The 57,671-nt window shown below is 26.5% G+C and carries 46 protein-coding genes and 2 other annotated features (1 of these 48 running past the window's edge); of the genes, 9 read left to right on the top strand and 37 right to left on the bottom strand.

Features of this window, described 5'->3' with window-relative positions:
• Window positions 1–387: 387 nt before the first annotated feature.
• Window positions 388–1,389: a CotS family spore coat protein gene (locus tag ACYUE0_RS07205; protein WP_061994070.1), complete on the bottom strand. Its 1,002-nt coding sequence runs from the start codon at window positions 1,387–1,389 to the stop codon at window positions 388–390.
• A gap of 223 nt (window positions 1,390–1,612) precedes the next feature.
• Here ACYUE0_RS07205 and ACYUE0_RS07210 point away from each other — a divergent pair, with 223 nt between their 5' ends.
• Window positions 1,613–2,737, top strand: a complete 1,125-nt coding sequence (locus ACYUE0_RS07210; RefSeq protein WP_460270026.1) for a glycosyltransferase family 4 protein — start codon at window positions 1,613–1,615, stop codon at window positions 2,735–2,737.
• Window positions 2,738–2,811: 74 nt separating this feature from the next.
• Here the strand turns inward: ACYUE0_RS07210 and ACYUE0_RS07215 are convergent, their stop codons facing one another.
• From ACYUE0_RS07215 to ACYUE0_RS07225, 3 genes are all read right to left on the bottom strand, one after another.
• Window positions 2,812–3,825, bottom strand: coding sequence for a CotS family spore coat protein (locus ACYUE0_RS07215; RefSeq protein ID WP_460270027.1), 1,014 nt, complete (start codon window positions 3,823–3,825; stop codon window positions 2,812–2,814).
• Window positions 3,826–3,917: 92 nt separating this feature from the next.
• Window positions 3,918–4,682, bottom strand: a complete 765-nt coding sequence (locus ACYUE0_RS07220; RefSeq protein WP_460270028.1) for a hypothetical protein — start codon at window positions 4,680–4,682, stop codon at window positions 3,918–3,920.
• A gap of 32 nt (window positions 4,683–4,714) precedes the next feature.
• A complete protein-coding gene (locus ACYUE0_RS07225) occupies window positions 4,715–5,716 on the bottom strand; it encodes a CotS family spore coat protein (RefSeq protein ID WP_061994066.1) in 1,002 nt (333 codons plus the stop codon).
• Between the two features lie 331 nt (window positions 5,717–6,047).
• Here ACYUE0_RS07225 and ACYUE0_RS07230 point away from each other — a divergent pair, with 331 nt between their 5' ends.
• Window positions 6,048–7,172, top strand: a complete 1,125-nt coding sequence (locus ACYUE0_RS07230; protein ID WP_199869289.1) for a glycosyltransferase family 4 protein — start codon at window positions 6,048–6,050, stop codon at window positions 7,170–7,172.
• Window positions 7,173–7,391: 219 nt separating this feature from the next.
• Here ACYUE0_RS07230 and ACYUE0_RS07235 read toward each other — a convergent pair whose 3' ends face one another.
• From ACYUE0_RS07235 to ACYUE0_RS07255, 5 genes are all read right to left on the bottom strand, one after another.
• Window positions 7,392–8,306, bottom strand: a complete 915-nt coding sequence (locus ACYUE0_RS07235) for a GNAT family N-acetyltransferase (protein ID WP_460270029.1) — start codon at window positions 8,304–8,306, stop codon at window positions 7,392–7,394.
• Window positions 8,307–8,398: 92 nt separating this feature from the next.
• Window positions 8,399–9,151 carry a YdcF family protein gene (locus ACYUE0_RS07240; protein ID WP_460270030.1) on the bottom strand — a complete coding sequence of 251 codons (753 nt, stop codon included), beginning with the start codon at window positions 9,149–9,151 and terminating at the stop codon, window positions 8,399–8,401.
• Window positions 9,152–9,347: 196 nt separating this feature from the next.
• On the bottom strand, window positions 9,348–10,415 hold the full coding sequence (locus ACYUE0_RS07245; RefSeq protein WP_460270031.1) for a mannose-1-phosphate guanylyltransferase: 1,068 nt from the start codon (window positions 10,413–10,415) through the stop codon (window positions 9,348–9,350).
• A gap of 164 nt (window positions 10,416–10,579) precedes the next feature.
• A complete protein-coding gene (locus tag ACYUE0_RS07250; RefSeq protein WP_199869285.1) occupies window positions 10,580–11,689 on the bottom strand; it encodes a M20/M25/M40 family metallo-hydrolase in 1,110 nt (369 codons plus the stop codon).
• 206 nt (window positions 11,690–11,895) lie between these two features.
• On the bottom strand, window positions 11,896–13,455 hold the full coding sequence (locus ACYUE0_RS07255; RefSeq protein ID WP_460270032.1) for an AbgT family transporter: 1,560 nt from the start codon (window positions 13,453–13,455) through the stop codon (window positions 11,896–11,898).
• Between the two features lie 487 nt (window positions 13,456–13,942).
• Here ACYUE0_RS07255 and ACYUE0_RS07260 point away from each other — a divergent pair, with 487 nt between their 5' ends.
• Complete coding sequence (locus ACYUE0_RS07260) at window positions 13,943–14,161, top strand: hypothetical protein (protein WP_460270033.1); 219 nt, start codon at window positions 13,943–13,945, stop codon at window positions 14,159–14,161.
• 102 nt (window positions 14,162–14,263) lie between these two features.
• Here the strand turns inward: ACYUE0_RS07260 and ACYUE0_RS07265 are convergent, their stop codons facing one another.
• The 3 genes from ACYUE0_RS07265 to ACYUE0_RS07275 all read right to left on the bottom strand — a co-directional run bounded on the left by ACYUE0_RS07265 (window position 14,264) and on the right by ACYUE0_RS07275 (window position 20,819).
• The gene (locus ACYUE0_RS07265; protein WP_460270034.1) at window positions 14,264–15,979 is read right to left on the bottom strand and encodes a phospho-sugar mutase; all 1,716 of its coding nucleotides are present in this window, start codon (window positions 15,977–15,979) and stop codon (window positions 14,264–14,266) included.
• A 227-nt stretch (window positions 15,980–16,206) separates the two neighbouring features.
• A complete protein-coding gene (locus ACYUE0_RS07270; protein WP_061994057.1) occupies window positions 16,207–16,590 on the bottom strand; it encodes a hypothetical protein in 384 nt (127 codons plus the stop codon).
• A 212-nt stretch (window positions 16,591–16,802) separates the two neighbouring features.
• A complete protein-coding gene (locus ACYUE0_RS07275; RefSeq protein ID WP_460270035.1) occupies window positions 16,803–20,819 on the bottom strand; it encodes an AAA domain-containing protein in 4,017 nt (1,338 codons plus the stop codon).
• 819 nt (window positions 20,820–21,638) lie between these two features.
• On the opposite strand from ACYUE0_RS07275, the gene ACYUE0_RS07280 reads away from it, so the two are divergent.
• Window positions 21,639–23,135: a 4Fe-4S dicluster domain-containing protein gene (locus tag ACYUE0_RS07280; protein ID WP_061994055.1), complete on the top strand. Its 1,497-nt coding sequence runs from the start codon at window positions 21,639–21,641 to the stop codon at window positions 23,133–23,135.
• Between the two features lie 24 nt (window positions 23,136–23,159).
• Here ACYUE0_RS07280 and ACYUE0_RS07285 read toward each other — a convergent pair whose 3' ends face one another.
• The 3 genes from ACYUE0_RS07285 to ileS all read right to left on the bottom strand — a co-directional run bounded on the left by ACYUE0_RS07285 (window position 23,160) and on the right by ileS (window position 27,856).
• Window positions 23,160–24,155: a substrate-binding domain-containing protein gene (locus ACYUE0_RS07285; protein ID WP_199869279.1), complete on the bottom strand. Its 996-nt coding sequence runs from the start codon at window positions 24,153–24,155 to the stop codon at window positions 23,160–23,162.
• Window positions 24,156–24,329: 174 nt separating this feature from the next.
• Window positions 24,330–24,596 carry a hypothetical protein gene (locus ACYUE0_RS07290; protein ID WP_460270036.1) on the bottom strand — a complete coding sequence of 89 codons (267 nt, stop codon included), beginning with the start codon at window positions 24,594–24,596 and terminating at the stop codon, window positions 24,330–24,332.
• A 158-nt stretch (window positions 24,597–24,754) separates the two neighbouring features.
• Window positions 24,755–27,856 (bottom strand): isoleucine--tRNA ligase, encoded by a 3,102-nt coding sequence (ileS, locus tag ACYUE0_RS07295; RefSeq protein WP_061994052.1) that lies wholly within the window; start codon window positions 27,854–27,856, stop codon window positions 24,755–24,757.
• A gap of 103 nt (window positions 27,857–27,959) precedes the next feature.
• Window positions 27,960–28,176, bottom strand: a binding site (T-box leader).
• Window positions 28,177–28,399: 223 nt separating this feature from the next.
• Here ileS and nrdG point away from each other — a divergent pair.
• Window positions 28,400–28,912, top strand: coding sequence for an anaerobic ribonucleoside-triphosphate reductase activating protein (nrdG, locus tag ACYUE0_RS07300; RefSeq protein ID WP_061994051.1), 513 nt, complete (start codon window positions 28,400–28,402; stop codon window positions 28,910–28,912).
• Window positions 28,913–28,976: 64 nt separating this feature from the next.
• On the opposite strand, the gene ACYUE0_RS07305 is transcribed toward nrdG, so the two are convergent.
• From ACYUE0_RS07305 to nrdD, 4 genes are all read right to left on the bottom strand, one after another.
• A complete protein-coding gene (locus ACYUE0_RS07305) occupies window positions 28,977–29,615 on the bottom strand; it encodes an MBL fold metallo-hydrolase (RefSeq protein WP_460270037.1) in 639 nt (212 codons plus the stop codon).
• 74 nt (window positions 29,616–29,689) lie between these two features.
• Window positions 29,690–31,372 carry an ABC transporter ATP-binding protein gene (locus tag ACYUE0_RS07310; protein ID WP_460270038.1) on the bottom strand — a complete coding sequence of 561 codons (1,683 nt, stop codon included), beginning with the start codon at window positions 31,370–31,372 and terminating at the stop codon, window positions 29,690–29,692.
• Between the two features lie 194 nt (window positions 31,373–31,566).
• A complete protein-coding gene (locus ACYUE0_RS07315) occupies window positions 31,567–32,658 on the bottom strand; it encodes an ArsR/SmtB family transcription factor (protein ID WP_460270039.1) in 1,092 nt (363 codons plus the stop codon).
• A 146-nt stretch (window positions 32,659–32,804) separates the two neighbouring features.
• Window positions 32,805–34,925, bottom strand: coding sequence for an anaerobic ribonucleoside-triphosphate reductase (nrdD, locus tag ACYUE0_RS07320; RefSeq protein WP_061994049.1), 2,121 nt, complete (start codon window positions 34,923–34,925; stop codon window positions 32,805–32,807).
• 469 nt (window positions 34,926–35,394) lie between these two features.
• Between nrdD and ACYUE0_RS07325 the strand changes: the two genes are divergently transcribed.
• Together ACYUE0_RS07325 and ACYUE0_RS07330 are read left to right on the top strand one after the other, a co-directional pair.
• Entirely contained in the window at window positions 35,395–35,592 is a 198-nt protein-coding gene (locus tag ACYUE0_RS07325; protein ID WP_061994048.1) for a cold-shock protein, read from the top strand.
• 378 nt (window positions 35,593–35,970) lie between these two features.
• Window positions 35,971–36,147 (top strand): hypothetical protein, encoded by a 177-nt coding sequence (locus ACYUE0_RS07330; protein WP_164474733.1) that lies wholly within the window; start codon window positions 35,971–35,973, stop codon window positions 36,145–36,147.
• 92 nt (window positions 36,148–36,239) lie between these two features.
• On the opposite strand, the gene ACYUE0_RS07335 is transcribed toward ACYUE0_RS07330, so the two are convergent.
• The 9 genes from ACYUE0_RS07335 to ACYUE0_RS07375 all read right to left on the bottom strand — a co-directional run bounded on the left by ACYUE0_RS07335 (window position 36,240) and on the right by ACYUE0_RS07375 (window position 45,901).
• Window positions 36,240–37,046: a hypothetical protein gene (locus ACYUE0_RS07335; protein WP_061994047.1), complete on the bottom strand. Its 807-nt coding sequence runs from the start codon at window positions 37,044–37,046 to the stop codon at window positions 36,240–36,242.
• Window positions 37,047–37,234: 188 nt separating this feature from the next.
• A complete protein-coding gene (locus ACYUE0_RS07340; RefSeq protein WP_061994046.1) occupies window positions 37,235–37,810 on the bottom strand; it encodes a hypothetical protein in 576 nt (191 codons plus the stop codon).
• 470 nt (window positions 37,811–38,280) lie between these two features.
• Entirely contained in the window at window positions 38,281–39,705 is a 1,425-nt protein-coding gene (locus ACYUE0_RS07345; protein ID WP_460270040.1) for a DUF7922 domain-containing protein, read from the bottom strand.
• A gap of 234 nt (window positions 39,706–39,939) precedes the next feature.
• Window positions 39,940–40,782, bottom strand: coding sequence for a 16S rRNA (adenine(1518)-N(6)/adenine(1519)-N(6))-dimethyltransferase RsmA (gene rsmA / locus ACYUE0_RS07350; RefSeq protein WP_061994044.1), 843 nt, complete (start codon window positions 40,780–40,782; stop codon window positions 39,940–39,942).
• Window positions 40,775–41,326 (bottom strand): ribonuclease M5, encoded by a 552-nt coding sequence (gene rnmV / locus ACYUE0_RS07355; RefSeq protein WP_199869269.1) that lies wholly within the window; start codon window positions 41,324–41,326, stop codon window positions 40,775–40,777. Before rnmV ends, rsmA begins: the two co-directional genes overlap by 8 nt.
• 418 nt (window positions 41,327–41,744) lie before the next feature.
• Window positions 41,745–42,032 carry a hypothetical protein gene (locus tag ACYUE0_RS07360; RefSeq protein WP_460270041.1) on the bottom strand — a complete coding sequence of 96 codons (288 nt, stop codon included), beginning with the start codon at window positions 42,030–42,032 and terminating at the stop codon, window positions 41,745–41,747.
• Between the two features lie 104 nt (window positions 42,033–42,136).
• Window positions 42,137–43,156, bottom strand: coding sequence for a 3D domain-containing protein (locus ACYUE0_RS07365; protein WP_061994041.1), 1,020 nt, complete (start codon window positions 43,154–43,156; stop codon window positions 42,137–42,139).
• A 436-nt stretch (window positions 43,157–43,592) separates the two neighbouring features.
• On the bottom strand, window positions 43,593–44,357 hold the full coding sequence (locus ACYUE0_RS07370; RefSeq protein ID WP_460270042.1) for a TatD family hydrolase: 765 nt from the start codon (window positions 44,355–44,357) through the stop codon (window positions 43,593–43,595).
• Window positions 44,358–44,389: 32 nt separating this feature from the next.
• Window positions 44,390–45,901: a DUF445 family protein gene (locus tag ACYUE0_RS07375; protein WP_460270043.1), complete on the bottom strand. Its 1,512-nt coding sequence runs from the start codon at window positions 45,899–45,901 to the stop codon at window positions 44,390–44,392.
• A gap of 506 nt (window positions 45,902–46,407) precedes the next feature.
• On the opposite strand from ACYUE0_RS07375, the gene gltS reads away from it, so the two are divergent.
• Both gltS and ACYUE0_RS07385 read left to right on the top strand, forming a co-directional pair.
• Entirely contained in the window at window positions 46,408–47,592 is a 1,185-nt protein-coding gene (gltS, locus tag ACYUE0_RS07380) for a sodium/glutamate symporter (RefSeq protein WP_199869266.1), read from the top strand.
• Between the two features lie 386 nt (window positions 47,593–47,978).
• The gene (locus ACYUE0_RS07385; RefSeq protein WP_460270045.1) at window positions 47,979–48,749 is read left to right on the top strand and encodes a histidinol phosphate phosphatase; all 771 of its coding nucleotides are present in this window, start codon (window positions 47,979–47,981) and stop codon (window positions 48,747–48,749) included.
• A gap of 64 nt (window positions 48,750–48,813) precedes the next feature.
• Here ACYUE0_RS07385 and rbr read toward each other — a convergent pair whose 3' ends face one another.
• The 9 genes from rbr to pstC form a co-directional block, all read right to left on the bottom strand.
• Window positions 48,814–49,407, bottom strand: coding sequence for a rubrerythrin (rbr, locus tag ACYUE0_RS07390; protein WP_010293906.1), 594 nt, complete (start codon window positions 49,405–49,407; stop codon window positions 48,814–48,816).
• Between the two features lie 160 nt (window positions 49,408–49,567).
• Complete coding sequence (metG, locus tag ACYUE0_RS07395; RefSeq protein ID WP_460270046.1) at window positions 49,568–51,502, bottom strand: methionine--tRNA ligase; 1,935 nt, start codon at window positions 51,500–51,502, stop codon at window positions 49,568–49,570.
• A 64-nt stretch (window positions 51,503–51,566) separates the two neighbouring features.
• Window positions 51,567–51,817: a binding site (T-box leader), on the bottom strand.
• A gap of 139 nt (window positions 51,818–51,956) precedes the next feature.
• The gene (locus ACYUE0_RS07400) at window positions 51,957–53,273 is read right to left on the bottom strand and encodes a TraB/GumN family protein (RefSeq protein ID WP_460270047.1); all 1,317 of its coding nucleotides are present in this window, start codon (window positions 53,271–53,273) and stop codon (window positions 51,957–51,959) included.
• A 181-nt stretch (window positions 53,274–53,454) separates the two neighbouring features.
• Entirely contained in the window at window positions 53,455–53,643 is a 189-nt protein-coding gene (locus ACYUE0_RS07405) for a hypothetical protein (protein WP_460270048.1), read from the bottom strand.
• 17 nt (window positions 53,644–53,660) lie between these two features.
• Window positions 53,661–54,980: an erythromycin esterase family protein gene (locus tag ACYUE0_RS07410; RefSeq protein WP_460270049.1), complete on the bottom strand. Its 1,320-nt coding sequence runs from the start codon at window positions 54,978–54,980 to the stop codon at window positions 53,661–53,663.
• A 275-nt stretch (window positions 54,981–55,255) separates the two neighbouring features.
• A complete protein-coding gene (gene phoU, locus ACYUE0_RS07415) occupies window positions 55,256–55,930 on the bottom strand; it encodes a phosphate signaling complex protein PhoU (RefSeq protein WP_460270050.1) in 675 nt (224 codons plus the stop codon).
• An 18-nt stretch (window positions 55,931–55,948) separates the two neighbouring features.
• Window positions 55,949–56,704, bottom strand: coding sequence for a phosphate ABC transporter ATP-binding protein PstB (gene pstB, locus ACYUE0_RS07420; RefSeq protein WP_460270051.1), 756 nt, complete (start codon window positions 56,702–56,704; stop codon window positions 55,949–55,951).
• Window positions 56,705–56,718: 14 nt separating this feature from the next.
• Window positions 56,719–57,543, bottom strand: coding sequence for a phosphate ABC transporter permease PstA (pstA, locus tag ACYUE0_RS07425; RefSeq protein ID WP_460270052.1), 825 nt, complete (start codon window positions 57,541–57,543; stop codon window positions 56,719–56,721).
• 1 nt (window position 57,544) lies between these two features.
• A protein-coding gene (pstC, locus tag ACYUE0_RS07430; RefSeq protein ID WP_460270053.1) for a phosphate ABC transporter permease subunit PstC crosses the window boundary here: on the bottom strand, window positions 57,545–57,671 show its final stretch. Its footprint extends 767 nt past the window's final position; only the last 127 of its 894 coding nucleotides appear in the window; the start codon falls outside the window, past its right edge; the stop codon is at window positions 57,545–57,547.

The following is a 57,671-nucleotide window of genomic DNA, read 5'->3' on the forward strand; positions in this document are numbered from 1 at the left end:
GCAGTGTTTCAATATTTATAGCTGATCTTCCCATAATAAAATCCTTTCTATACAATATTATATTTAAAAATTTACGTATATTAAGTATTTGTAGAAAGATTTTTATTATTCAGTATAATTTTAGCTATCAACTTGGAACCCTATATAAGGTTCCAATTTGACTTTTAAAATTACTCCTTCCAAAACTTGAATACCCAAAATAGTAAGACATGCTCCGAATCACTTAGAATTCAATACTGTATCTCGTATAAAAATACTTCAAGGTCATTGAATGAATCTAAATTGGAGCTTGTTTCCCTATATATATGTATTGTTTTAAACAAATAAAGAGTCGAAAAACTAAGTTTTTCAACTCCTTTATTATTCAAAATATAAATTTAATAATAGCTATAAATTATAAAGCTCTTTGAATTCTTCAATAAATTTTTTGAATTTTTCTTGCTCCTCTATAAGCTCTTCAATCTTCTTATTAAAAGTACTTTGAATCCAATTAACTTCGTTATAATAATACCTATTGGATAGACGCCAAAAACGTTGAGGAAATAATAAAAAAGCATATATAACCTTATATTCTTCCTCTTGTATTTTACTTTCTGAATTATATGCATCTATTATAAGCTTGGCAATATTTAAATCCCAGTCTCTTCTTTTTAATACTTTCATTAAAAAATTTGCTATATCATAGGCCCTAACTTCTCTCTTGCAATAATCAAAGTCAATAACATTAATATTATTTTCATTATCTATAATAATGTTATGATAAGTATAATCATGGTGGCAAAAACTTTTTTCTTCTTCTGCCCTTTTACATATTTCAAAATAATTAGAGCTATTAAGGACTTCCAATGCTTCTTTTCCAAGTTCTTTATAATAGTCTACACTTTTTATATAATTCATATCAAAATCACGTTTATGAGTCTTTTTTCTTCTTACCATCTCCCTCATCCTATCAAAAGATTTTATTCTTTTTTCCATAAGATGTGGCCATCTTCCCAAATCTGTTTTTAATTTGCTATTCTCAGGTGGTTCATATCCTTTTGATGCACTATGAAGCCTTGCTAAGCTTTTACTAGCTATAACTAAGTCTTCATCATTTTTAAAATCACACTCTCTTCCATCTATCCATTGGGATAAGGTATAAATATCTTCATTTACTAATGCATACGGGTTTTCATCTTTGTTTAAATAATACCTATCTATGTTATGAAATCCATTTTTATATAGGTGCTCTTTAGCACCGTATACAAATAAAAGCTTTTGAGTGCCATAATTTATTTTTTTTAAGCATCTCGTTCCACTATCTGTTTTCAAGCAGTATACGCCTTTACTTGGTTTTATGCTTTCAATTTTCAAGTCAAATTGGCGCTCTATTTCAAATTCTCTCATCATTTTTAACACCTCCCATATAATTTATATGTTTAATAACAGATAAATAGAATTGCTTAATTTTAGCTAAATATTATATAAGCATTTTTTATTGATAATTAAGCCCTTTTAATTATTAAATTAAAATTTAATAATTATAATACTATTTATTAACATATTTTAATATAAATAGTTAATATACTTTAATTAGAAGAATTCACATACTGATTTATTAAGGAGTTTTATTATGAAAATTGGAATAGATGCAAGAGCTGCAAAATGGTATAGAGGCACAGGAATTGGTACCTATACCTATCAGTTAATAAATTCATTAAATAACATAGATGGTTTAAATAAGTACTTACTTTTTATTAACTGCAATTATAATAATGATATAAAATTTAAAGATAACTTTATTTTGAAAACCATAGCCGACAAAGAAAATTCTCCGTTCTGGGACCAAGTGAATATTCCTAATTCCATTTCAAATACGAACCTTGATATATATCACGTTCCTCAAAATGGTGTAGGATTACCTATTCAAAAGAATTGTCCCTTTGTTATAACATTACATGATACAATTCCTCTTCATATGCCTGAAACTGTAGGTGATAGATACTTATCTATATTTAATAGCAATATGAAATGGATTGTAGACAACAGCGATGGCATAATAACTGTATCAAATTTTTCAAAAGAAGATATAGCTAGAGATTTTAATTATCCTAAAGATAAAATTTTTGTTACACATCTTGCTAGCGAAAGTATTTACAAACCACTTAATAAAACTATTTGCAAAAGCATTATTAGTAAACATTACAATTTACCTTCAAACTATATATTATATGTAGGTGGGTTTAGCCCTAGAAAAAATATAGTAGGACTTATAAAGGCATACAGTAAATTACCAAACAATATTAAAGAAAAACATAAGTTAGTCATTGCAGGTAGTAAGGGCAAATCTTATTCTATCTACAAGAAATGTACTTATGATTATAATGTTGAAAATAACGTTATATTTCCAGGTTTTATATCTATGAATCACATGCCTTATCTTTATAATTGTTCTAGTTTATTTGTATATCCATCCTTTTATGAAGGTTTTGGACTACCTCCAATCGAAGCTATGGCTTGTGGCATACCAGTAATTTCTTCTAATGTGACATCTATGCCTGAAATCATAGAAGATGCTGCCCTATTTTTCACACCTGAAGACATTGATGAATTATCTAGTAAGATTGAAGAGGCACTTTGTGATGAAAATATAAGAAATTCTTTAATTATAAAGGGATTTAAAAAATCTAGTTCTCTATCTTGGAACAATGCAGGTAAAAAAACTTTATACGCTTACAATAAAATAATTCATGGTTAACAAATTTAAAAATTTCATAATAAAAAAGGTATCTCAATTTGATAATTTATCATTTCATGAGATACCTTTTTGCATTATAAATTATAATAATTTTTAAACTCTTTCAAAAAATCTTCACGTTCTTCTTTATATCTAACTTTTCTTTTTAATCTTAAAGTAAAAGTCTCTTCCTCCCACATCTTTTTTCTTTTATAATAATCTTTAACTATACTATAAAAATCTTGTGGAAACACTAACATTCCATATAATATTTGAAAATCTATTTCTTCTAAATTATAAAATTTGTTATATTCACTTATTAAAAACCTTGCTTTTTTAAAATTAAATGCAAAATTTTTCAAAACCTTATTTATTAAGTTACATAAATCATGCACTCTTAAATCAATTACTGAGTAATCAAAATCAATAAAATAAATTTCATTATCTTTTATCATCATATTGTGATACACCAAATCATTATGACATAACACAATCTTATCTTCCCAACTACATGCTTTTAAATACTGATATTCATTTAAAAGTTTAATACTTTCATCCATACGTTTCAAATTATAATCTACATTTTCTAGAAATATTTTATCAAATTCACTTTTTTTCTCATATTTACTTACTAAAGATTTAAATATTTTGATTTCTTCTTTTTTTATTGTAAGATTTCCAATCAAAGTTCCAGGATTATATCTATATCCATTATTATCATATCTAAATCCTTCTGAAGCATTGTGCATTTTTGCTAAACCCTCAGCTATCATTTTTAACTCTATTGGATTATTAAATTCACATTCTCTTCCTTCAATCAAATTCATAACAATATAGTACTTATTATTATGTTTTGTATAATAATTACCATAAATATTTTTTTCATATTCTATAACATTTAAAAACTTATTTTTCTTTAAGTATTCCATAGCTTTACTTATAAAATCTAAGTGTTTTATATCATAATTTATTTGTTTTAAAATTTTATTTCCTTTATCAGTAAATAAAATAAGCACTTTTCTTATTGGTATAACATCATATACTTTATAATCATATTTTTTAATAACCTCATCATATAAAGTGTATTCTTCGCTGTCACCCCTAACCATAAGACAACTCACCCCACTTTTTTAAAGCTGTAATTCAAATTTTATATTTTTTCAATTATAGTTTTAATTGAATCTTAAGTTTAAATCTAAAGCTATATCAAAGTTTCTCCATCTTCATCTAAAGATTTATTCATTTTTCTTATATAATCTTCATCATTCCAATTTCTTTTATTTTTTCTATACTTATCATAAGTCCTCATAAATTCATGGGGATAAGACATCATAGCTAATATAAATTTTTCACTATCTTCCCCTAATCCTTCTGACTTACAAAAATGTTTTATATGCTCTTCCCACTTCAAATTTGCACCTTTTCTTTTTAATTTACTTAAAAGAAAATATCCATCCATTTCTACCATATTATAAGATATATCATAAAAGTTAACTATTTCTATACTCTTATTTTGTTGTAAATTATCAAAGCCAACATCAGTTAAACATATTTCTACATTTTCCATACTTCGAGCTATTAACTCCATGTAATTATTTTCGTATATGTGATCAATGCATTTCTGCGCTCTTTGTAAATTGTCATCTCCATTTTTTTGTAAAAATTCTTCAAACACACCATCAGGACCATCTCTTTTTATTTTATCCATATGTTTATTCAGTCTTTTTATTTGAACCTTATACTCTTCAACAGCCTTACAGGTATCATTGTTTATTCTATATTTCAAATAACCATTAAACCCACAAGCTTTTTTATGAAATTCATTTATAATTTCAATTTGATTGAACACTCTTTCATCTAAACCTCTTTTACTTAAAGACTCATTATCTTTTAAAATAAAATCTATTTTCCTTACACCCTTTTCTTTTAAATATTCTTGAAAATTATCATAAAAAAATCTTCTCATTACTTAAAATACCTCCAATCCCAGTTATCCTTTTATAACTTATATTCTTTAAAAATATCTATAAATTCTTGTTTCTCATTTCTATCACTTATATATAGATTTAATTTTTTTAAGAAAAATTCTTCACCCCATGATTGTTTTTCCCAATAATATTGAATTCCTCGTTGCCAATAATCTTGAGGAAATTCCATAAAAGATGCCATTATAAAAATATCATCTTGATTTAATTTATGACTTTCCATATAAGCATAGAGTACCTCCTGTGCATTACATATATCCCATCTACTATATTTCATTCTTCTTATAAGCAAACTGCTTAAATCATGAAGATATGAGTCCAAAATGCAATAGTCAAAATCTATAATATTTATTCCATTTTGATTCACTAATACATTATGATGGGCATAGTCATGATGACAAAACCCCTGTGATTTCACATGGTTTTGCATAGTTTCCATATATTTAGAATTAAATAAATCATTTATACTTTTTTCACATCGGTCCAACTCTTCATCCATTATAGATAAATAAAGCTTATCAAAGTCGCTCTTTTCAGCCTTACTATCTATTCTTCTTTTAAAATCTAATATCTCATTTTTTCGTATCTTATATGTTTCTATCCACCTAAACCACCCTACCCTAGGATTCATATTAGGTTTAATTATAAAACCTTCACTTTTATTATGAAGCTCTCCTAACTTTCTAGCAGCATTTTTTACATCAATAACATTATTGTAATTACACTCTCTTACGCTTATCCATTTAGTTAAATATCCATAATTATTGTTAAACTTTATATAATCACTACCTTTAGTAGTTTTTATAATCTCTGGTATATGTTCAAACTTACTATTTTGAAGATGCTTTATAGCACCTAATATAAACATAAAATGTTCAAAATCGTATTTTATAATTTTTAGACAATATATATCTTCATCAGTTTCTATTCTATAAACGTTTTTATTTTTTTCTACATTTAATACATTAAGATTATATTGTAATTTTATAAATTCCTCTATATTGGGGTTATTCAAAAGTATCCCTCCCTAAATTCCTTATATATGTAATATATGAATTTTTATGTTAATATGTGTTTTATTTTTCTAATTTGTAACATATATTTTCCATTGTTCTAATATAGTAATATATACTTTTATATTTTTTTAAACATCCCTAAAAATTATAAACATAAGAGAATTTATATGTTTGCTATTAGGTTATATATTTTAATAATATTTAAATTAATTAATTTATATAACCTAAATTCTATTGATTTCTTAGTCTTATATTAACTTTTAACATATTTGCACTATATTTTAGTTTACTTTTTGATTTAACAAGAACTATTTTAAGGGGGATATTTTTATGAAAATTGGGATTGATGCACGTGGTATCAATTGGTATAACGGTACTGGTATAGGTACTTATACTGAAAATGTTTTAAAAAACTTAATTAATATAGATAAAGATAATTATTATCACATTTATTGGTCAATGGATAAATATGAATGCTATCAAAAACCTAATACTAAAATCATATCAACATCTCGAAAACACCATAGATTTTTTCAAGATTATTTTTTCCCTTATGATTTAAAAAATCAAAATATAGACCTATACCATGTTCCCCAAAACGGTATAGGCCTTAGCAGTTCTATCAATTGCAAAAAAATCGTTACTATACATGATTTAATTCCATATATAATGCCAGAAACTGTAGGCAAAGGCTATCTTTTAAAATTTTTAAAAGAAATGCCTAATATAATAGATAATTCTCAAGGAATAATCACAGTATCAGAATTTAGCAAAAGAGATATATTGAAATTTTTTCCTATAGATGAAAATAAAATATTTGTAACACCATTGGCTGCTGATGCCAAATACAAGCCCCTAGATAAAACCATTTGTAAAGATCTATTAAAGAAAAAATATAATATTTCTAAAAAATTTTTATTATATTTAGGTGGTTTCAGTGAACGAAAGAATGTTAAATCATTAATAACTTCTTTTAGCAAAATATGCAATAACTTAGATGATGAGTATAATTTAGTTATTGTAGGTTCATATAAAGATGAATCTCAATATCTAATAAAATTAATGAATAGCTTAAATATGAATGATAAAATAATATTTACTGGTTTTGTACCAGATGAAGATTTACCTATTTTTTATAACGGCTGTGAAATATTTGTTTATCCTTCGCTATATGAAGGTTTTGGGCTTCCGCCACTTGAAGCTATGAATTGTAAAACACCTGTTATAACTTCTAATTTAACTTCAATTCCAGAAGTAGTTGGTGACGGAGGGATTTTAATTGACCCTTATAACTCTGATAAACTCGGTGATGCTATGGGAAATTTGCTTAGCAATGAAACTTTAAGAAATTATTATGCCGAAAAAGGGTTTGAAAGAGCTCAAAACTTTTCATGGGGAAATACAGCTAAAAATACATTAAATGTTTATAAAACTGTTTATGAGACAATTGTTTAAATTAAAAAACTAAAAGTGTATGAACAAAAGTTCATACACTTTTAATTTGAGCACATTTAATAAATTAATAGATTAAATTACCTAATAATTTTTTTCATATGCCTTAACGAATTAGTATTCAAAATATATTCCAAGTTTTTATGCCTATATAGATTTTAAATATTTAAAATCCTAAAAATAATATATTGTTACTTAATACTTTATAACCTATCATAAAAATCAAAACTTCATATTTTTTACGTACCATTTTGAAAAAATATATTCTTCTTCAAAACCTATATTCTTATAAAGTTCAAATGCAACATTATTTGAACTTATAACTAATAACCTCATTGTTAATATGTTTTTATCTATAAAACCATCTATACATTTATATATTACCTGTCTTCCAATGCCACGTCCTCTATGCTCCTCTAAAACACCTATATTATCTATCCAACCAACATTATCAACTTCTGCTAACATATATATTCCTATTGGGAAATTTTTTTCATATATTAAACCTAAGAATTTTTCATTTTCTCTATAAATCTCCAAAAATTCTCTAGCATCCTCTTTTGTTATAGTAGCTGCATTAATAGTGTCTTTAAATGCTTTATTATACAATTCAACAAAAATGTCCAAAGTTTTTAGTTCTAACTTTTCTAATTTTATATTACTATCATTAAAATGTTTATGTTTTTTTATAACATTATATCTCATAACAATAGCATCATATTTCTTTATAAATCCATATTTAATAAAAAATTCCTCTATTTCAAACATTTCAGACCTAATACCTAGCGAAATTTCTGTTGCTTTTACTTTTTTACAAATATTAATGGCTTCATTCAATAAAATTTTAAATTGTTTTTCATATTTTTTTATAAGTTCAAAATTAAAATAAGTTTCAGTTATATATCCAACTCCACAAATTCTAATCTCTTTTGTTATTACACCAATAACTGCTACTATATTTTCATCATCTACTATAGTTAAAATTTGATTACCAAACTGAAATACATCACTTTCAAAAAAATCTGTCATTTCATTAAAAGTTTTAGTATAATTCTTATCACATTGAAGAATTAAATTATATAAATTTTCTTTCAAATCTCTTGATAATTCATTGAATTTTTTTATCTTAGCAGTCATCAATACTCCCTTTGTTTAAATATTTTTATAATATTATATATTTATATTATAACATGAAATTTACCATAAAAAAGTAAAATATTTTTTTATTTTTATTTATCAAAAACTATAGATTTTCCAAAAGCAAAAAATTCTCTTGCATACATAACCGGAACTAAATACCATCTAGTCCTACTAGTATATAATCTAGTATTTTTATATTTATTTCGATTCGCTAGCATTTTGCTCCTTGCACCATGAAAATCTGTTGTTACAATTGTAACATCCTTTTCTCCTATTTCTGTACCAGTTATATTTTCTATTACACCCCTAGAGTAATTAAAATTTTCATAAGTATTTGTAGACTTATTCTCCATAACAATCCTATTATTATCAATTCCTTTAGATACTAAGTACCTTTTCATACCTTCTGCTTCGCTAATATTTTCTTTAGAGCCTTTTCCACCAGACACTACTATTATGCCTTGAAAATTGGTTTTATCTATATAATCAAGTGTAGCATCTAATCTATCCTTTAATGTAGTACTCAACGTTTCTCCTTTAATACCTGCTCCTAATACAATTACATAATCACAAGACTCTATGCTTTTTTTGGGATATAGAATTATATATGCCTCTGTTATGATAAATATTAAAATACAAATAGCTACAACAGTTTTTATAATCTTGTGTGTTTTATTTTTTATACTATAAGAAAATATTTTTTCTCTAAACCTTCCATATAGCATAAGAACTATACCTATAACTAAATAAAAACCACTAAAAGTGATGTACCCCAAAATTGTATTTATGCACAAAAAATATCCTATACATAAAACACCTAAAACAAACAATATTTTTTTCATTCCCCCTCCTAATTAACCTAATTAATTCCATTATATATCTATTATACTTGATTTATATAAGTTTATATATTTTAATTTCAGCTTATATTTTATCAAATAAAATTTTTTTACTTCTCAACCTTCACTGTAAATTTTTATAATAAAAAACACTACCAATTAAATAATTGATAGCATTTTTTATAGATAGCACATTATATTATAAAAATTCTTTTAACCCTTCCTGCCCTTTAATAGAATTTAATAAATATTTCATTTCTTGATCCTTCGACTTATCCATCACAAGTATAACATCCCCAGCATCTACAATAACCAAATCTTTTAGTCCAAAGCCAATAATTAGTTTATCTTTGCCAAATATTGAACAGTTCTCACTTTCATCTAAAAATGATGGTCCTGATATATTGTTACCTTTATTTTGTTTTAAAAATCTAGTTAATGCATTGAAACTTCCTATATCATCCCAAACAAAACCGCATTTTATAACATATGCCTTTCTAGTTTTTTGCATAATTCCAAAATCAACAGATATCCCATCAATCTTTTGATACTGTTCACTTATAACTTCTTCTTCATCTTCCTCTCCAATACTTTGATATATTTTATTTATACACTCATACATCTTAGGGAGATATCTTTGCATCTCCCTCAAATATATATCAGCTCTCCATACAAACATTCCACTATTCCATAAATAGGTCCCTTTCAAGAGAAAGTCTTTAGCCACTTCAGAATTTGGTTTTTCTGTAAATCGTTCCACTCTAAATGTTGGTATAGCAGCTACAACTGGTCTTCCCATTTCTATATATCCATATCCAGTTTCTGGTCTAGTAGGATTCACCCCTATTGTTACAAGCCCTCTTTTTTTATCTGCTATTTCTATTGCTTGATTTATAGTTTCGGCAAACTGCTTTTCACCTTCAATATAGTGATCAGATGGTAACACTACCATAACAGCTTCTTTATCTTTTTTTAGAAGCTTTGCAGCAGACAAACCTATACAAGTAGCAGTCTCTTTATTCTCAGGCTCCATAAATATATTTTCCTTATTTATTTCAGGCAACTCCTCATATATTTTATCTATATACTCTTTATTAGTAACAACAAAGATATTTTCTTTATCGATTATTGGCTTAATCCTATCAACAGTATTTCTAAGAAAACTTTTATTGTTTACAGTTTTTAAAAACTGTTTTGGATTATCTGATCTTGATAAGGGATATAATCTTGTTCCTTTTCCACCTGCTAAGATTAATGCATATAACAAAATATCACCTTTATTTATTGCTTAATTCTATTTTATGTAAATCTTATTTTTTTTGTGATAGTCTTCTGCATAATTTTTGTTAATTAATTTATTTTTTTGTTAATATATAAAAAAAGCATGCACTAGATATACTTCAAAGTATACCTAGACATGCTTAATTTCAATTATACTGTTTTAATTATTTCAAGAACTAATTTAGATGCACTAACTAAATCTTTAATATGAAGATGTTCTTCTAATGTATGTGCTTTTCTTTCACCAATTCCTAAGTTAACTGCTTTTAAACCATTAGCATTTAAAACGTTAGTATCGCTTCCACCACCTGTTCCTTGTAACACCATTGGTAAGTTAAGATTCTTACATGCAGTTTTAGCTATTTCAACTACATTTTCATTTTCTGAAACATTAAATGGTTGATACATTCTAGTAGCTTTAAATTCAATTTCAGCTCCAAACTTCTTACCTGCATCTTCAAAACATTTACGCATATGGCTTGTTTGAGCATCTAATTTTTCTTTATTTAAACTTCTAGCTTCTGCCTTTATTTCAACTATTGGAGATACTATATTATTGGGTCCATCTGCTACTATTTTTCCTATATTCGCAGTTGTCTCTTCGTCTATTCTTAGAAGTTTCATATTACTTATAGCATCTGCTGCAACTTGTATTGCGCTTACGCCCTCTTCTGGACATACTCCTGCGTGAGCTGGAGTTCCTTTTACAGTTACTGTAATTGCATCTTGTGCTGGTCCTTTAACTATTATTTGTCCTGGTTCTCCACCACTATCAAGTACAAATGCAATTTTTGAATCTAACTTAGAGTAATCTAAATTTTTAGAACCAAATAATCCACCTTCTTCAAATATAGAAAATACTATCTCTAATGGTCCATGTTCTATATTGTTTTCTTTTATAACTCTTAAAGCTTCAACTATTGCAGCTATTCCAGCTTTATTATCTCCACCTAATATTGTTGTTCCATCACTATATATAACATCATCCTTTATTATTGGTTTAATTCCATTACCAGGAGACACTGTATCCATATGACAACTAAATAATATAGGTTGTACTTTTTTTGTTCCACTTAATTTAGCTATAACATTTCCTGCATTAGATCCAACTTTAGACCCTGCATCATCCATCTCAACTTCTAACCCCAAATTTTTTAACTCATTTAGTATAAAATTTGCAAACTCTTTTTCATTTTTAGTTTCACTATCAATTTGAACATATTTTAAGAACTCGTTTAATATTCTTTCTTTATTTACCATGTCACCCTCCTATTTTATGTAATTTATTTACTTTCATTACAATTATTATTTATTTTAAATTATATTAATAACAAAGTAAACGTGTTTTGTACAAATCATTAAATTTTTTTCATTTTTTAATAAATCGATTCATTTAAAGTAAAAATAAGTACCAAAGTTTTTAATACTTTAGCACCTATTTTCATTATATAAAAATTTAAATAGCTCTATATTGGAAAATGTAATGGTGCTCCTGGTCCTAGTGGTAGTCCTAATGCAAACCATACCATAAGTAACATAGTCCATCCTACTAAGAAAATCATTGAATATGGTAACATTGTTGATATTATAGTACCAATTCCAGAATCCTCATCATAAGTTTGTGCTACTGTTACTATAAGTGCAAAGTAACTCATAAGTGGAGATATGATATTTGTTGTTGAATCCCCTATTCTATATGCAACCTGTGTTAATTCTGGCGATAATCCTACTTGCATGAACAATGGTACAAATATCGGTGCCATTATAGCCCATTTAGCTGATGCAGAACCCATAAATAAGTTTATAAATCCTGTAACTAATATAAAGGCCACTATTAATGGTATTCCAGTAAAGTTCATAGCTTTTAACCCAGCTGCTCCTTTTACTGCAATTATTGTTCCAAGTTGAGTATAGTTAAAGTATGCTATAAATTGTGCTGCAACAAAGGCTAGTACTAAATATCCACCCATACCTGCCATTGCTTTACTCATAGCTGACACTACTTGTTTATCATCTTTTATTGTTCCTGCTCCAATTCCATAAGCTACTGCTGGAATTAAGAAATACATCATTATTACAAAAACTATTCCATTCATAAATGGAGAGTGTTCGATAACTGAACCTGTTTCAGGATGCCTTAAAATAGCTCCCTTTGGTGCCACTAGTAATATAGTTCCTATTAGTAATACTAGTAATGATAATCCAGCAAATTTCATTCCTCTTTTTTCTTCTTTGCTTATTTTATCTAATTTTAATTCATCCATAGAACCTTTATATTCACCAAGTCTCGGCTCTACTAATTTTTCAGTTATCAACGTACCTAAAATAGTTATTAAAAATGTAGATATAAACATGAAATAAAGATTTGACATAGGATTAACATAATATGCTGAATCAGCCATTCTAGCAGCTTCCGTACTTAATCCTGCTAATAATGGGTCTATAGTTCCAATAACTAAATTTGCACTAAATCCTCCAGATACTCCTGCAAAGGCAGCTGCAATACCTGCCATTGGATGTCTTTTAAAACTAGCAAATATTAATGCTCCTAATGGTATCAACACTATATAACCTGCATCTGATGCAATGTTTGACATTATACCAGCAAAAACAACTACTGCTGTTATTAAGCTCTTTGGAGTTGATAAAACTAATTTTCTTATTAACGTTGATATAAGTCCTGTACCCTCTGCAACTCCAACACCTAACATAGCAACTAAAACTGTTCCTAGTGGCGCAAAACTTGTAAAATTCTTCACTGCATTTTCAAATATATATCTTATGCCATCTGGTGTTAATAAACTTACAACTGAAACTACTGAATCTGTAACTTCTTTAGTTTCTTTGTCAATTTTTGTAAAATTAACAGCAACACCCATCTTATAACATATATGTGATACAACCATAACTATAAGACATAAGATAAAAAATATTGTCACTGGATGTGGAAGAGCATTTCCAACTCTTTCTACTCCATCCAAGAATCTTTGAAACAAACTTTTTCTTTTCTCGACTTTAGCCTCCATAAGTTCTCCCCCTAAATTTATTCTGTTTTTGAAAATTTTGTCCTTAAATTAATTATTTGGAAAAATTTTTAGACAATTTGAATGTTAGCATATGAATTTGTTTCAGTCAATTAAATTTATACTATAAAATTTTCTGAATATACATATTTTGTTCATTTTTATTAACTTTTATATGTATATCGCTATTTTCCTATATTTTTTATATTTTATTATTTTTTTAATTTATATTGTTCATTTTCTATATTGCAATTTATTTTTAAGTTTTATTCTTTTGTCTGCTTTTTTAATTTGATTAATCTTATTAATTTTCTGTTAATATTTAATTAATTTTTTTTAAATATTTAATTAAATACTTCTTATGTTTCTGATAATCTTCTTATTAAATTTAATTTTTTTTAAAAATATATTTTTTAATGAATATTTTCTATTGAAATTACTAATTCTATATTTGTGAAAGATTTTAATTTTAAATAAGGAGGTGTTAATTTTGTATATGTATGAAATTGATAGTCCTTTAAATAGTAATGATTTAAAACATCCATCTAACTTAGTAGAAAATGAGCCTAATAGTAATTCTAAATCTGTACTTAATTCAAAATTTGATTTAGATTATAAAAGAACTGTAGATTTTACTAATGCAAATGGTGAAGATATTACACATTTTAAACACAATGTGGTAAAAACAGGTTCTTATGACTCTCAATAATTTTTTACAATTGCCAGTGTTTATGCTCTTTACTCTGTAATCGAGCAATTTATCTTATAAAATACCTCTAGCCCTCATTATATATAATGAGGGCTATAATTTTTAATTAATTATTTTATTAATTATTTTTTCAAGCTCATTAATTTTATCTATACAGTCCTTTTCTGATGCTCCCGTTGTGGATAAGTAAAATTTAATTTTAGGCTCAGTACCAGAAGGTCTAACTACAATCCAGGAACCATCTTTTAATATAAATTTTAAAACTTTAGCTTTAGGTAAATTTAATTTTTCACATGTTTTGTCTTCTATAACTTCCCTTTTGCCACTTTCATAATTTTCTAACATTTTTACTTCCATATTATTTTCTTTAACTATATAATAAAATTCATCTTTAAAATTCTTTATTATAGACTCTATCTTTTCTTTCCCTTTTATCCCCTTAAATTCAAAGGATAATAATTTTTCTTTATTGTACCCATATTTTTCATATATGCTTTTCAGCTGCTGATGTAATGTTAATCCTTTAAGTTTATAATACAGTGTCATTTCACAAATAATTGATAATGCAATAACAGCATCTTTATCTCGAACAAAATCACCCATTAAGTATCCATAACTTTCTTCAAATCCTAAAAGAAAATTTTTATCCTTATTTTCCTCTATCAATTCCCCAATATATTTAAAACCTGTAAGCACTTCTAAAACGTCAAATTGAAAATCATTTTTAAACTTTTTCACCATATCTGTGCTTACTATAGTTTTCACTATAATAGAATTTTTTAAAAGTTTATCTTTTTCCGTTAAACTACTTAATATATAATAACTTAAAAGCACTCCAACTTCATTTCCTGTCAGAATTTTATAGTCACCTGTAAAATCTTTTGCCATAACTCCAATTCTATCGCAATCAGGATCTGTAGCTAATATTATATCTGCATTTTTTTCTTTTGCAATTTCAATTCCTAATTGAAATACTTCAGGCTGCTCTGGATTAGGATAAGGTACAGTAGGAAAATTTCCATCTGGCTCTTCTTGCTCCTTTACAATCTGAAATGTATAATTTAAATCCTTCATAAGTAACATTATAGGTTTTCTTCCCGTGCCATGTAATGGCGTATATACAATATTTAAATTTGTTCCATATTTTTTTATTATATCTTTTCTAATTAGTATACTTTTTACCTTATTTAAATACTTTAATATAAATTCGTCACCTATATGTTCTATAAGATATTCTTTTTCTAATTCGGTTTTACATAGCCCTTTTATATTTTTAAATCCTTCAACAATACTAATTTCTTTAAGTATGTTTTTAGCAATATTATCTGTAACCTGAACTCCTTTATCATCATAAACTTTATATCCATTGTATTCTTTAGGATTATGAGATGCTGTTATGACTATTCCACCATTACATTTTAATTCTCTTACTGCAAAAGATAATATAGGTGTAGGTGTCAATTCTTTAAACATATATGCTTTTATTCCATTACTAGCCAATACATTAGCTGCAAATCTAGCAAATTCTTTGGAACTATTTCTTGAATCATATGCAATAACTACAGAAATAGGATCTTTATATTTTTTTATTAGGTACTTAGAAAAACCTTCTGTAGCTTTACTTACAGTGTATTTATTTAATCTATTGGTTCCACTTCCCATTATCCCTCTAAGCCCACCAGTTCCAAACTCCAAATCTTTATGGAATCTATCTTCTATTTCATCTTCATCTATATTTATAAGCTCTTTTTTACTTAATTCGTCTATAACTTCACAACTCATCCATGAATCATATCTTCTTTTATAATCATTCTTCATTCATTTTCTCCTTTCTTACCTATACATAATCAAATAAACAATAGAATCAGTATTATCACAAATCTTTAGCCTCTTATTTCTTTTTATATGCCTTAAAAAACATGTGCTAATTTGAATTAAGTTTTTACACCTAATATAAGTTATGCAAATGTATAGAATGCAAACTTTTAAATAGCACATGTCATAATATTAATATATGTAATTATATTAGAAAATTTCGTTTAATTTTATTCTTCAGTTTTCTCTTCTCTTTTTTCTTCTGTTTTTTCTTCTATTTTCTCTTCTTCATTCTTATCCTCAGATACAAATTCTAAATTGTCTTCAGCTAATTTTCCACCAGTTTTTTTAAGTAAGTCGAATATTTCTTCATCGTTAAGATGTTCAGCAGCTAATCTCTCTTTAAATTCTGTAAAAAGTTCTTCTTTGAAATACTTAGCATTTATTCTTGGGAAATTAGATAATGCCTCGAACCCAAATTCTTTAGCTTTGTTAACGCCTTCAATATTATACTTGAAATAATATTTGCTTTCTTTTTTCAACATTTCTCCAACATTTATTTTTTCACCACTATTATTAAATATTAAAATTAACTTTTCATATGTATTTTTCATATAACTAACTCCTTTATATATGACTTTTATATTTTATTATATATAAAATAATATATTTAAACCACAACATTCAACATTTATATATTATATATTATTCTAATATCTATTGCACAATTAATGCAATATAAACTTTATATAACTTTTATATTGAAATTGTATAAAATCACTTTTAAATTATGTATAGAAAAAATGGAGAGTGCTCTCCACTTTTTCTACTTCACAAATTCCTCCAACTTATCAAATGCAACCTCTGGATTTAAGTAAAATTCACTACCTCTTAGTTTATAAAATTTCCACCCAACACGTTCTAATGTATGCTGCCTTTGCAAACTTTCTTTCCATGAGTATTTATCACTTCTTTTTCCACCTACGCACTCTACTGCTATACGTTTTTCTGCATCTACCATAAAATCTATATCATATTTTCCAACTTTAACCTTTGGGGTAACTTTAAAATTATTTTTTTCTAATTTTTTCAATACATCTTCTTCAAAGTCACTCAATACTATATTATTGCTATAATTATCATTATTATGCTTTTTATAGTTCATACAATAATCTAAAAGCTTATATCTTATACATTTAGGGTTTAAATCTTCTAAATCTACAGAATGGAATAACCACATTTGATTTCTAGCTCTACTTGCAGCTACATTAAACCTTCTAATATCAGATTCTTTTGCAAGTGTATTATATTTAACATTGTTTGCAATAACTAATGTTAAGAAAATAACATCTCTTTCATCTCCTTGGAATGAATAAGCATCACCACAAACAATATTCCTTTTTACCATTTCCTCCATGCCAATTCGATCAACTAGTAAATTTTCAATAACTTCAGCTTGAGTATCTCCTAGTAAAGATATAACCCCTATGGTCATATTTTCATAAGTTTTATCACTAAGACATTCTTCTATTTTATCAACTATAGCATAAGCCTCTTTTAGATTTATGGATTTTTTCTCATCTCTAAAGGCTTCATCTACTTTAGTAGCTTTTAATGGTTCTTTTAACGGATTATCATTTTTACTACATCTTAATGGAATTATTTCATTAGAGTATGAAATACTATTACTAAACCCTATTATATCCTCAACACTTCTAAAGTGTTCTTTTAAGACTAATCTATTTGGGAATACCCTTAGTGCAGTTGTATACAAACTTGTTTTTAAATCAAACCACTGTGAATCTGGTATATCTTTTAAATATGTTTCTATAAGCTTTTCTACAGTTTCTGCATCTTTTCCTATTGCCTCTGGACTTATCTGTTTTTCATCTCCGACAATGACCGCTCTTTCTGCCCTCATAAGAGTTGTTAGTGCAGTTATATCACTTTGACTACTTTCATCAACAATTATTACATCAAATAAATTTTCATTTACCTGTAAATTTTCTATAACTCTATTAATTGGCATTATCCACACTGGAATAACATCTTTGCACTTTTCCATTTCCTTTTGAGCCATTTTTCTATATTTTATAGCTTGTGCTCCAGTACCTTTACCAATTCTTTTTATAGATTCCATCCATGCGAAGAGACTTCTCTTTTGGGATTCAGTGGTTCTTTGTATTTGATTATACCAACTTTGCTTACTAACAATTTCTTTTACTAGATTATTTTCTACTATCTTTTCTTGATGTAAATTTTTTTCTAATTTCATAATGTCATTAACATGCATCATAATTATATAATCATAGAAAACCTTATACTTAAATGCATCATGAAATTTTACAAACTCATTTGTTAAAACATCTCCTCTTAACGCAAACATGTATTTAGTAACTTTGGGACATACTTTTAACATCTTATCTCTAAGCATTATAAGCTTGTCTAATCTATATGCATTGGTCCTTACATAAGAAACCTTTGCATTATATGCCTTTATAAACCTCACATTACCTTTTTCTATATTATTTGATAGTTCATCAAAAACATCATACTTTCTTAGTTCTTTTACTATATTATTTATTTCATTTTTTATCGAATTTATATTTTTTATCGAACGCAAACTTATTAGTGACTCTTTTATATAGCTAAAAGTATCTTTATTATATAGATTTATTTCTTTACTAAAGTGTTTTGCCTTTAATAAATTTAATATTTTATCTTTATAGCTAGAATCCCAACTTGTAACTATTTCTATTTTTTGTATTGCATCCTCTACTTTAACTATATAATTTCTTTCATTTATATCTAAAGTTTCTCCGTCTAATTCTGTAATACCATTATTAAAATAATTTTTAAAGTCACGTTCTAATTCATTAAGTTTTATATACATATTTATTACTTCTACTTGTTCTTTTGATGTTATATTATTATAATTTACCTTTATATCTTCCAATATATACTTAACATTTCCATGTAACATCTTAAAGAAAGTTGTCACTTTTCCTTTTTCATTGATAACTTTATCTACCGATTTAAAATCTTTTTTAAACTTATCAAAATCTAAATCTGATGGTAATTCTACAGTGCTCTTATTCAATTCAGCTTTCAAATTTGATATTTCGCTAATTTGTTCTTTACAATGCTTTAAAAAACTATCCCAAAACTCTCTCGAAGTATTACTGCCATGATAAACTTTCATAAGTTTTGCAACATAAGTGTTTTCTATTTCACACAGCGTTTTATAACCATCGTCTAATAGATTAATTAAATGACTATTATTATAACTAGTTATATCTTTATCACTCCAATTAGATAAAACTTTGTTATGATGTTCTATATTAGCTACCTCTTTTATATACTGAGTCATAAGTTTTATTACAATTTCTAAGTTAGGAAGTTTTGAAATATTTCCTTTTATACCTTCGTAAAACTCTAAATCACTATTATCAAAAGTTTCTAAAAGTTGTATAACGTTATTTAACTCATCCTCATTTATTGGAGGATGATCTTTTATGCAAAGATTATCATCAATATAATTTAAATCTTCATGTTCTCTAATATACTGAGCCATATCCATTAAAGTATATTTATCCTCATTATATTCAATGGTTAAGTTTTCATTTTCTTCTATTTTCTTTAACTCTTCATATATGGCCTCTTGATTAGCCCTGCACTCTTTCAATTTATATCTTAAAAACTTAAATTGTTTTTTTAACTCCAAAGTATCTAAAGATAAATTTTCTGTTATTTTCCTTACAGAATTATCAAGATCATCCATAGCTTTAGCATCATCACCTAAAATACTCATACATAATGATCTTATTTCATCAGGTATTTTATTGTTTAAAACCCTAAGAGCTCTATCCGTTTGGCTTGTTACTAATACCCTTTTACCATGAGCTAACAAATGACAAATCAGATTTACTATAGTATGACTTTTTCCTGTTCCTGGAGGACCTTGAACCACAACTCCAAAGTTCTCTGAAATCCTTTTTACAATATCTTTTTGCTCTTCATTATATGGTAGTGGAAATAATAAATCTTCTCCTAATTCATTCCATTTTTCAACAGATAAATCATCTTCTTTCACTTCCTCATTTTTCACCAAAGCCTCTATGGTCTTAGGTATTACACCACCATTTTTTATATGTTCAATCATTGAGTTCAATTCTACATTCCAAAGTCTAGTATCAACTTTTCTAAAAATAATAATTGGTTCATTGTAAAAAAACAATCCTTCTTTATCGTTTATATCTAAAAGAGAAGTAAATTTACCATAATTGCCATCAAAATCTATTTTAAAAGAATCTGATATATATTTTATACCTTTTATAACTTCTTCATCACTTTTCACATCAATCCCTAAACTTTTTAGTTCCACTGAATTTTTAATTACATTTTCAAGTGATATATTATTTATGTCAGTTAAAAAATCAAGCTCAGCATTAGTAATATTATTATATGGTTTTAAAATAAACTTACTATTTTTTTCATCAAAATTCAATGTCATTTTTGTAGTTAGTATAGGGTGACTTATATTAATATTATCAATGTTTCCTACAAGTAATCCGTGACCATAAACCACTTCTAAATTCTCACTATTTTTCTGTAATTTTAAATATATTTTAGAAAACTTATCATATAATTCTTTATTAACTTTATCTATTTCAACCCAATTTTCATCAACTTCATTATTTAACTTAACTCCTAATAAATCTGATAAACTAGACTCAAAAAATACCTCTTCATACTCATTTACATTTCTTATTTTTTTATCATTAATATTTTTCACGCTAAGAAGATATGTAAATATTTGCTCTACCTTTTTATTTATATCCAAATTTTACCCCTCCATATTTTTATATTAACTTATCATAAATTTTCCTATTATTTATATTTTCAGTTACATTATAAGATTTTAACCTAGAGTTTTAATTTACTTTTATTAAGTAAGAATTTTTTAGATTAAATGAAAATATATAGTTAGTAGACTTTTATGGTAATTAATTTTTTACTACCTATCTCTATAATAATTTGAATTTAAATCTTGATGTATACGTTAAAATTTAATTTTCAAACCTATATTTTTATTATAAAAATTACTTTTAGATACCTTATTATGGTTTAACTCTTATCCTTTATTATAGTTTATACTAGTATTTTACACAATAAATTACTTTTTCTATATATAAAGATATATAGCCTTATTAACCACATTATATAAATGATAATTTTTTATCTTATTTTGTTATTTTTTAGTATTTTTTAGTAAATTATTTATTTTTATTATAAATTTATCTTTTAAATTGTATCTTTTTTACAATTATTTAGTTTATACTAAATCTTTCTGAAAAATGTTCTAAATAATTCATATTTTTTTAATTTTTGCAAGTTAAGTTGGATATTTTTTTAACATTTTGTAGTATAATAATATTGCAACGTAAACATTTACTGTATATATATTGAAGCTTTTATATAAAAAAACGATTCAACAATACATATATTACTTAAATTGTTATTAATTTTTTAATGCTATTTTAACAATTAAATTTTATTATTTATTACATAACTTAATTAACATAACTATTTTTTTACTGAAAGGTATTTTATTTACCTTACTTTACAACTTAAAATTATATGAATTAAAGGGGATGCTCATATGTTTATATTTGAAACACAGTTAAAAAAAGTTAAACACAATGTTTTAAAAAGTGTTGCAATTTTAGCTAAAGAAGATAGACTAACGACAGAAGAATTAAGTAAAATTCATGAAACTATAGTAGATGAAGACAAACCACAATACAGGTGTTGTGTCTATAAAGAAAGAGTGATCGTTGGTCAACGTGCTAAATTAGCAGCTGGATACTTACCTAAAGGAGATGATATGAATCATCTTGAAGATATAAAAAACAGGGATCAAGTTATATATGTTGTTGAAGCCGCTTGTGATAAATGTCCAATAAATAAATATACAGTTACTGAAGCCTGCAGAGGTTGCGTTGCACATAAATGCATGGAAGTTTGTCCAACTAAGGCTATGGTACGAGTTAATGGAAAAGCCTTTATAAACCAAGAACTTTGTAAAGAATGTGGATTATGTAAAAAGCAGTGTCCATATCATGCTATTTCTGAAGTTCTAAGACCTTGTAAAGTTGTATGTCCTACTGGTGCTCTTTCAGTAGCCGAGGATAGACGAGCTTTAATTAAAGAAGAACTTTGTATTGAATGTGGTGCATGCATGAAAGCTTGCCCTTTTGGTGCAATCTCTGATAAGAGCTTAATCGAACCTGTAGCAAGAAGACTTTCAAACAAAGAAAACCTTTATGCTGTAGTTGCACCTGCAATTGCTGGTCAATTTGGCCCTAATGTAACTTTAGGACAAATTAAAGCTGCACTTATTAATGTAGGGTTTAAAGATATGTATGAAGCTGCTTGTGGTGCAGATATCGTAACAATAAACGAAAGTAATGAATTTGTTCATAGAATGAATAATGGTAGCAAGTATATGACAAATTCTTGTTGTCCAGCTTTCTTAACGTATATAAATAAAAAATTTCCTAAAGAATCTATGAATATATCATCAACAGTTTCACCTATGATAGCTACAGGAAAATATATAAAATCTATAGATCCTGATGCTAAAGTAGTTTTTATTGGACCTTGTACAGCAAAAAAAGCAGAAATGCGCAGAGATGATGTTAAGGACATAATAGATTATGTTTTAACTTTTGAAGAAATTTCTGCTCTTTTAGATGCTTTTAATATGGATCCGGAGAACTGTGAAACTCTACAAGCCGATGACGCTTCAATTTACGGACGTGGTTTTGCAGCTGGTGGTGGATTAACTTCCGCTATTGAAAATTATATAAAAACTGAAAGTATTGATATTCAATTTAAGCCAATAAAAGTAAGTGGACCTTTCGATATAAAGAAAACTATGACTATGGCCAGTATTGGTAGACTTCAAGGTAATTTCATAGAGGGAATGATGTGCGAAGGCGGATGCGTTGGTGGTGCTGCTACTGTATTACCTCCACTTTCTACTAGAGCAACTTTTGCTAAAGAAAATGCAAGATCTACACATAAGGCAGTAATTGACAATCCTAAAATTGATGAATATAAAGATTTAGATTTAGAAAGAGATTTATCTGAATAAAAAAAAGAGGCTTTGCCTCTTTTTTTATTTACAAGAATTTCTTTCAACTATTTCATATGGTAAAACAAATTCTTTAGTATCAATTTCGTCTTTATTTAAAATTTTAATTAAAGCTCTCATACTTAAAGAACCCATATCATATAGTGGTTGAGATACTGTTGTTAAAGTTGGATAATACATAGCTGCTAAGTCTGTATCATTAAATCCCATAACACTTACTTCATCTGGCACTTTTATATTTTTTTCTCTTAAAGCATTTATAGCACCAACTGCAACTTCATCACTGCTACAAAAAATAGCATCAAAAGAATTTTTACTTAATATTTCGTTTGTACCTTTAAATCCTTCTTGCGCATTTAAGGATGAAAAATACACTAAATTATCATTGTACTCTAAATCTTCTTCAACAGCTTTTTTATATCCTTCAAAAAATTGTTGGTAATTTCCTCCATACATTTCAGGGAAAAATCCAATATAAGCTATTTTTTTATTACCTTTTTCTATAAGATATTTTGTTGCATCATATGCAGCTTGAAATATATCTATAGTTACACTTGGATATTTTTTTTGGGAATCTTCTGTTCCCACAGTTACTACAGGTATTTCTAGTTCATTTATAAAGTCTTCTACTTCTTTTACAAGAGCATTTCCCATATATAATATACCGTCAACCATTTTTTCTTTTAACATTCTAAAACTATCTTTTTCTTTTTCTATATCCAAGTCTGTATTACATAACATTATATTGTAGTTATATATATTAGCAACATCTTCTGCTCCCCTAACAACTTCTGGGAAAATATCACTTGCTATATCTGGAATTATAATCCCTATAGTGCTAGATTTATGAGTCTTTAAGCTCCTAGCTAAGATGTTAGGTCTATAGCCTAATTTATCTATAGCATCTAGCACTTTTTTCTTAGTATCCTCATTAACCACATTTATACCATTTAATACTCTAGAAACAGTTGCTATTGATACTCCCGCTTCTTTAGCTACATCTTTTATTGAAGCCGCCACATTAATCACTCCTATTATAAATTAAACTTACTATCTATAGTAAGTTATACTTGTGCAATTTACAATAGTTTTTCCCTATAAATTAAAATATATGTTATAAAACAACAATATGTCTACATTCTTTTAAATATAAATTAAATTTTCTAACAATTAATCCTGTTTTTATTGAAACATTCACAGAATTTCCAACATTTTTATACAAATATAATAATCAAAAAATATTAATAGTGACGGTATGCAAATTGACTTTATAAGTTCTTTAGCTATAACTTTCTTATTATTAGCTTTAACAATTAGGTCTTCATCTAAATTTTCATTTTCCTTTAAATTTCTTTTATTAATTTTATTATTAATATTATTTCTAAAAAATACTAAAAACATAATTATTATAGGTAGGTTAAATGCAATAATTATATAAAATATATTTTTATCCCAAACCATAAAATCCTCCCAATAGAATAACTATAATTATTATCTTGATATCTAATATATTTTATTTTTATTCCCTACATTCTATACCTTTTATTACAAATTTTAAAAATAAAAGGAGAGTATCTCCTAAAATAATAAAAATCATTTTAAATACTCTCCTAAATATACTATAGTTTTTCAACTGTAAGTTTTAAATTTTCTCCGTTAACTTTAACTTCTTGATAGTTTGCATTTCCACCATAAACAATTTCTACTGCAAGAGTATCTTTTGCTATTTGTTCTTCAAACTTCTTAATTATATTTTCTAACATTTCATTTCCTGAAACATAGATATTAATTTTATCTGCAACTTCAAATCCACTTTCTTTTCTCATGTTTTGGATTTTACTTAATATCTCTCTTACATGACCTTCTTCTCTAAGCTCTTGAGTAATTGTAGTATCTAAAACTACTCCCATTTCACCTTCACCAGCAAATGCATATCCCTCAAGACCTTGCATTGTTATTAATAACTTTTCACTATTTAATTCTATATCAGTTCCATTAACTTCTATATTTACAGTGTTTCCATTATTTATAGTTTGTGCAAGTTCCATTTGGTTCATTTCGCCAATAGCTTTTCTTATTCCTGGTATTAATTTACCATAAGCCTTTCCTAGTACAGGAAGATTTGGTTTTATTTCAAAGTTAACATATTTAGAAAGGTCTGCACCTAGCTCTACTTCTTTTATATTAAGCTCATCCTTAACTATATCTCCATAATACTCTGGAAGAGACTTTGCAGAAACTAACATTTTACCAAGTGGCTGTCTATTCTTTATGTTAGCTCCATTTCTTGCACTTCTTCCAAGCTTAACTATTGTATATGCTCTATCCATATCTTCTTCTAAATTAGCATCTGCTAATTCAGCTTTGTATTCTGGCCATTTACATAAGTGAACACTTTCTGGTGCATTTTTATCGAATGCAACTACTAAGTTTTGATAGATTTCCTCTGTTACAAATGGTATAAATGGAGAGGCAATCTTAGCTAAAGTAGTTAGCACTCTATAAAGTGTCATATATGCGCCTATTTTATCTTCTGTTAATTCTTCAACCCAGTATCTAGATCTATTTCTTCTTACATACCAATTTGAAAGTTCATCAACAAATTCTTCAAGTTCTTTAGCACCTTGTGTTATTCTATAATTTTCTAAATGTTCATCAGTGGATTTAACTAATGAATTAAGTTTAGACATCATCCATTTGTCCATTACATTCTCAGATACAAAATCTTCGTATTTAGTTGGATCAAATTTATCTAACTCAGCATATAAAATATAGAAAGAGTATACATTCCATAATGTTCCTATGAACTTTCTTTGAGCTTCTATAACTGCCTCTTCATAGAATCTTGATGGTAACCATGGTGCACTAGCAGTGTAGAAATACCATCTTAAAGCATCTGCACCTTGATTTTCTAATACAGTAAATGGACTTAATACATTTCCTTTATGTTTAGACATTTTTAATCCGTCTTTATCTAAAACGTGTCCAAGTACTATACAGTTTTCAAATGGATTCTTTTCAAATACTACTGTTGATATTGCAAGTAATGTATAGAACCATCCTCTTGTTTGGTCAACAGCTTCTGAAATAAATTGTGCTGGGAAATTCTCTTCAAATAGTTCTTTATTTTCAAATGGATAGTGATGTTGAGCAAATGGCATTGAACCAGAGTCAAACCAGCAATCTATAACTTCCTCTACTCTTGTCATTTCTTTAGAACAATGAGGACAATTTAAATGCACATTATCGATATATGGCTTATGAAGTTCTATATCGTCTGGAACATTTATTCCTTTTTCCTTAAGTTCTGCAATGCTTCCTATCATTTCTCTATGTCCGCATTCGCATTCCCATATTGGAAGTGGAGTACCCCAGTATCTATTTCTTGAAATTCCCCAGTCAATAACACCTTCTAAGAAATTTCCCATTCTTCCTGTTCTAATATTATCTGGCATCCAGTTTATTTTATTGTTATTTTCTACTAATTTATCTCTAACAGCTGTCATTTTTACAAACCAGCTATCTCTTGGATAATAAAGAAGAGGTGTATCACATCTCCAACAATGTGGATATGAGTGTAAGAATTTTTCACTCTTATAAAGTTTTCCTTCTTCTTTTAATGCATTAATTATTTTTTCATCTGCTTTTTTTACAAATATTCCAGCCCAAGGAGTTACTTTATCTACAAATTTACCTTCTGCATCAACTAAATTAATCATAGGTAATCCATATAATTGACCGATTTTACTATCATCATCACCATATGCAGGTGCTATATGAACTATACCAGTACCATCAGTTAGTGTTACATAATCTCCATGAACAATGTAAAATGCTTTTTTATTTGGAGTTTCGAATGTGAACATTTGCTCGTACTCTTTGCCTAAAAGCTCTTCACCTTTAAATTCACTAACTATTTCATATTCACCTTGTAATTTTCCTAATAAAGACTTAGATACTATTATATGTTCTTCTTCTTGAATAACTTCTACATAATCATATTTTTTGTTAACAGCTAAGGCAACGTTACTTGGTAAAGTCCAAGGAGTTGTTGTCCAAACTAAAACATATTTATCTTCATCTTTAAGTTTAAATTTAACATATACAGAGCTGTCTTTTACATCTTTATATCCTTGTGCAACTTCATGTGAAGATAATGTAGTTCCACATCTTGGACAATAAGGCATTATTTTAAAACCTTTGTAAATTAATTCTTTATCCCACATTTGTTTTAATGCCCACCAAACAGATTCTATATAATTATTATGGAAAGTTACATAAGGAGTATCCATGTCTACCCAATAAGCTAATCTTTCAGACATTTGTCTCCACATTTCAACATATGTAAAAACGCTTTCCTTACATTGTTTAACGAAATCCTCTACCCCGTACTTTTCTATTTGTGGTTTTCCTGATATTCCAAGCTTTTTCTCTATTTCAAGTTCAACTGGAAGTCCATGAGTATCCCACCCAGCTTTTCTTAAAACTTTATATCCCTTCATAACTTTATATCTAGGGATTATATCCTTCATAACTCTTGTTAAAACGTGACCTACATGAGGTTTCCCGTTTGCAGTTGGAGGTCCATCATAAAAAGTGAAATACTCTCCATCTTCATTTGAATCAAAGTTCTTTTGAATTACATTTTTTTCTTCCCAAAGTTTTAATACATCTTTTTCTAAATCCATAAAACTTTTAGAAGCATCAATTTTCTTATACATATTTTTAGCTCCTTTCCTATACCTAATTTTATATAGTAAAACATAGAAGTTATACTTACATCCTAATTTGTATTAAATTTTAAAAATAAAAAAACTCCGTCCTAAATAGGACGAAGATAACTTCGGTATACCACCTATGGTAAGATAATTCAAGTACAATTTAATACTCTATTCTTTAACGCAGAAATACGGATAAACTTACTAAAATTCAGTTTTCAGCTCCTAGGTGATTTTCATTTATCCATCACTGCAAGGTTCACACCATCCCTCGCTCTCTTTAAGTTACATGATAAAATACTTTTCCTATTCGTAGCTTTTTAAAAAGAAATTTTCAATTTTAAATAAATTATAGTACAGTACTTTTTCATTGTCAATTATATAAAACTTATATTAATCAAAAACTTAATGTTAATTTAAACTATACCTAATATTATGTAGTCGATTATACAATTTTATACACAAAATAAGAGTATTTTTATATCATTAATATTATAGTATACTTAATATTATACTAAGTATTACATAAGTTAGGAGTCGTTTGTCATGGAAGAAAAAGTTAATTTAGCTGGTATCATACATGAAAGTTTAAATAATGGTCCTGGTATTAGACGTGTTCTATTTGCTCAAGGTTGTAAACATAACTGTAAAAAGTGTTTCAATCCACATACCCATGGTTTTGGTTGTGGAACAGACTATAAACTAGATATTCTAATTGAAGACATAAATAGAAATCCACTTATAAGTGGTGTAACATTTAGTGGTGGTGATCCTTTAGAACAGGCAAATGCTTTTGCTAAAATTGCTAAAGAAATAAAAAAAACCAATAAAAACGTTTGGTGTTATACAGGATATACATTTGAGCACATTGTGAAAAATTCCGAAAAAAATCCTTCTTGGAATGAACTACTTAAAAATATTGATGTGTTAGTTGATGGAAAATTTGATGAATCAAAAAAAGATGATAATTTAAAATATAGAGGTTCAAGTAATCAAAGAATCATAAATGTAAAAGAAAGCTTAAATAAAAATAAAGTAGTAGAGTTTAATTTAGACTAATGTAAAACTCTACTACCTATTCACTTTTAAACTATAACTCTATTTTTTATTCTTAAGTTACTATCTAGGAAAGTGTTAATACTAGCACTTTCTTTTTATTTTCTTCTATATATTCTTCAATATTTATTGAACTATTACTAACCTTTTCTCCAATTTTCATATGTGTTAAAAAGTTTTCTACTCCATCTAATTCAAAAGTTAATTGTGGAGTTTTATAATGCATAGGTATAGTTATTTTACTATTTATCATTTTTGATAATTTAGCACCTTCTTTTCCACCTAATGTATAGTTATCACCAACTGGAATTAAAAGCACATCTACATCTCCTATAAGGTCTATATCTTCCTCTGTTAATAAATGTCCTAAATCACCTAAATGACAAATTTTTATTCCATCACACTCTATTTTTAAAATAGTATTTTCTCCACGTTTTGCACCTTTAACTTCATCATGAAATGACGGAAATCCTTGTATTGATACACCTTTAAAATCAAAGGACTTTGGTGTACGCACTATTTGAGCATAATCACTAAAAAACTTAGTGTAATTATGATCAAAATGCTCATGGCTTACAGTTACAATATCTACCTTCCCTTTATAAATAGGATATCCTACAGTCTCATCAAAAGGATCTGTAATAATTTTAGTACCTTCATTTGTTTCAATTAAAAAGCACGCATGCCCTAACCATGTTAAATTCATAAAAAACCTCCAAAACCTAATATATTATTTAATTATATTCTATCAAAATATAGTTTTCTTAACTAATCTTATAATTATGCTATACTGTAAAGATTGTAAAAATATCCTTTTACATTTACAAGATTATAGAAATTTCCTTTTTCTATTATATTACCATCTTTAATTACTATTATTTCGTCGTACTCTTTTAATATATCTTCATAAAGTCTATGTGTTATTACCACTCCTGTTATATCCTTCATACTTAATATTGTTTTTTCTATTTTATAAGAAATTTCATTATCCAATGATGATGTAGCTTCATCTAAAAATAGTATGGGAGTTTTCTTTATAATAGCTCTTGCTATAGCTAATCTTTGTTTTTCTCCACCAGATAGTATTTTCCCATTTTCACCTAATCTACTTTCTAATTTACATTCTAAATTCTCTATCACTTCTTCAAGCCCTGAAATATTAATAGCATCATCTATTTCTTTTTCACTATATTCACCAAAAAGAGTAATGTTCTCTCTTAATGTTGCGTCAAATATAAATACATTCTGATGTATCATGGTAGCTATTTTATATAGATTATCAGTAGATATATTTTTTAAATTTTTCCCATCAATATTTATACTCCCTTCATAATTTTCATAATACTTTAATATTATTTTTAATAATGTACTTTTTCCACAACCACTTGCTCCAACAATTGCATATTTTTTACCTTTTTCAAACTTTAAATTAACATCATTAAGAACTTTTTTATTTTTGTCATATTGAAATGTTAATTTATCTATTATAATATCATTATCAAAAGAATCTTTTTTAGTATATACTTTTTCATTTTGCTCACTTTCCATAATATCTGTTACTTTACAAGATATACTTTTTAATGATTTTATATTGTTTATAATACTAACGCTCTCAGCAATAGGATTGGCTACATTATTGCATAATTGAACACATGCAAGCATTGTCCCAATAGCTATTTTTTCTCTTATAACTAAATACATACCTAGTATTAAAACTACTGAAAATATATTTAATGCTACAAACATACTTATTACATCTATAATAGATTGATATACATTAAATCTATAATCATAATCTTGAGCCTGTGAATTCCAGTTATCATATTCATTTTTCATTCTACTTTCCACATTAAAAGTTTTTATCACATCAAATCCATTAAAAACATCCTTTATTTTCGAGGTAAATATTTCTAATGAGTTAGAATACTTCAATTTCTTTTCACTTAATTTTTCTCCAAATATTTTAGGCATAATAAGCATAAGTATACTTAGTATAATAACAGCTATAGTTATTTCTTTACTCAATAAAAACATACTTATAGTTGCCAATATAAAACCCCAACTCACTTTGATTATTTTAAATATATTATTAAAATAATCATTTTTTATCATAGTCATGTCGTTAGATAATATAGATATATATTTACCACTATTTTCATCAGTAAAACCTTTTATATCTTTTTCTATTATTTTATAAAATATATCCCTTTTTAAATCTATCATTGTCTTTTTTATATATACTTCTCTACAAATAACTCCAAGTACGCCAAATATAACTATACAAACAAGATAAATTATAAATATCTCTATTGAATATTTAAATTTTAATTTACTACCATTAACTGAACTATCGATAATATATTTAAAAATAAAAGCTAGTAGTACATTTAATGTGGCCATTATTATACTCATAAAAATTGAAAAAGATAATAATACTTTGTTCCTAAATAAATATTTTCTCATACTCCACTCCTTAATAAATTTATAATATATATTAGATGTATATCTAATATGATTGTATTACATTATTAGGTATTTATCTAGTATAATATTAGATATACATCTAATATTAATAGAACATTAATATTATTAAAATAGAAGAACTAGATCTTTATCTTTCATATGATCTAGCTCTTACTCCAATACAAAAAATAATTTTAACAATCTGATAAGTCAAATTCATTCTTTAAATAAAGCACTACTTCTTTTAACCTCTTTTTATTAAGCTTATAATATATTTTTGTATCACTTCTATCTAAAGTTACCAATCCTACAACACATAATTGAGACATATGATGAGATACTGTTGCTGTTGTTAAATTTAATTTTTCTGCAATTTCCGTTCCATACATTTCTGATTTATTTAATAACTTAATTATATTTAGTTTACTTTTATCCCCTAAAATCTTCAAAACAGCATCATACTTCTTATAATTTGAATTTCTATCCCTAATTTCATCTATAAACTCTTTATGTTTAAAACCTATACCTATTTCTAACTTATCATCAGTAAGATTGTATACAAAAGAGAAGAAATTAACAAAAAGAGGGTATACTATTATTTCATCAAATTTCTCATAATTTATTATATCATTTATGTTTTTTAGGTACTCTAATCCATTTTCTCTTAAGTTTTTTTCAAATTCATCATTATATTTAACTTTTATTTTATTCATTTTTTCTAGATTTTTCTCATACACTTTTATATATTTTCTTATAATTTCACAAAATTCTAAAACATATTTTTTAGGTTCATTTGCAAATAAAATTAAATTCCACTTTTGCTCTGGCGTACATTGTATTGATTCTATAAATCCTATTTTATCTTCTTGAGAATTTAAAATCTTTTTCAATGTATTTAATTCAATCGCTTTTCCTCCTATGATACTTTTAAAAACCTTTTCCACTAAATATATTTCATTTGAGCCTTCTAAATCATTTAATAACACTTCTAGCTTATCTATATTTCCATATGCACCTAACAGACCATGAGCTATAGTATTAAAAGTTTCTGTATTTCTATTATATTGAGAGAAGAAAAAATATAAACTTTCCTTTTTTATACCATTTTTCTTCTCAAGCTTAGATAAAACATTAAATATATCCATATCTAAATTAAATACGTCTTTATCTAAATCAATTTCACTTTCTTTTAAATTTTCTTCTAAAATATCTTTATTTACTATTATCCACAGACTAGTTAAAAAGTCATAAATTTCTCCATAATCCTTTTTGTATATTATTTTCATTATATCTTCACCTTATTTAATATTTTCTTCAATTATAACATTTATATATTATTATTCCAAAGGCTAGAATATATGAAAAAAGGGTGTTACAAAACTAACCATCTTCTAGTTAGCATTGTAACACCCTTCCTTATTATAAAATTATATTATTCCTCTATTGCATAGATTTTTTTGTGATTTTCTGTATGTGCTAATCTGTCTTCTCTTTCATGGTATTTTCCCGGACCAAATCTTTCATCTAAGCTTAAGTATCCAGTTACTCTTGATACACCTTGAATATTTGAACTTCCGCAAGTGGGACATTCAAATTTATCTGGTTTTAAGTACGTACCACAATCTCTACAATATTTAATATGGAAATTTATACCTATATAGCTTATGTTACTGTTATTATAAGCATACTTAATAATATCCTCAACAACTTCTGGTGATGGATAATCATCAACTTCTAAATAACTTATATGACCTGAGTTACAAAGCTTGTGGTATGGAGCTTCTATTTGAATTTTATCTATTATTGATATTGGGAACCCTACTGGTATATGATAACTATTTGTATAGTAATCTTTATCAGTTACCCCTTTTACTTCTCCAAATACCTTCTTATCTTGTAATATAAATTTACCACTTAAACCTTCTGCTGGTGTTGCATAACATCCCCAGTTTAGACTAGTTTCTTTAGTTAACTTGTCCGTAAAGGCTCTCATAAATGTTATAATTTCTTCTCCAAGCTTTCTTGACTCTTCACACTGACCATGATGCTTTCCTGTAAGTGCTATTAAAGTTTCAGCAAGACCTATAAATCCTATTGCAAAACTACCTTGTTTTAAAATAGGTTCTATAGAATCATCGGATCCTAATCCCTCTGAACCCTTTAAAAGTCCTTGACCTGCAACAAATGGTAAATCTTTAATTCTTAAGTTTTTTAATACATTATATCTATGCATTAATGATTCACTTGCTTGTTCTAATCTAGTTTCTAATAAAGAAAAGAACCTTTCTTTATCGCCTTTAGCAAGAATACCTACTCTTGGAAGATTTATAGTTGTTGGTGCTATATTACCTCTTCCCTTAGTTCCCGGCTCTCCATTACAATTACTCATAAGGTAAGTTCTACATCCCATTGTTGCTGGCATATATCCTTTATCGTAATATTCCTTATTGAAATCCGCATCTATATTCATAAATGTTGGATTCATTCTCTTACTAGCTACTCTACAAGCTAATTTAAATAAGTAGTAGTATGGATCATTAGGCTCCTTATTTATTCCTGTTTTAACTCTAAATATTATGTTAGGGAAAATAGGTTGTTCTCCTTTACCTAATCCTTTTTCATATTCAATTAAAAACTTTTCACATATAAGTGCTGCATCTTTATTATCAGGCGTTCCAATATTTATTGATGAAAAAGGAACTTGTGAGCCTGCTCTAGAATGCATTGTATTTAAATTATATACAATCCCTTGCATAGACTGTTCAATCATTCTATTAACTTTTTTCTCTACTGCTACTTCTATGTTTTCTTTTGGGATTCCTAATTCTTCAAATTCTTTTCTTAATTCTTCTCTTGTTGGTTCTACAAATACAGATAAGTCATTATCAAAATCTGGATGAGATTGTCCTCCAAACATATCATTTTGAGTTGATTGAAGTAATATACAAGACAGTTCTGCTGCTGAGTCTATACGTTTAGCTTTTCTTAGATATCCATAACCTGTGTTAAAACCTCTCTCTAACACCTCTTTAGTTGGTATATGTAGACAGTTTACTGTTAAGTTATAACTATCTAAGTCATGATAATATAGATCTCCATTTTCATGGGCTTTAGATAAATGCTTTGGCATTGTTGATAAATTAAACCATTTATTTGATTCACTTGCTATTCTAAGAAGTTTTGAACTAAAGTTGTTTCCAACATTTGCATTATCTCTATCTGTTTCCACACCTATTTGTTCAATGGCCTTCATTAAATCTGATTTAATTTCTCTTAATCTAGTTCTTTCTTTTCTATAGTTAGCATAAGCTACACCTATAGGCTTATGCCCGTTTTCTAATAATGTTTCTTGAACCATATTCTGTACTTGCTCTACAGTAAGTTCTTCTACATTTAATTTTTCAATTCTTTTAATTATCTTTTGAGTTAATTCTATTTTTTCGCTTTCAAGTAGATTATATGAAATTTCATCTGCTGCACCTTTAATTGCATTTGTTATTTTAACAGAGTTAAATTCAGCTCTTCTACCATCTCTTTTCACAACATATAGCATAAACTACCCCCTCAAACACGATATATTGCACTCGGTCTATTATACTCTAGTAAAATATTTATATCAATTAGCGAATGTGTATAGAAAAATGACTTAAAACTTAAAATTCTCATCTTAATGTATTCTTATTTCCTTTTTCACTTATGTAGTCAAATTGACATGTTTTTTTTCTAGCTTTATATTATAATTTTTTATATATTAAATTATGCACTTAATTATTAACCCTATTTGTTATTTTCAAATTATTTTGCTTATTTTAATATATTGAGTATAATCCTTGTATAGTACCGTATGTACTATTTTTATTAACTTAATTATGAAATTTTATAAATTAATTTTTTATATTAAACTTATAAAAAAGATTAAATTTAAATATTTAATAATATTTATAGTATAAAAATTTATAAATAGTAAAAACTAGTATCAAATTTAAATTTTATGAATTTGTTTTATTTAGGAGGAATTTTTTATGATAGGTACTGTAAAATGGTTTAATGCCGAAAAAGGATTTGGATTTTTATCTGTAGAAGGTGAAGAAGACGTTTTTGTTCATTTTTCATCCATAAAAGATGATGGTTATAAATCCTTAGAAGAAGGACAAAAAGTAGAATTTGATGTAGTTGAAGGTGAAAAAGGACCTCAAGCTACAAATGTTTCTAAATTATAATTTTTGATCCTATTTATGATAATTTTTATAATTTTAAGATTATCATGATTTCAATAAATGCTTAAACTATAATTTAAAAAACTTTAACCTGTAAATTATTTTATTTACAGGTTATTGTTATGAAATAATTACTAATCATATTTATTTTTATACTTCTAATGAATACTGCAATTAATATTTGTTTAAAATATAAATACAATATAAAGTTTCAAGTTAACTTTTAAGGTTATTAATTTCAAAAGGTGGCTATTTACAAAAGTGCTCACATCATAGAAAGTACCTTAATTTCATAAATATATTTAGAATAAATTAAAATTCTATCTTGTTTCACCATAGCTATTTTTAATAAACAAAACTTACATAAAAGAGGTGTTTTTATTGTTTGGTAAAATTATAGATTTAAATAGTACTGACGCTTTTGTTGAAATTTCTAATAGTTTTATAATAAATATTCCGCTTAATTCATTACCATCAAATTCTAATGTAGGGGACAATGTAAATCTATCTACATTACATAATAAAAAAGATACACTAAATATGTCTAATTTTTTTTAATGTAACTAAAATAAACACTATTAACTTTTAATAGTGTTTATTTAAAATTTCTATATAATCTTTTTAATTTATCAAAACTAAATATAAATGAACTAAAAATTTTCTGGTTTTTCTTTAGTTATACTAATATTCCAACCGCCGTTCTCATATACATCATTTATATAATAAATTTGATCATTAGATCCTGCTTTTCCTGAAAATGTTATGATGCCTTTATACTTAGTTGATGTATATCCCTCTGTTTTCAAACTCATTACTGCATCAAACTCTTCTTCTTTTTTATCACCAATAAGAGTTACATTATTTAGCTTACTTAAATTCTTTTCAAATTTAAGCAAATCTGTTGATAATACAAATTTAGCCATTTCTAAATCTTTATCTAAGTTGACAGCAACTTTTAAACCTTTGCCTTCATTATTTAAATATTGATCTAGACCTTTCAGTATAGAATTATAATAAACTTTTTCAAAATCTAAGGGCTTTCTTATGTTCCAAAAGTTCTTTATTATGTCATTATCTAATCTTTTAGAAACTATATAATTATTATTTCCATCATAAAAATTAGCACCTTCAGCTTTATCTAATCCTGTAATATAATTAAATTTATGTATATTTTCAGGGCCTTCATATATTTCAAAAATATAGTCTGGTGACAATGTACTCTTTTCCTCAACTTTTTTTGCCTTTAAAAGTATTTTATAAATGTCATTTATTACATCTTTATCTGTAACAGTAAACTTATAACTTTGGTCTCTCGTACTTTGAATAGTTATTTTCATAACATTGGTATCTTTCATAAAACTAAATGCCCCATTATCTTTTTTTAAAGAACATCCATTTAAGGCAATCATTGCAGTAAAACATATTATGATTATTAAATATTTTTTATTTTTTTTCACATTAGCCCTCCAAAAATCATTTAAATTTATTTTCATATATTCTTTTTATATATGATTCCAAAATCACCATCTAATTTATTCATTTTTAACTTTATACTTATTGTATACCTATATTAATAAAAGAGAAGCCAATGCTCCTCTTTTATTAATATCTTTATTATAATACTTGTATGTTATTTAATCAAACATTAATTGCATTGAATATTTTTTACAATTTTATCTAATAACGTAGGTGTATTTTCTTTATAGCTTTTATCATCCATATAAAAATTAACAACTATATTTTTATTATTTAAATTTATTATATAATCATAATTTCTATACACTTTGCTATCTGATAATTTATTTTTATACTCTATCAAAGTTCCTTTACCATTTTTCAATTTAACAGTTCTTCTTTTATATTCTTTTATACCTAATGACTTCAAATTGTCACTATGCTCTTTTAATAATTCATTTTGTTTAAATTCATCTTTATATAATTTAACGTTTCCTTTTATTACTCCATCCTCAGATATAAATTCACTATTATATTCTATATCATTACTTGCCTTCCCTTCACTGTTAATCCATGTGTCAGGAAGGCTATAATTAATAGTTTCATTAATTTTATATATTTTGAATGAAGATATATTGTTTTGTGTTAAAGTAGTTTCCTTTAATTTATCTTGAAAAAAATTTCCTATTCCTATTACCATTATCATAAGCCCTACCATAATAATTGCTAATCCAGTTTTTTTTCTATCAAATTCATTGAAACTCATATTTTTATCCCCCTAAACATTACTTGTAAATATATGTTAAACAACTTATTACAAAGCTTCAAAGCAGCATTTTTAAAATAGAAGCTTTTTATTTATAGATACTTAATTTTATTATTTATAGGATTCCAAAATAATACTTTAGCTTATAAACTTTAAATTTTGGATAGAGCCATGACCGGAAACACTTTAAAATTAGCAAAAATTTCAGGTGAGAATATTTTTCCGATTCATATATAACTTTAAATTCGAGCTTATTTACATATATAGGGTTCCAAGTTAACTTTTAAAATTATCTATTCCAAAACTTGGATACCCAAAATAGTGAGACATGCTCTGAATCATTTAGAATTCAACACTACATTTTGTATAGAAATATTTTAAGGTTATTGAATAAATTTAAATTGGAGCTTGTTTCCCTATATGTATCCACAAAACTATAATTAAAAATGAAGGGGTCTCCCCCCTCATATTTATTTTTTCACAGGAACTACTACTGTTGAATTTTTAAAATCATAAAACATTATCCAATATCCATAATCATCGGTATTTTTACTTGGCATCCATGTAACAAATCCAGTTTTGCCTCCATATGGTTGTTCATGTTCAGCTTTTTTGCCTGGGATTGCATAAATAAGATATTTTAAATCACCATTTTTATCATGTTTATGACCTACCATACAATGCTTATATTTTGAAATGTATGGATAATAACATATCAAAGGGTAATATACTACCGTATATTTTTTATAATCATTTATACAATACATATCTTCTAACTGATATATATTTACTTTATACCATGTACAATTTTTAATTTCATCATATCCTAATACTTTCTCAAAATCTTTAACTATATCCTTAAAAAATTTATTCATTATTCCTTGACTTTCATTAACCATTTTTTCATTTAAATTAAAGATGTTTTCCATATTATGATACTCTTCATGTAGATTTTTTTTACCTTCATTGTGAGATTCTTTTTTATTTGGTTTTTCTTCTTTAGATTTTTTGTCATGTTCATGTTCCTTACATTCTTGGCATTCTTCTTTTTCCTTTTTCTTTGATTTTTTTTCTTCTTTATGTTCTTCTTTACACTCATTGTCATGTTCATGTTTTTTCTTATGTCTTTGTATCTCGCTTTCCTTTAACATCTCAAATTCATCATCATTAACTTGTTCTAAATTTGTAATGTTCCTATCTTCTTTAATTTCTAAATCACATTCTTTTTGTATCTGTGGTTCATTTCTTAAAATTTCTTTTTTATCTTTCATGATTGTTTCATTTTGTAAACTATTTTCTTTACCCTTACCTTCTCCCACCTTAAAGTCAGGTTGAACTCCTATATTTTTTTCTTCCACTTTTTCTATATTGGTTTGCCTTTGTAAGTCACTTTTTTTCTCTTCAATTTCTTTCTCATACTGATCAAATTTAGTCTCTACATTTTGCTCACGGGATAAGGTTTCTTCTGAAATTACTCTGAAATTTTTCCAATCCTTTGATATTTCATTAGTTATAAATCCACTCATAATAGATTTCATTCTATTACTGCTTAGGGATATTATTGCAGAACCACTTATTTTGTCTAAGGATACTCCCGTATTTCCTATATTGTTAACATCGTATTCGCATGCAGTATCTGCCTTTCCATTATCGTCTATGTTCAACTTTGATACATTTATTATATTTTTAACATCATCCTTATCACAGATTAATGCCATATAATAATTTTTATCATTCTTCTTTAAATTTTGAACATAATAAGACAATTTACATTTATTATTTTTAACTTCTATTTTCGTGTAACCTGATGGCGCTTTATCAGAAGTCAATCCGTGACCTTTTTCATCTTCTTGCAGAATAATAAAAAACCTACTATAACTTTTTTTAGATGCCACTTTTGCTACCTCCATTTAATTTATACACTATAAATATATGAAACTATACTATAAAAAATGATAATTTTATAATATATCTAATATCTCTTTTATTATCTTATTATTTTATTATTTAAATAATTCCTCTTTTTAAAATTGATTCCATATATAAAAAAAATAAAAGTTACAAATTAGGCGTTCTACCTATTTTGTAACTTTTAAAATTATTTATAAAGTTTTAATCTACTATGTATTTTATCCATTTTTTTGATCATATATGGCATCACTTAACTTTCCGAATTCTTCTATAGTTAAAGTTTCACCTCTACGTTTTGGGTCTATTCCCGCAGTATTAAATGCTTTTTCTAATTTTTCTTTTTCTAATCCTATATTTTTCATACCGTTCCATAAAGTTTTTCTTCTCATATTAAATGATTGACGTATTACATTAAAAAATAATTTTTCATCTTTTACACTTATTCTAGGCTTTTCTAATTTATCTAATCTAATTACTATAGAATCTACCTTAGGAGAAGGTATAAAGCATGATGGTGATACCCTTCTAATTATTGCAGTATCACAATAATATTGTACTAATAATGAAAATGCACCGTAATCCTTTGTGCTAGGTTCTGCATCTATTCTTTCTGCAACTTCCTTTTGTATCATTATTGTTAATGATTTAAAGTTATACTCACCATTTAAAAGATTTGCTATAATTGGAGTTGTTACGTAATAAGGTAAATTAGCTACAACTTTAACACTTTTCTCATCGCCAATTAACTCTGTATAATTTACTTTTAATGCATCTTTATGTATAAGGTTAAATGTTTCATAATCTTTAAGTTCCTCTGTTAAAATAGGTATTAATCTATCATCAAGTTCTATACTCGTAACTCTTTTAGCTTTACCTAACAATTCAACAGTAAGTGTTCCTACACCTGGTCCTATTTCTATAACATAATCATCTTTACATACTGCTGCACCTGCTACTATATCTTCTAATACAGTATCATCTGTTAAAAAGTTTTGTCCTAAACTTTTAGCAAACTTAAAATCATACTTATTTACAATATCTTTTGTATTTAAGTTACTCATTATCTATCTCCTTTTCAACTTTTTCCATCGCTTTTATAAACTCTTCTTTACTTATTCCATAGTTATTTAATCTTGTAACAAATTGAGTAGCATTGCCATAACCAATTCCAAGTATATTGCCTAAGCAATCTCTTCTCTCTTTTGACCTACTGTCTCCAGTTAATTTAAAAAAGTACATATCTTGAATATTAAATTCTTTACGGACATCTTTCATTTCACATTTTGCATTTTTTAGTGCTCTAATTATAGTTTCCGGAGAAGCATTTTCAACTCCTATATCATCACCTTTAGTTCCATCTTTTTGGCTTATATAGGCATGTTTTATTCCTGAAACTCTTTTTGATATTATTTTTCTTATCTTTTCTCCAGCAAAATCAGGATCTGTTAAAACTATTACCCCTTGTCTCTTTTGTGCTTCTTTTATCTTATTTATACTATTTGCATTTATCCCAAAACCACTAACTGAAATTACTTCTGCTTCTACAGCTCTTTTTACAGCTGTAACATCATCTCTACCTTCAACAACAATTACTTCTTTAATCATTACATTCCTCCAAGATTTATAAGATATTTTCTTAATATTAAAGATGCTATATAGTAGATAAAATCTTAAGATTTTTTACATAACTTTATTCTATACTTTCTAAAATTATATTATGCTAAGTTTCAAACATCTACTATATAGCATCCTTTAGAATTCAAATTAACTATAAAGCATATTAAAATAATCATTTTTAAATTTTAAATATATAAAATTTGTATTTTTTTCTAAGATGCTTCAATTCTAACTTTAATATTATAACTCATTATATATCATATGAAAAGTAAGCCTACTCTTACATAAATTATTTATTGCACTATAACAGTCTTATATTAGTATTCCTATAAATGCTTTATTTTAAATAGTTTTTATACATATTTTTATAATAATTTAAAGTAACTCTAAATAATCTAATCTCTGCTTAAATATATTCTTTTAATAGTTCTTGTGCTAAACTATTAACCTCTTCATGGATAAAATTCAATTCATTAAGTTCTCCACTTTTAAGAAAATAAACCTTATCTGCTATTTCATATGCTTTAGATATGAAATTATCATATTCTTCATCCTCGATACTATTCAATTTATCATTTATAGGTTTTGGAAAATACACTTCATTTTCTACACCAAATTCATTTATTGATTCTAACTGTTCCAACATAGCCATAACAATTGTTATAACTTCACTTATTGTAAATTTAAAATTCATTTATAACTCCTTATCTTAAATTATACTTATATAAATTTTATTTTATTATATTTTCAGTATAACAACTTAAATTTGGGGAAAAAGAAAAAATAGGAGCTTAGCTCCTATTTTAAAATATAAACCTTAACGTTTCTTCTTCCCCAATTCATAGTTTCACTATAACTATTAAAGTAAACATCAATTATATTTCCTTTAATTGCTCCACCGGTGTCTTGAGCTATTGCGTACCCATAACCCTCTATATATACTTTAGTTCCTAACGGAATCACTCTTGGGTCAACTGCAATAGTACTATATCCATTTGGGTCACGAACACAACTTGTACCAGATGCTGTTATTCCATTATCATTTCCTCTATCTGCTGTATAGGCTGTGGATTCCATGACTACCATATCAGTATAATTTTCCTCTGCTCCACGTGAAGTTCTTACAGATGCTAAAGTACCAATGTCTACTATTTTATTTACTGGATTTTTTTGAACTTTTTCACCTACTACTTTACGTGAAACTTCTTTTCCATTTTCGTAAACAACTTCTGAGGTTATTAATTTCTCCCCATTTTGGCCTTCTTGAACTATATTTTCAGCACCTTCCGCTAAATCGTTATTTTCTCTTTTTTCTACTGCATATTCTAACGATTTAACTTCATTTTTAACTTCTTTGGCTACTCTTGTTATATTAATTTTCATTCCATCTTGCAGAAGTTCGTCTTTTGTTGGTGATATTTTATCTAAATCATTTATTGCAATTTTTTTAGAATCTAACATATTTTCCACATTATCTTCTGATGATTTAAATTTCAATACCTTGCCATCAACATTTACTTCAACATCTACAGCTTTCTTTATATAAATTTTGTCTCCATCTTTCACTTTACTGTCTAATGCTACAGATACCTTATCAAATGATTCTACCTTTATTTCTTGCTTATCTAATATTTTTCCTAAATCACTTGCTAATGTTGTTATTTGTACTTCCTGGCCATCAATAACTACTGATATAGTTTTCTTCATATTTACTATAGTAACTGCGCCCCCTATAACAGTAACGCACGTCGCTACCGCTAGAGTTTTTTTCCAAGACTTAAAAATACTACTTAGTCTTGTTTTTATATTACTAATCATAAAAATACCTCCCTTAGACAAGAGTACCTCGAAATTATACCTAAGATTTTTATTCCTGTCAAATTTCAAACTATTCTCTTGTGAATTGACTCCGTAAACGCATGAGTTTGAATCATACCTCACGACTTGTAATTGCAGATAAATCAATCCTTAAGGGTAGACTTAGTAGAAGACTTTTAATAAATTTTTTTGATGATGTTAATTAAATATATTACTTAAAATAATTAATTATTACTTTATGACAGTCAATGTTTTAAATTATTTTACAAATTCTTATAAAAATACCCTTTAAATTTTTTCATTATTAGTCATATTAAAGTACGAATTCCAAGTTATTCATCTACAAAACAAGTTACTTATAACTTAAATTAGATATCAATGAAAATATTTCATTATTTATTACTTATATGGAACAAGAGTAAAAATTATTAATAAATTATATATTAAATACCCTCTTAGTATTTGATACAGTTATATTTTCCACATCTGCTTTGTTTATTCCTTTTATTTCCATAATATTTTCTATAATATATTTTATATAGTCTGATTGATTTCTTTTACCTCTATTAGGAGTTGGCGCCATATATGGACAATCTGTCTCAACTAATATTTTTTCCATTGGTATTTCTTTTAATACTTCTTTTATAGTTTTAGCATTTTTAAAGGTAACCACTCCTGTTACCCCTATATAGTAACCTAATTTTATACATTCCTTAGCAAATTCAACACTTCCAGAAAAACAATGAACTACTCCTGTTACATCTGGATATTCTTTCATTATATCTAGTGTATCTTTGTGTGCATCTCTATCATGTATAACTACTGGAATTTTAAGCTCTCTTGCAAGTTCCATCTGCATTTTAAAAGCCTTTTGTTGAATATTCTTTGGTGGATTTTCCTCCCAATAATAGTCTAGTCCAATTTCACCAATAGCTTTTACTTTTTTATTTTTTTTATAAATATCTCTTAATTCATCTATTAATTTTTCATCTACAATGTCAGCATAAGATGGGTGTATACCTATTGCTGCATAAATAAAATCATGCTTATTAGACAATTCCACTGACATTTTCATACCATTGAAATCAGATCCACAATTTAAAACACCAATAACACCATTGTGTTTTATTTCTTTTATAACTTTATCTCTATCTTCATCAAAGCTTGTGTCATCATAATGTGCATGCGAGTCAAATATCATAATAAATTCCCCCTAATCAGTTTATATAATTACTACAGAATAGTTCCTAAAATCGGTGATAGTAGTCCCATAATTCCTCCAAGTAATCCTCCAAGCCATGTTATAGCTCTTAATTCCTTACTTGCAATTTCCAAAATTAATTTTTCTGCAAACTCTACTTCAAAGCTATTAATTTTATCTTCTATTATTCTTGATACATTAAAGCTATCAACAAGTTGTTTCCCACTATTTTGCATAAATCTATTATAGACTTCAATAATATTTTTTGACATATTATCAACTGTTCTTTCATCAACACTAACTAAAATATCTTTAATTTTTTTATTTTTAATTATTGTTATTAAATCTTCAACCATTGAATTTACAACATTTTTAATAATATCATCTTTCAAAACATCTTTATTGACAATATCTATAACTTTATTAATTAAATCCTTTGAATCAATATCCACTGTTTTTAATACTTCTTCTATATTATTTTTATTTTCAAATAATCCATTTTGAATTTTTGTAGCAAAACCGTCTATAATATTATTATCTTTTGCTTTAAAAACTATTAGATTTGATATGTTTTTTACAACTTCCTCTTTATTTTCTAAAGAAATACTATTTAAAACTTCACTTATAGACTTTTCTGAAAAACTATCTATAGCATTAGTTATTAACATAGATAGATCATCTATATTTTCTTCATTTGATAAAAAAGCATCTCCATATTCTAAGACTTTACCATATATCATATCGCTTTTCAAAAACATAGATATCATAGGACTCATTCCAGATATAGCTTTGTCTATGCCATCTTTAATTTTAATCTCTGTTCTTTCAGTTTTTAATATATCTTTTAAATACTCTGCTATTTTTTCACGATTATCACATGCATAAACTTTTAAAGCTACTATTAATCCTTCTGGTAATACATCCTTTAGTTTCTCTTCTGAGTCTTGCAAAATTTTTATATTTTTTTCTAATATGTTATTAATATTTCCAATTAACTCTTCACTATCTAAATACTCATTACCCTTATGTATTAAATTGTTTTTAAGTTTATCGTAATCCTTATGTAGTAATACTTCTTTAGGATTCTTTTCTATAATTTTTACAAGTTGTTTTTCAATAATTAAAGAAGATTCTCTCTTTATTTTTTCACTAATTTCAGAGTTTAAAATAGTTGATGAAATACTTTCTTTTAAAATATTGTCAACATTTAATTGTAAACTTGTATCTAATATATCTCCAATTGTTTTTTCACTTTCCTTAACTTTTAAAAACTTATCCTTAAAATATGATTTAATAGAATTGCTAATTTTTTCGCTACATAATGAATCTATAATTGTTTCCTTATCAAGCAAATGTTCTCCAACAGCATCTCCAACACTTTTAGCAATTCTATCTTTTTCTTTTGGTATTAATCCCGGAGTAAATGGTACTTTAACTCCAAGAATCCTTACCTCTTTATGCGGTTTAAATAACATCTTAATAGCTAACCAATTGGTAAAATACCCTATTATGGCACCTATTATAACACCTATTAAATATTTCAAATTTATCACTCCTTTAATTTAATTGTAAATAAATGCATTGATATTCTTTTAACATTAATAGCAGGTGTTATTACAATTGTTGTAAATTATGTAATAACCTATTAATACTTAGTCCACTAAATATTATATTCTATTTTCTTAGTTTATCCAATTCCTTCATATATTATATAGCAAAGCTTTTTATATTTTCTCCTTTCATATAAAAAAATGATATGATATTATTTTATCTTAACATTTTTTTATTTCTATTTAAATATATATTCACCATATTTGATAAAACTTTAACTATTTCTTTCATTTATCAGTATTTTTAGCCTAATTTAAAAAATGAAATAATTTTCAATTTCAAAACTAGTATATTTGAAAAAATTAGACATTTTATTGTGTTAACACAAATTATTCTCGAAATTTGGCTTATTTTACATTTGACTGAATTTTTTATATTATTGTAATATTGAAATGTAGTACTTTTTATTTTAATTAATTATATTAAAGGAGGATTATTAATGGTTATTGACTTAAGTATGATTCAAACTCTAGCAGTAGCAATAATTTTTTACTATGTTGGGTCTTTTTTAAAGAAAAAGGTTTCACTTTTAGAAAAATTTTGTATTCCTGCCCCTGTAATAGGCGGTCTTATTTTTGCAATTTTAAACTTTCTACTTAGACAATATAATATTGCAACTATAAACCTAGATGTAACATTACAAGATCCATTTATGCTTGTATTCTTTACAACAATTGGTCTTGGTGCTAGTTTTAAACTTATTAAACAAGGTGGAAAACAAGTTATAATGTTCTTTATAGCAGCAGTATCTTTAGTTGTTTTACAAGATATAGTGGGAGTTGCTGTTTCAAAACTTATAGGTGCTAATCCACTTCTTGGTCTTATTGCAGGTTCTATTACTATGACTGGTGGTCATGGAACTGGTGCAACATGGGGACACACTTTTGAAACTCAATATGGACTAGCTGGTGCTTCAGCTACAGCAATGGCAGCTGCGACATTTGGTCTTATCTGCGGTAGTATTATCGGTGGACCTATTGGCAAAAGATTAATTCAAAAGAATAATTTAAAAAGTGATTCTCTTGAATATGCAGCAGCTACAACTACTGCAAAAGAAGAACTATCATATAAATCATTATTTACTACACTATCAATAATATTTATATGTATGGGTGTAGGTAGTATATTAGAAATCTTCTTCACTAAAATAGGTGTAACACTACCTGCATATATAGATGCTATGATAATTGCAGCTATAGTTATAAATTTTGGTGAAGTAACTAAGAAATTTAAAATCAATACAGCTTGTACTGATGCAATAGGAAATATTGCGTTAAATGTATTCCTTTCAATGGCCTTAATCAGTCTACAATTATGGCAATTAAAAGAGACAGCTGGACCACTTCTAATATTACTAAGTTGCCAAGCAGTATTAATGTTCATATTCGCATACTTTATAACATTTAGACTTATGGGTAAGGATTATGATGCTGCTGTTATGTCTGCAGGTCACTGTGGATTTGGAATGGGTGCAACACCTAATGGTATGGCTAATATGGATGCTGTTACTTCTAAGTTTGGACCATCTCCAAAAGCATTCTTTATATTACCAGTAGTAGGAGCATTCCTTGTAGACTTTACAAATTCTGTTATTATAGCTGTATTCGCTAACCTTTTTGGCTAGTTTTTAAAGTTAAATAAAAGAATTTAAAACATATAACATATAACATATAAGTTTAAGAATAATTTTGTATTTTAAAATATCACAATTAAAATAAAGTTTTAGAACTATTTTAATAAGAATTTAATTTTTATTAAAATAGTTCTTTTTTATATTAATGTACCTTAAGTGGTATAATTATATTATGTAATTACTTTTATAGGGAAACAAGCTCCAATTTAAATTTATTCAATAATCTTAAAGTATTTTTATATAAAATGTAGTGTTGAATTTGAAGTGATTCGGAGCATGCCTCACTATTTTAGGTATCCAAGTTTTGAAATGGATAATCTTAAAAGTCAACTTGGAACCATATATAAACTAATTATTAAATTTAAGGCGGTGTTTATATGTTTGATACCCACATACATACTAACTTTTCTAGCGATTCTGAAATGAATATAGATATTGCTATAAAAAAAGCTAGAGAATTAAATTTAGGGTTAACTATAACTGATCATATGGATTTAAATTATCCAGATAAAACAAAATTTAAGCTTGACATAGATAGTTATTTTAACAACTATCTTAACTGCAAAAGCAATGATTTACTTTTAGGCATTGAACTTGGAATGGATGAAAATTTTTCAGATGAAAATTTAAATATTGCAAAAAAATATGATTTTGACCAAATAATTGGATCTCAACATTCTGTAAATGGTATTGATATTTTTGATAAATCATTATACAAAGGTAAATCTAAAGACTATATCTTTACTACATATTTTACCGATATGATAGCTTCTATTAATACCCATAATTATATTGATATTTTAGCACATATAGATTATATATGCAGATATTGTACTTTTGAAGATAAAGAAATGCATGTAAGTGAATATGGTGACTACATAAAGGAAGTTTTTAAACTTTGTATTGAAAATAATATAGTAGTTGAACTTAATACACGAAGATTTAACGATGATAAAGCTATTAAATCTTTAAAAGACATCTATTCAATTTATACTTCATTAGGTGGAACCCTTGTTACTATTGGTTCTGATTCTCATGTTCCTGAAAATATAGGTAGATCTTTTAAAGAAGCTGTTGATTTTTGTGATGTTTTAAATTTAAAACCAGTACATTTTAAAAATAGAAAAATAGAATATGAAAAAATATAAACAAAAACTATGGAATTATATATTTATAAATATAATTCCATAGTTTTTTTATTTAAATTATATATTATTGTTCAGTACCATAATATCTTTCATAATATCCTTGAGGATATTTACACAATGGACATGCAAGTGGTGCTGTTGTTCCTTCATATATATATCCACAATTCATGCATCTCCATGAAATCTGCTCATCTCTTTTATAAAGTTTATTTTCTTTCATAAGTTGATATAGTAATTTATATCTTTCGTAGTGGGATTTTTCAACTTCTATTATATGCTTAAATGCTATAGCTACTTCCTTAAATCCCTCTTCTTCTGCTATTTTTTGAAACTCTGGATAAACAGTAGTCCATTCATTATTTTCTCCATTAGCTGCATAATTCAAATTTTGTTCTGTTGTTCCTGTTGCTACTGGATAAGTTCCATCTTCTATTAATACTTCAGTTTCCGGTGTCAACGCTTGAGCTAATAAATCAAAAAACACCTTTGCATGGGCTCTTTCGTTATTTGCTGTTTCTGTAAAAACATGATATAAATATTCATTATTTTCTTTTTTAGCTACCTCTGCATAAAATGTGTATCTGTTTCTTGCTTGAGATTCGCCAGTAAAAGCTCTCATAAGATTTTTTTCAGTTTTACTACCTTTTAAAGTTGGCATATAAAAACACTCCTTTTAAATCTATTCTACAAATTAGAATTCCCTAAAATTTAAATATAATTCTTATACAGTGCTTTCTAAATATCCAAAATTTTTATAAATTATAATTTAAAATAAAAGTAAAAACTGTCTCATTTCGAGACAGTTTTTATTACTTATACTATTTCACTATGCTTCCAGCTGGAACATCACCAGGATTTACAGCAAATAATTTACTATCATCATCAGTTGATGCACATAGTATCATACCTTGTGATAATTCACCTCTTAATTTTACTGGTTTTAAGTTTGCAACTAAAACCACATTTTTACCTACTAATTCTTCAGGTTTATAATGCTGAGCAATTCCAGATACAACTTGTCGTACCTCTCCACCTAAATCAACTTTTAATTTTAAAAGTTTTTTAGCTTTTTTAATTGGCTCACATTCTAAAACTTTAACAACTCTTAAATCTATTTTGTCAAAATCATCTATTGTAATTTCTTCCTTTATAGGTTCCATTTCTTTAACTGCTGCTGCTTTTTTAGCTTCTTCTGCAATCTTATCAAGTTCTGCTAATTTAGCTTCAACATCTATTCTTGGGAATATAGCTTCACCTTTGCAAACTTTAGTTCCAAAAACTGTTCCATTAAATTCTTTTAAGCTGTCCCAAGTTATATTTGTTGCATTTATTTGTGCATTTATTTTCTCACTTGTACTTGGTAGGAATGGAGAAACTAAAACAGAAACTATTCTTAAAGACTCTGCTAAGTTATATAAAACTGTAGCAAGTCTTGGTTTTTGTTCTTCATCTTTTCCAAGAACCCAAGGAGTTGTTTCATCTATATATTTATTTGTTCTTCTTATTAATGTCCATATATGATCAAGTGCAGCAGGTGCATTAAATTTATCTAAAGCTTCTTCTGCAAGTTTAGGGGTATTTAATGCAAGTGAAATTAGCTCTTCATCTAAAGACTCTTTTACTTGTGGCTCTGGTATTACTCCATCAAAATATTTTTCTATCATTGTAACTGTTCTTGAAAGTAAGTTTCCAAGATCATTTGCAAGATCTGAGTTTGTTTTCTTTATAAATATTTCATTGTTAAATAGCCCATCAGCTCCAAATGGAATTTCATGTAATAAATAGTATCTTACTGCATCTACACCAAATTTATTAACTAAAATAACTGGATCTACAACGTTACCTTTTGACTTAGACATTTTTCCACCATCAACAAGTAACCATCCATGACCAAATACTTGCTTTGGTAGTGGCATATTTAAAGCCATTAACATTATTGGCCAATAAATTGTATGGAATCTTAATATATCCTTTCCTATTAAGTGAACATCTGCTGGCCAATATTTTTCTAAAAGCTCAGTATTTTCACTATTATATCCTAATGCAGTTATATAGTTTGATAATGCATCTATCCAAACATATATAACATGACCTGGATCAAATTCTACAGGTATTCCCCAAGTAAATGAAGTTCTTGATATACATAAATCTTGTAATCCTGGTCTTAAGAAGTTATTAAGCATTTCATTTTTTCTTGACTCTGGTTGTATAAATTCTGGGTGAGTTTCTATATACTCAATTAATCTATCAGCATAATTAGACATTTTAAAGAAATATGCTTCTTCTTTTGCCTTTTCAACTGGTCTTCCACAGTCTGGGCATTTTCCGTCTACTAATTGTGTTTCAGTCCAGAAAGATTCACATGGTGTACAATATAGTCCTTCATATGAACTTTTGTATATATCACCTTGATCATATAACTGCTTAAATATTTTTTGAACAGCTTTCTTATGATAATCTTCAGTTGTTCTTATGAATTTATCATATTTAATATCCATTAATGTCCAAAGACTTTTTATTCCAGCAACTATTTCATCTATATATTCTATCGGTTGAACGCCCTTTTCCTCTGCTATTCTTTGAAGTTTTTGACCATGTTCATCTGTTCCTGTTAAGAACATTACATCATGACCTGTTAGTCTTTTAAATCTAGCTATAGCATCTGCTGCAACTGTAGTATACGTATTTCCTATATGAAGATTTGCAGATGGGTAATATATCGGTGTTGTAATATAAAACGGTTTTTTACTCATTTTTATTCCTCCTATGATTATCTTAATTTTATACAAATAAAAAGTCTCTATACGAAATTAATCGTATAGAGACGTAATATACACGTGTTACCACTCTAATTTATACTTACCTTACAATAAGTACCTCAGTAAGTGACTCAACCCTAAAGTATTTATCACCTTGCAATATATCGGTTGCCACCGTACTTTCCTAACTATTGCTCAGAAAGTCTGCTCCAAGGCCATGTTCATAGTGTTTTCTGACGCTAGCTTTCACCTACCCTAGCTCTCTTCGGACATTATTATCACCATTACTCTTCTTTTCATAGCATTATTTCAATATTTATTAATATAATATGTTAAATTAAAAATTCTGTCAATATAAATTTTAATATTTATATACGTTTTATTTATTATATCCATTAAAACTTTAAATATAATTAAATTAATTAATCTTTTCTTATTAACATTTTAATCACTTTCTTAACTCTTTAAAAAACTCTTCGTCATTCCATTCAATCGGCCTTGGGTTTTTTATTACAATTTCTGCTTGAAAAAAGTCTGTAGTTACACCTTTATCATTTTTAAACATTTCTTCATCTCCATATGCATATTGAAGTTCAAATAACTCTTTATACATTTTCTTCTTGTAGGGGCTTTTTTTATTATCTAATGCAATTATTCTGTTACTATTTTCTATACCAGCATCTTTTAAAGTATTTTGTAATTCTGTAGTAATACTATTATACCTCTCAGTTTCATAACTAAAATTATTAAATCTCTCCCCATCTTCATATACTGTATTTATACTATATATTTTGCCGTTAAACTTCAAATCATTATTAAGATTTTTTGCTAAAAATTTTACTCCATTAAATTGGCTTTGATATGCATGAGCTATTCCGTAATGAATATATGTTTTTCCTTCACCAAAATGATCATATATACTAATAATATTTTCATAACTTAACTTATCCCTTGTCTCATAAAACTCTTTATTAACATATGGTCCACCCTTTTCTGGGTTACCTATTTGAGACATATTTTTTAAATTGTTTAATATAAATTCTATATTAAACACCTCTTCTTTATTTAAATGTTTTATATATGCTTCATTATTTTCTTTAATATCATTTTCAAATTCCTCAATTGCTTTTATATATTCATTACTTCTTTCAGTATAAAGTTCTTCCTTCTCATTACACTCTAAAATTTTTTCAATTTTATCTATTTGTTCTTTAGGTAAATTATTATATTTCTCTAAAATATTATTGAAATAAAATTTTACTCCATTATATGATTCTATTGCTTCAATACCAACAAACTTTAACTTTTTTTCATCTGGCAATTCTTTATTTTTCAAATAAATTTTTTTAAGCACTTGTTTTTCATCCTCAGTATATACTATATTAAAAAAATTATTAAAAATATCATTTAATAGCTTTTCATCCCCAGTTTGTAAATATTCATTTATGAAACTACATTCTGCATATCCATTCTCCACAAAAAAGTATTTTAAACCCCAATTATCTATTAAATAATTAACAAATTTTTCTTTAATATAAGTATTTTCCTTCATGCCATGGGTTTCATTTGTAAAAACTATATTTTTATCTTTTATATTATCCAATATTAAATCTAAATCTTTGTTATCATTAATATCATTGAGCTTTAATTCTCTACTATTTTTTTTAACATAATCAACATTATTCATCGGCATGTTATAAATAATTCCCACGCCAATAGCAATAATTATAATGCCTATACTTATAATTAATCCTTTTTTGTTCATGATAAATCCCCCCTTTATCAAAAAAAATTTATATAAAGTTAATTTTTACTACTTCATATGTTTTTCATTATAAAACTATTAAACATAATTTTATTTAATAAATTTATATATTATATAATATTAATTTTTACATAAAAAAGCGTGTGTTTACACGCTAATTCATATTTTAAAATTATTTTCTTTAATCTCTTGGTGTATATCTATTGCAAGGTTTTCCCCAAGTATATTTGCCTTTTCTAGCACATTCAATTCCATTAACTATACCGCCACCAAGTCCTCCAACTACGTTACAGTTACATGCACAATCACATGTACACATATTACCAAATGTTCCTTCACTATTACTAAATCCCTTAACTATAATATTCATTCTCTCTCCCTACATACTTAACGTTTTAATTTTTTTATTATTTCCTCTCCATACCATTTAATTGGTGTTGGATTTTCTATTATTATTTCTGCTTGAAAATAATCTGTAGTTACACCTTTATTAGATTCGAATAATTTTTCATCCCTATACACATCGATAAATGTAAAACATTCTTTAAATATTTTCTTTTTATATGGACTTTTTTTATTATCTAATACAATTATTCTATTTCCATTTTCTATGCCAGCTTTTTTTAAAGTTTCTTCTAAATCTGTAGTAATACTATAAAAACTATAAGGTGATAGATCATCATAATTATATGCCTCACCATTTTTATACAGTGTGTTTATACTATAAATCTTATCTTTAAAATTCGAATCTTCTTTAAGATTTGCACCTAAAAATTTTACATTATTTATTTCTCTTTGATAAATATGATCCATACCATAATGAAGATAATACTTTCCACCACCAAAATGGTCATATATTTTTTTAAAGTTTTCATAGTTCATTTTATCTCTTGCTTCATAGAATTCTTTATTATTACTTATTCCACCATCTATTAGTGGCACTAATTTAGAAGTATTTTTTAAATTATTTAGTATACATTCAAGGTTAAATACCTCGTATTTATCTAATGATTGTATATATTTTTTTTCATTTTCCTTTATATCTTTCTCTAAATCTTCAATTGCTTTTACGAATGTGCTACTTCTTTCACCATTAATCATTTCTTCTTCAGAACATTTTAAAACCTTATTTATTTTCTCTAACTGATCTTTAGGAATATTATTATATTTATTTTTTATGTGTTTAAAGTAATAAGTTATGCTTCCATCTTGCTGTTGAACATCAAGTCCAATTATAATTAATTTTTTTTCTTCCGGTAAATCTTTATTTTTTAAATATAATTTTTTTGCCAATTCCTTTGAAGACTCATCACTCATAGCTCCAAATACTCCGTTTTCAAAAATATCATCTAATAATTTTTCATCTCCAGTTTGTAAATATTCATTTAAAAGAGTTCCTGATGCATATCCACATTCCATTAAAAAGTATTTTAAATCCCAATTATCCATTAAATAATTTACAAATTTATATTGAATATCTGCATTTTCATTAATACCATGATTCTCATTTGTACACACAATTGTTTTATCTTTTATATTATCCAATATTAAATCTAAATCTTTGTTATCGTTAATATCATTGAGCTTTAATTCTCTACTATTTTTTTTAACATAATTAACATTATTCATCGGCATGTTATAAATAATTCCCATTCCAACAGCAATAATTATAATGACTATACTTATAATTAATCCTTTTTTCTTCATGATAAATCCCCCTTTTATCAATTCAAAATTTATATAAAGTTAATTTATACCACTTCATATGTTTTTCATTATAAAACCATTAAACATAATTTTAGTAAATAAAAGATGAATTTTATTAATTAAATTTGTATATTCTGTAAAGTTATCTTTTTTACACTTTTATTTAAATAAAATTAAATTTCTATATAGTAAAAAACTGCTACTCATAGACTTTTCTCTATATTGTAACAGTTTTTATAATATGACTTTTATATTCATAATGTAACTTTATTTTTTTACAATCTATATCTTTTTCCTTTTATATAGTACATAACCTCTTCAACTATGTTTGTTACATGATCTCCTGCTCTTTCTAAATGTTTGTTTACCATTATAGCTTGCAAGTACTGATCAATTTCTTGTTCATTTTCTGTTTTCTTAATTCCTTGAACAAATTTCTTTAAATTTGATTTATAAATATTATCAATTTCATCATCTAAAGTTGCTGCAATTTTAGCATCTTCTAAGCTTTCATTTTCATAAGCGTCCATTGTCTTATTTATCATATTTGTCAAAATTGAAATTGCCTTTATAAACTCGTTATTTAAACTTTGTATTCCCTCACAATTAGACGTATTAAAAGCTAGTATATAATTTGATATGTTTTTAGTATAATCTGCTATTCTTTCAATTTCAGTAGATATTTTAATGATTGTTATTATAGTTCTTAAATCTATTGCTACTGGTGATTGTTTTGCTATTAATATTACTGCCTCATTATTTATTTCATCATTTAATTCATTAATAACAGAATCCTTTTTTATTATCTTTAAAGCTAACTCCTTATCATTTTCTTTAAGTGCTTTAACGGTGCTTTTATACATTTCTATTGTAATGTTCCCCATACTAGTTAACTTCTCATTTAGTTTTAAAATCTCATTTTCAAAGTTTTTTCTTATATTAGCATTCATTTAATCCCCTCCTCATTTTTAACCAAATCTTCCAGTTATATAATCTTCCGTTCTTATATCTTTAGGGTTTGAGAATATACTTCCTGTATTATCGAATTCTACTAATTTACCATTTAAGAAAAATGCTGTTTTATCTGATATACGGGCTGCTTGTTGCATATTATGAGTAACTATTACTATAGTATAATTATCTTTCAATGATAATATTAGTTCTTCAACTTTCAATGTTGAAATAGGATCTAATGCTGATGTTGGTTCATCCATAAGAATTATTTTAGGCTTCATAGCTATTGTTCTTGCTATGCAAAGCCTTTGTTGCTGACCACCTGACATTCCCATAGCTGATGCTTTAAGTCTATCTTTAACCTCATCCCAAAGTGCTGCTGCTTTTAAGCTTTCTTCAACTATTTTATCTAAGGTAGCTTTATCTCTTACCCCATGTATTCTTGGTCCATAAGCAACATTATCATATATACTCATTGGAAATGGATTCGGCTTTTGAAACACCATTCCAACTTTAGTTCTTAATGCAATTACATCATCATCTTTGTATATATCTTTACCATCAACTTTTATTTTACCTATAACATCAACATTGTCTATCAAATCATTCATTCTATTTAAAGTTCTTAAAAATGTTGATTTTCCACATCCTGACGGTCCTATTAATGCTGTAACTTCATTTTCTGATATATCTATATTAATTTTAAAAAGTGCTTGTTTTTCACCATAAAATAAATCTAAATCTCTAACAGAAATTTTTTTGTTATCCATAAACTCACCTCTTTTTAATAATTTCCTTTAGTAAATCTTTTAACTATGAATTGAGATAATAAATTTAATACCAAAACCATAACTATTAAAACAATTCCTATAGCTGCTGCTAACCCTATATCTCCTTGCTCTTTTGTAACTAAGTACGCATGAACAGTAAGTGTTCTAGCACTAGACATTATATTTTCTGGTATAGCTACTGCAGTTCCTGCTGTAAGTAATATAGCCGCTGATTCTCCTATAATTCTTCCGATTGATAATATTACTCCTGAAAGTATTCCTGGCATAGCTGCTGGTAAAACAACTTTATATAAAGTTTGAAACTTTGTAGCGCCTAATGCTAAAGATCCTTCTTTATAAAATGATGGCACAGTTTTTAGTGATTCCTCTGTTGTTCTTATTATTACTGGTAATATTATTATTGCTAATGTTAAGCTTGCCGCTAATATGGAGTAACCCATTTTTAATATGGTTACAAAGAATATGGAACCAAATAATCCATATATTATAGATGGTATACCCGCTAACACTTCTGTTGAAAATCTTATAAATTTAACAATTACACCTTGTTTTGCATATTCTTGAAGATATATAGCTGATAATATTCCTATTGGCACTCCCACTAAAAGAGATAATCCAACGGTATATAGTGTTGTTATTATCATAGGAAGTAACCCACCCTGGCCATCTGATGAATAATTGCTAAATAATAATTTAAAGTTTATTACACCTATTCCCTTCGTAAATATAAATATTAATATTACTCCTAATATTATTACTGTTAAAATAGCCGATAGCCATAATAAGCTATTTAGAAAAAATCCTTTTATTTTTCTCATTCTACTTACCTACCTTTGAAGAAAGTTTTAAAATAGTTAAGTTAATAATCATTATAAATATAAACAGCACTATACCTGTTGCGAATAACATCTCTTGATGAGTACCAAATGCATATCCCATTTCTAGT

The organism is Clostridium sp. CTA-19, assembly GCF_054767855.1.

Bases quoted from the DNA above. Each gene is read 5' to 3' on its own strand.
- ACYUE0_RS07205 (WP_061994070.1), bottom strand. From the start codon at position 1,389: ATGATGAGAGAATTTGAAATAGAGCGCCAATTTGACTTGAAAATTGAA.
- ACYUE0_RS07210 (WP_460270026.1), top strand. From the start codon at position 1,613: ATGAAAATTGGAATAGATGCAAGAGCTGCAAAATGGTATAGAGGCACA.
- ACYUE0_RS07215 (WP_460270027.1), bottom strand. From the start codon at position 3,825: ATGGTTAGGGGTGACAGCGAAGAATACACTTTATATGATGAGGTTATT.
- ACYUE0_RS07220 (WP_460270028.1), bottom strand. From the start codon at position 4,682: ATGAGAAGATTTTTTTATGATAATTTTCAAGAATATTTAAAAGAAAAG.
- ACYUE0_RS07230 (WP_199869289.1), top strand. From the start codon at position 6,048: ATGAAAATTGGGATTGATGCACGTGGTATCAATTGGTATAACGGTACT.
- ACYUE0_RS07235 (WP_460270029.1), bottom strand. From the start codon at position 8,306: ATGACTGCTAAGATAAAAAAATTCAATGAATTATCAAGAGATTTGAAA.
- ACYUE0_RS07240 (WP_460270030.1), bottom strand. From the start codon at position 9,151: ATGAAAAAAATATTGTTTGTTTTAGGTGTTTTATGTATAGGATATTTT.
- ACYUE0_RS07250 (WP_199869285.1), bottom strand. From the start codon at position 11,689: ATGGTAAATAAAGAAAGAATATTAAACGAGTTCTTAAAATATGTTCAA.
- ACYUE0_RS07255 (WP_460270032.1), bottom strand. From the start codon at position 13,455: ATGGAGGCTAAAGTCGAGAAAAGAAAAAGTTTGTTTCAAAGATTCTTG.
- ACYUE0_RS07265 (WP_460270034.1), bottom strand. From the start codon at position 15,979: ATGAAGAATGATTATAAAAGAAGATATGATTCATGGATGAGTTGTGAA.
- ACYUE0_RS07270 (WP_061994057.1), bottom strand. From the start codon at position 16,590: ATGAAAAATACATATGAAAAGTTAATTTTAATATTTAATAATAGTGGT.
- ACYUE0_RS07280 (WP_061994055.1), top strand. From the start codon at position 21,639: ATGTTTATATTTGAAACACAGTTAAAAAAAGTTAAACACAATGTTTTA.
- ACYUE0_RS07290 (WP_460270036.1), bottom strand. From the start codon at position 24,596: ATGGTTTGGGATAAAAATATATTTTATATAATTATTGCATTTAACCTA.
- ileS (WP_061994052.1), bottom strand. From the start codon at position 27,856: ATGTATAAGAAAATTGATGCTTCTAAAAGTTTTATGGATTTAGAAAAA.
- nrdG (WP_061994051.1), top strand. From the start codon at position 28,400: ATGGAAGAAAAAGTTAATTTAGCTGGTATCATACATGAAAGTTTAAAT.
- ACYUE0_RS07305 (WP_460270037.1), bottom strand. From the start codon at position 29,615: ATGAATTTAACATGGTTAGGGCATGCGTGCTTTTTAATTGAAACAAAT.
- ACYUE0_RS07310 (WP_460270038.1), bottom strand. From the start codon at position 31,372: ATGAGAAAATATTTATTTAGGAACAAAGTATTATTATCTTTTTCAATT.
- ACYUE0_RS07315 (WP_460270039.1), bottom strand. From the start codon at position 32,658: ATGAAAATAATATACAAAAAGGATTATGGAGAAATTTATGACTTTTTA.
- nrdD (WP_061994049.1), bottom strand. From the start codon at position 34,925: ATGCTATATGTTGTGAAAAGAGATGGTAGAAGAGCTGAATTTAACTCT.
- ACYUE0_RS07325 (WP_061994048.1), top strand. From the start codon at position 35,395: ATGATAGGTACTGTAAAATGGTTTAATGCCGAAAAAGGATTTGGATTT.
- ACYUE0_RS07340 (WP_061994046.1), bottom strand. From the start codon at position 37,810: ATGAGTTTCAATGAATTTGATAGAAAAAAAACTGGATTAGCAATTATT.
- rsmA (WP_061994044.1), bottom strand. From the start codon at position 40,782: ATGAGTAACTTAAATACAAAAGATATTGTAAATAAGTATGATTTTAAG.
- rnmV (WP_199869269.1), bottom strand. From the start codon at position 41,326: ATGATTAAAGAAGTAATTGTTGTTGAAGGTAGAGATGATGTTACAGCT.
- ACYUE0_RS07360 (WP_460270041.1), bottom strand. From the start codon at position 42,032: ATGAATTTTAAATTTACAATAAGTGAAGTTATAACAATTGTTATGGCT.
- ACYUE0_RS07365 (WP_061994041.1), bottom strand. From the start codon at position 43,156: ATGATTAGTAATATAAAAACAAGACTAAGTAGTATTTTTAAGTCTTGG.
- ACYUE0_RS07370 (WP_460270042.1), bottom strand. From the start codon at position 44,357: ATGATATTTGACTCGCATGCACATTATGATGACACAAGCTTTGATGAA.
- gltS (WP_199869266.1), top strand. From the start codon at position 46,408: ATGGTTATTGACTTAAGTATGATTCAAACTCTAGCAGTAGCAATAATT.
- ACYUE0_RS07385 (WP_460270045.1), top strand. From the start codon at position 47,979: ATGTTTGATACCCACATACATACTAACTTTTCTAGCGATTCTGAAATG.
- rbr (WP_010293906.1), bottom strand. From the start codon at position 49,407: ATGCCAACTTTAAAAGGTAGTAAAACTGAAAAAAATCTTATGAGAGCT.
- metG (WP_460270046.1), bottom strand. From the start codon at position 51,502: ATGAGTAAAAAACCGTTTTATATTACAACACCGATATATTACCCATCT.
- ACYUE0_RS07400 (WP_460270047.1), bottom strand. From the start codon at position 53,273: ATGAACAAAAAAGGATTAATTATAAGTATAGGCATTATAATTATTGCT.
- ACYUE0_RS07405 (WP_460270048.1), bottom strand. From the start codon at position 53,643: ATGAATATTATAGTTAAGGGATTTAGTAATAGTGAAGGAACATTTGGT.
- ACYUE0_RS07410 (WP_460270049.1), bottom strand. From the start codon at position 54,980: ATGAAGAAAAAAGGATTAATTATAAGTATAGTCATTATAATTATTGCT.
- phoU (WP_460270050.1), bottom strand. From the start codon at position 55,930: ATGAATGCTAATATAAGAAAAAACTTTGAAAATGAGATTTTAAAACTA.
- pstB (WP_460270051.1), bottom strand. From the start codon at position 56,704: ATGGATAACAAAAAAATTTCTGTTAGAGATTTAGATTTATTTTATGGT.
- pstA (WP_460270052.1), bottom strand. From the start codon at position 57,543: ATGAGAAAAATAAAAGGATTTTTTCTAAATAGCTTATTATGGCTATCG.